At 72.7% G+C, this 55790-nt stretch carries 59 protein-coding genes (1 of these 59 running past the window's edge); 27 read left to right on the top strand and 32 right to left on the bottom strand.

Annotation, left to right across the window (positions count from 1 at the left end; translation table 11 throughout):
- The 3 genes in view from RNC47_RS22625 to RNC47_RS22615 are tightly spaced (at most 48 nt apart) and all read right to left on the bottom strand, a layout consistent with a single transcriptional unit that may run on beyond the window.
- Positions 1-969: the 5' portion of a GDSL-type esterase/lipase family protein gene (locus RNC47_RS22625; RefSeq protein ID WP_311601338.1), read on the bottom strand. The gene continues 225 nt to the left of window position 1, outside the view; only the first 969 of its 1194 coding nucleotides appear in the window; its start codon is at positions 967-969; its stop codon lies off the left edge, out of view.
- A gap of 8 nt (positions 970-977) precedes the next feature.
- Positions 978-1562 (bottom strand): TetR/AcrR family transcriptional regulator, encoded by a 585-nt coding sequence (locus RNC47_RS22620; protein ID WP_311601337.1) that lies wholly within the window; start codon positions 1560-1562, stop codon positions 978-980.
- Positions 1563-1610: 48 nt separating this feature from the next.
- The gene (locus RNC47_RS22615) at positions 1611-2861 is read right to left on the bottom strand and encodes an MFS transporter (protein WP_311601336.1); all 1251 of its coding nucleotides are present in this window, start codon (positions 2859-2861) and stop codon (positions 1611-1613) included.
- A gap of 138 nt (positions 2862-2999) precedes the next feature.
- Between RNC47_RS22615 and RNC47_RS22610 the strand changes: the two genes are divergently transcribed.
- Positions 3000-3572 carry a CGNR zinc finger domain-containing protein gene (locus RNC47_RS22610; protein WP_311601335.1) on the top strand — a complete coding sequence of 191 codons (573 nt, stop codon included), beginning with the start codon at positions 3000-3002 and terminating at the stop codon, positions 3570-3572.
- Positions 3573-3603: 31 nt separating this feature from the next.
- Here the strand turns inward: RNC47_RS22610 and RNC47_RS22605 are convergent, their stop codons facing one another.
- Entirely contained in the window at positions 3604-4806 is a 1203-nt protein-coding gene (locus RNC47_RS22605; RefSeq protein WP_311601334.1) for an MFS transporter, read from the bottom strand.
- A gap of 100 nt (positions 4807-4906) precedes the next feature.
- On the opposite strand from RNC47_RS22605, the gene RNC47_RS22600 reads away from it, so the two are divergent.
- Positions 4907-5494, top strand: coding sequence for a TetR/AcrR family transcriptional regulator (locus RNC47_RS22600; RefSeq protein ID WP_311601333.1), 588 nt, complete (start codon positions 4907-4909; stop codon positions 5492-5494).
- Positions 5495-5534: 40 nt separating this feature from the next.
- Here RNC47_RS22600 and RNC47_RS22595 read toward each other — a convergent pair whose 3' ends face one another.
- Positions 5535-6122 (bottom strand): TetR family transcriptional regulator, encoded by a 588-nt coding sequence (locus RNC47_RS22595; RefSeq protein ID WP_311601332.1) that lies wholly within the window; start codon positions 6120-6122, stop codon positions 5535-5537.
- A gap of 94 nt (positions 6123-6216) precedes the next feature.
- Between RNC47_RS22595 and RNC47_RS22590 the strand changes: the two genes are divergently transcribed.
- Entirely contained in the window at positions 6217-7269 is a 1053-nt protein-coding gene (locus RNC47_RS22590) for an NAD(P)-dependent alcohol dehydrogenase (RefSeq protein ID WP_311601331.1), read from the top strand.
- 7 nt (positions 7270-7276) lie between these two features.
- Here RNC47_RS22590 and RNC47_RS22585 read toward each other — a convergent pair whose 3' ends face one another.
- Positions 7277-7801 (bottom strand): AAA family ATPase, encoded by a 525-nt coding sequence (locus RNC47_RS22585; RefSeq protein ID WP_311601330.1) that lies wholly within the window; start codon positions 7799-7801, stop codon positions 7277-7279.
- Between the two features lie 242 nt (positions 7802-8043).
- On the opposite strand from RNC47_RS22585, the gene RNC47_RS22580 reads away from it, so the two are divergent.
- The 6 genes from RNC47_RS22580 to RNC47_RS22555 all read left to right on the top strand — a co-directional run bounded on the left by RNC47_RS22580 (position 8044) and on the right by RNC47_RS22555 (position 15078).
- Complete coding sequence (locus RNC47_RS22580) at positions 8044-8448, top strand: helix-turn-helix domain-containing protein (protein ID WP_311601328.1); 405 nt, start codon at positions 8044-8046, stop codon at positions 8446-8448.
- Positions 8445-8906 (top strand): hypothetical protein, encoded by a 462-nt coding sequence (locus RNC47_RS22575; RefSeq protein ID WP_311601327.1) that lies wholly within the window; start codon positions 8445-8447, stop codon positions 8904-8906. Before RNC47_RS22580 ends, RNC47_RS22575 begins: the two co-directional genes overlap by 4 nt.
- Before the next feature lie 111 nt (positions 8907-9017).
- Positions 9018-9362 carry a DUF2516 family protein gene (locus RNC47_RS22570; protein ID WP_311601326.1) on the top strand — a complete coding sequence of 115 codons (345 nt, stop codon included), beginning with the start codon at positions 9018-9020 and terminating at the stop codon, positions 9360-9362.
- 92 nt (positions 9363-9454) lie between these two features.
- Positions 9455-10075 (top strand): DUF47 domain-containing protein, encoded by a 621-nt coding sequence (locus RNC47_RS22565; protein ID WP_311601325.1) that lies wholly within the window; start codon positions 9455-9457, stop codon positions 10073-10075.
- 7 nt (positions 10076-10082) lie between these two features.
- Positions 10083-11078 carry an inorganic phosphate transporter gene (locus tag RNC47_RS22560; RefSeq protein ID WP_311601324.1) on the top strand — a complete coding sequence of 332 codons (996 nt, stop codon included), beginning with the start codon at positions 10083-10085 and terminating at the stop codon, positions 11076-11078.
- Between the two features lie 694 nt (positions 11079-11772).
- Positions 11773-15078, top strand: a complete 3306-nt coding sequence (locus tag RNC47_RS22555; RefSeq protein WP_311601323.1) for a S8 family peptidase — start codon at positions 11773-11775, stop codon at positions 15076-15078.
- A gap of 379 nt (positions 15079-15457) precedes the next feature.
- Here RNC47_RS22555 and pstB read toward each other — a convergent pair whose 3' ends face one another.
- The 4 genes from pstB to pstS form a co-directional block, all read right to left on the bottom strand.
- Positions 15458-16240 (bottom strand): phosphate ABC transporter ATP-binding protein PstB, encoded by a 783-nt coding sequence (pstB, locus tag RNC47_RS22550; protein WP_311601322.1) that lies wholly within the window; start codon positions 16238-16240, stop codon positions 15458-15460.
- 28 nt (positions 16241-16268) lie between these two features.
- The gene (pstA, locus tag RNC47_RS22545) at positions 16269-17345 is read right to left on the bottom strand and encodes a phosphate ABC transporter permease PstA (RefSeq protein WP_311601320.1); all 1077 of its coding nucleotides are present in this window, start codon (positions 17343-17345) and stop codon (positions 16269-16271) included.
- Positions 17342-18244 (bottom strand): phosphate ABC transporter permease subunit PstC, encoded by a 903-nt coding sequence (gene pstC, locus RNC47_RS22540; RefSeq protein ID WP_311601349.1) that lies wholly within the window; start codon positions 18242-18244, stop codon positions 17342-17344. The genes pstA and pstC overlap by 4 nt, the downstream gene beginning before the upstream one ends.
- A gap of 138 nt (positions 18245-18382) precedes the next feature.
- Positions 18383-19480 carry a phosphate ABC transporter substrate-binding protein PstS gene (gene pstS, locus RNC47_RS22535; protein ID WP_311601319.1) on the bottom strand — a complete coding sequence of 366 codons (1098 nt, stop codon included), beginning with the start codon at positions 19478-19480 and terminating at the stop codon, positions 18383-18385.
- A gap of 115 nt (positions 19481-19595) precedes the next feature.
- On the opposite strand from pstS, the gene RNC47_RS22530 reads away from it, so the two are divergent.
- Positions 19596-19949, top strand: a complete 354-nt coding sequence (locus RNC47_RS22530; protein ID WP_311601318.1) for a metal-sensitive transcriptional regulator — start codon at positions 19596-19598, stop codon at positions 19947-19949.
- Between the two features lie 16 nt (positions 19950-19965).
- On the opposite strand, the gene RNC47_RS22525 is transcribed toward RNC47_RS22530, so the two are convergent.
- The gene (locus RNC47_RS22525; protein ID WP_311601317.1) at positions 19966-20790 is read right to left on the bottom strand and encodes a hypothetical protein; all 825 of its coding nucleotides are present in this window, start codon (positions 20788-20790) and stop codon (positions 19966-19968) included.
- A gap of 82 nt (positions 20791-20872) precedes the next feature.
- On the opposite strand from RNC47_RS22525, the gene RNC47_RS22520 reads away from it, so the two are divergent.
- Positions 20873-21067, top strand: coding sequence for a hypothetical protein (locus RNC47_RS22520; protein WP_311601316.1), 195 nt, complete (start codon positions 20873-20875; stop codon positions 21065-21067).
- Positions 21068-21079: 12 nt separating this feature from the next.
- Here RNC47_RS22520 and RNC47_RS22515 read toward each other — a convergent pair whose 3' ends face one another.
- The 6 genes from RNC47_RS22515 to RNC47_RS22490 form a co-directional block, all read right to left on the bottom strand.
- A complete protein-coding gene (locus RNC47_RS22515; protein ID WP_311601315.1) occupies positions 21080-21811 on the bottom strand; it encodes a phosphatase PAP2 family protein in 732 nt (243 codons plus the stop codon).
- Positions 21812-22006: 195 nt separating this feature from the next.
- Complete coding sequence (locus RNC47_RS22510) at positions 22007-23005, bottom strand: C40 family peptidase (protein ID WP_311601314.1); 999 nt, start codon at positions 23003-23005, stop codon at positions 22007-22009.
- Between the two features lie 37 nt (positions 23006-23042).
- Positions 23043-24599 (bottom strand): serine/threonine-protein kinase, encoded by a 1557-nt coding sequence (locus RNC47_RS22505; protein WP_311601312.1) that lies wholly within the window; start codon positions 24597-24599, stop codon positions 23043-23045.
- A 28-nt stretch (positions 24600-24627) separates the two neighbouring features.
- Positions 24628-25161 (bottom strand): hypothetical protein, encoded by a 534-nt coding sequence (locus RNC47_RS22500; RefSeq protein ID WP_311601311.1) that lies wholly within the window; start codon positions 25159-25161, stop codon positions 24628-24630.
- Complete coding sequence (locus RNC47_RS22495; RefSeq protein WP_311601310.1) at positions 25158-25436, bottom strand: helix-turn-helix transcriptional regulator; 279 nt, start codon at positions 25434-25436, stop codon at positions 25158-25160. The genes RNC47_RS22500 and RNC47_RS22495 overlap by 4 nt, the downstream gene beginning before the upstream one ends.
- A 39-nt stretch (positions 25437-25475) precedes the next feature.
- Positions 25476-25904, bottom strand: coding sequence for an SUKH-4 family immunity protein (locus tag RNC47_RS22490; protein WP_311601309.1), 429 nt, complete (start codon positions 25902-25904; stop codon positions 25476-25478).
- 94 nt (positions 25905-25998) lie between these two features.
- Between RNC47_RS22490 and RNC47_RS22485 the strand changes: the two genes are divergently transcribed.
- Positions 25999-26340, top strand: a complete 342-nt coding sequence (locus tag RNC47_RS22485; protein ID WP_311601308.1) for a hypothetical protein — start codon at positions 25999-26001, stop codon at positions 26338-26340.
- A gap of 13 nt (positions 26341-26353) precedes the next feature.
- On the opposite strand, the gene RNC47_RS22480 is transcribed toward RNC47_RS22485, so the two are convergent.
- Entirely contained in the window at positions 26354-26761 is a 408-nt protein-coding gene (locus tag RNC47_RS22480) for an ATP-binding protein (RefSeq protein ID WP_311601307.1), read from the bottom strand.
- A 115-nt stretch (positions 26762-26876) separates the two neighbouring features.
- On the opposite strand from RNC47_RS22480, the gene RNC47_RS22475 reads away from it, so the two are divergent.
- From RNC47_RS22475 to RNC47_RS22450, 6 genes are all read left to right on the top strand, one after another.
- Positions 26877-27728 carry a helix-turn-helix domain-containing protein gene (locus tag RNC47_RS22475; RefSeq protein WP_311601306.1) on the top strand — a complete coding sequence of 284 codons (852 nt, stop codon included), beginning with the start codon at positions 26877-26879 and terminating at the stop codon, positions 27726-27728.
- 9 nt (positions 27729-27737) lie between these two features.
- Positions 27738-27935, top strand: a complete 198-nt coding sequence (locus tag RNC47_RS22470) for a DUF397 domain-containing protein (RefSeq protein WP_311601305.1) — start codon at positions 27738-27740, stop codon at positions 27933-27935.
- Positions 27936-28052: 117 nt separating this feature from the next.
- Complete coding sequence (locus RNC47_RS22465) at positions 28053-28361, top strand: hypothetical protein (protein ID WP_132931632.1); 309 nt, start codon at positions 28053-28055, stop codon at positions 28359-28361.
- 3 nt (positions 28362-28364) lie between these two features.
- Positions 28365-29495, top strand: a complete 1131-nt coding sequence (locus tag RNC47_RS22460; protein ID WP_311601304.1) for a PQQ-dependent sugar dehydrogenase — start codon at positions 28365-28367, stop codon at positions 29493-29495.
- 29 nt (positions 29496-29524) lie between these two features.
- Positions 29525-29782 (top strand): DUF397 domain-containing protein, encoded by a 258-nt coding sequence (locus RNC47_RS22455; protein WP_394814846.1) that lies wholly within the window; start codon positions 29525-29527, stop codon positions 29780-29782.
- A 91-nt stretch (positions 29783-29873) separates the two neighbouring features.
- Positions 29874-30449: a Uma2 family endonuclease gene (locus RNC47_RS22450; protein WP_311601303.1), complete on the top strand. Its 576-nt coding sequence runs from the start codon at positions 29874-29876 to the stop codon at positions 30447-30449.
- 11 nt (positions 30450-30460) lie between these two features.
- On the opposite strand, the gene mqnP is transcribed toward RNC47_RS22450, so the two are convergent.
- Both mqnP and RNC47_RS22440 read right to left on the bottom strand, forming a co-directional pair.
- Positions 30461-31372, bottom strand: a complete 912-nt coding sequence (gene mqnP, locus RNC47_RS22445) for a menaquinone biosynthesis prenyltransferase MqnP (protein WP_311601302.1) — start codon at positions 31370-31372, stop codon at positions 30461-30463.
- Positions 31369-32820, bottom strand: coding sequence for a menaquinone biosynthesis decarboxylase (locus tag RNC47_RS22440; RefSeq protein ID WP_311601301.1), 1452 nt, complete (start codon positions 32818-32820; stop codon positions 31369-31371). Before RNC47_RS22440 ends, mqnP begins: the two co-directional genes overlap by 4 nt.
- 86 nt (positions 32821-32906) lie before the next feature.
- Between RNC47_RS22440 and RNC47_RS22435 the strand changes: the two genes are divergently transcribed.
- On the top strand, positions 32907-33311 hold the full coding sequence (locus RNC47_RS22435; protein ID WP_311601300.1) for a PLD nuclease N-terminal domain-containing protein: 405 nt from the start codon (positions 32907-32909) through the stop codon (positions 33309-33311).
- 71 nt (positions 33312-33382) lie between these two features.
- On the opposite strand, the gene ccsB is transcribed toward RNC47_RS22435, so the two are convergent.
- From ccsB to hemL, 6 genes are all read right to left on the bottom strand, one after another.
- The gene (gene ccsB, locus RNC47_RS22430) at positions 33383-34477 is read right to left on the bottom strand and encodes a c-type cytochrome biogenesis protein CcsB (RefSeq protein WP_311601298.1); all 1095 of its coding nucleotides are present in this window, start codon (positions 34475-34477) and stop codon (positions 33383-33385) included.
- Positions 34474-36276, bottom strand: coding sequence for a cytochrome c biogenesis protein ResB (gene resB, locus RNC47_RS22425; protein ID WP_311601297.1), 1803 nt, complete (start codon positions 36274-36276; stop codon positions 34474-34476). The genes ccsB and resB overlap by 4 nt, the downstream gene beginning before the upstream one ends.
- Positions 36277-36282: 6 nt before the next feature.
- Positions 36283-37026, bottom strand: a complete 744-nt coding sequence (locus RNC47_RS22420; RefSeq protein ID WP_311601296.1) for a cytochrome c biogenesis CcdA family protein — start codon at positions 37024-37026, stop codon at positions 36283-36285.
- A gap of 16 nt (positions 37027-37042) precedes the next feature.
- Positions 37043-37648, bottom strand: a complete 606-nt coding sequence (locus RNC47_RS22415) for a TlpA family protein disulfide reductase (protein ID WP_311601295.1) — start codon at positions 37646-37648, stop codon at positions 37043-37045.
- 78 nt (positions 37649-37726) lie between these two features.
- Positions 37727-38410, bottom strand: a complete 684-nt coding sequence (locus RNC47_RS22410; protein ID WP_311601294.1) for a histidine phosphatase family protein — start codon at positions 38408-38410, stop codon at positions 37727-37729.
- 70 nt (positions 38411-38480) lie between these two features.
- Positions 38481-39827: a glutamate-1-semialdehyde 2,1-aminomutase gene (gene hemL, locus RNC47_RS22405; protein ID WP_311601293.1), complete on the bottom strand. Its 1347-nt coding sequence runs from the start codon at positions 39825-39827 to the stop codon at positions 38481-38483.
- 125 nt (positions 39828-39952) lie between these two features.
- Between hemL and RNC47_RS22400 the strand changes: the two genes are divergently transcribed.
- On the top strand, positions 39953-40537 hold the full coding sequence (locus tag RNC47_RS22400; protein WP_311601292.1) for a hypothetical protein: 585 nt from the start codon (positions 39953-39955) through the stop codon (positions 40535-40537).
- 22 nt (positions 40538-40559) lie between these two features.
- Here RNC47_RS22400 and RNC47_RS22395 read toward each other — a convergent pair whose 3' ends face one another.
- Entirely contained in the window at positions 40560-41321 is a 762-nt protein-coding gene (locus RNC47_RS22395; RefSeq protein WP_311601291.1) for a dienelactone hydrolase family protein, read from the bottom strand.
- 159 nt (positions 41322-41480) lie between these two features.
- Between RNC47_RS22395 and RNC47_RS22390 the strand changes: the two genes are divergently transcribed.
- The 4 genes from RNC47_RS22390 to RNC47_RS22375 all read left to right on the top strand — a co-directional run bounded on the left by RNC47_RS22390 (position 41481) and on the right by RNC47_RS22375 (position 46497).
- Positions 41481-42962, top strand: a complete 1482-nt coding sequence (locus RNC47_RS22390) for an MFS transporter (RefSeq protein ID WP_311601290.1) — start codon at positions 41481-41483, stop codon at positions 42960-42962.
- A gap of 255 nt (positions 42963-43217) precedes the next feature.
- Positions 43218-43937: a DUF3558 domain-containing protein gene (locus RNC47_RS22385; protein WP_311601289.1), complete on the top strand. Its 720-nt coding sequence runs from the start codon at positions 43218-43220 to the stop codon at positions 43935-43937.
- Between the two features lie 82 nt (positions 43938-44019).
- Complete coding sequence (locus RNC47_RS22380; protein WP_311601288.1) at positions 44020-44796, top strand: DUF3558 domain-containing protein; 777 nt, start codon at positions 44020-44022, stop codon at positions 44794-44796.
- A gap of 117 nt (positions 44797-44913) precedes the next feature.
- Positions 44914-46497, top strand: coding sequence for a DUF2637 domain-containing protein (locus tag RNC47_RS22375; RefSeq protein WP_449657352.1), 1584 nt, complete (start codon positions 44914-44916; stop codon positions 46495-46497).
- 4 nt (positions 46498-46501) lie between these two features.
- Here the strand turns inward: RNC47_RS22375 and RNC47_RS22370 are convergent, their stop codons facing one another.
- Positions 46502-46792, bottom strand: a complete 291-nt coding sequence (locus RNC47_RS22370) for a DUF6191 domain-containing protein (protein ID WP_311601286.1) — start codon at positions 46790-46792, stop codon at positions 46502-46504.
- 123 nt (positions 46793-46915) lie between these two features.
- Here RNC47_RS22370 and RNC47_RS22365 point away from each other — a divergent pair, with 123 nt between their 5' ends.
- On the top strand, positions 46916-47515 hold the full coding sequence (locus RNC47_RS22365; RefSeq protein WP_311601285.1) for a GNAT family N-acetyltransferase: 600 nt from the start codon (positions 46916-46918) through the stop codon (positions 47513-47515).
- A gap of 21 nt (positions 47516-47536) precedes the next feature.
- On the opposite strand, the gene lysS is transcribed toward RNC47_RS22365, so the two are convergent.
- The gene (gene lysS / locus RNC47_RS22360; protein WP_311601284.1) at positions 47537-49261 is read right to left on the bottom strand and encodes a lysine--tRNA ligase; all 1725 of its coding nucleotides are present in this window, start codon (positions 49259-49261) and stop codon (positions 47537-47539) included.
- A gap of 96 nt (positions 49262-49357) precedes the next feature.
- On the opposite strand from lysS, the gene argS reads away from it, so the two are divergent.
- Together argS and RNC47_RS22350 are read left to right on the top strand one after the other, a co-directional pair.
- Positions 49358-51121, top strand: coding sequence for an arginine--tRNA ligase (gene argS, locus RNC47_RS22355; protein WP_311601283.1), 1764 nt, complete (start codon positions 49358-49360; stop codon positions 51119-51121).
- 234 nt (positions 51122-51355) lie between these two features.
- Entirely contained in the window at positions 51356-52585 is a 1230-nt protein-coding gene (locus tag RNC47_RS22350; RefSeq protein WP_311601282.1) for a S8 family peptidase, read from the top strand.
- A gap of 113 nt (positions 52586-52698) precedes the next feature.
- Here the strand turns inward: RNC47_RS22350 and RNC47_RS22345 are convergent, their stop codons facing one another.
- The 3 genes from RNC47_RS22345 to hemB form a co-directional block, all read right to left on the bottom strand.
- Positions 52699-53799, bottom strand: a complete 1101-nt coding sequence (locus RNC47_RS22345; RefSeq protein WP_311601281.1) for a serine hydrolase domain-containing protein — start codon at positions 53797-53799, stop codon at positions 52699-52701.
- A gap of 2 nt (positions 53800-53801) precedes the next feature.
- On the bottom strand, positions 53802-54566 hold the full coding sequence (locus RNC47_RS22340) for an SDR family NAD(P)-dependent oxidoreductase (RefSeq protein ID WP_311601280.1): 765 nt from the start codon (positions 54564-54566) through the stop codon (positions 53802-53804).
- Between the two features lie 87 nt (positions 54567-54653).
- On the bottom strand, positions 54654-55646 hold the full coding sequence (gene hemB / locus RNC47_RS22335) for a porphobilinogen synthase (protein ID WP_311601279.1): 993 nt from the start codon (positions 55644-55646) through the stop codon (positions 54654-54656).
- Positions 55647-55790: the final 144 nt, after the last annotated feature.

Raw genomic sequence — 55790 nt, 5'->3', positions numbered from 1 at the left:
GCCGAGCGTCAGCTTCCCCGCGGCGCGCTCGGCGGGGTCGCCGGTGGCCACGAACCGCACCTGGCCGGCGGCGAGCGCGTCGAGGTCGAAGGCGCAGGGGCCCGGGGTCTCCTCGTGGATCGGGCAGTGGATGGGCGAGACGACCAGCAGCGGCGTGTCGGGGTGGCCCTCGCGGATGGTGTCGAGGAAGCCGTGGACGGCGGGGCCGAAGGCGCGCAGCCGCATCAGGTCGGCGTTGACGACGTTGATGCCGATCTTGACGCTGATCAGGTCGGCCGGGGTGTCCCGGATCGCCCGGGCCGTGAAGGGGTCGAGCAGGGCGCCGCCGCCGAAGCCGAGGTTGACCAGCTCCACGCCGCCGCGCGCGGCGGCGATCGCCGGCCAGGTGGTGGTGGGGCTCGCGGCGTCCGAGCCCTGGCTGATGGAGCTGCCGTGGTGCACCCACACGGGCCGCCCGCGCGCCGGTGTCGGCTCCACGGGGGCGTCGGTGCGCAGTGCCACGAGCTCGGTGGTCTCGTTGTGCGGCAGCCAGATCTCGACGTCCTTGACGCGGTCCGGCAGGCCGGCGAAGCGGAGGGTGGCCACCGGCCCCCGCTCTCTCGTGGCGGCCCCGGTGGCCAGGTCGACGGTGAACACGTCCCCGCCGGCGGCGGTGGCCCGCCCGGCCGGCTCGCCGTCGACCAGCAGCTCGTAGACGCCGTCCGGGCGGGGCGGGGCGCCGGGGTAGACCCGCCTGGTGGGCAGCGTGTCCAGCTCGACGGTGGTGGCGCGGGTGGTGAACACCAGCCGCACGCCCGAGGGTTGGGACTCGGCCATCGCGAGCTGGCCGTCGGCGCACCGCGCGCGGGCCCCGGCGGGCAGCCGGTGCGGCAGCAGGCCGCGCCCGGTCCGCTCCAGGTCGAGGGCGCCGCGCAGCAGCTCGGCGGTGATGGGGGTGGTGCGGGTGGCGAGGGGTGCCGTGTCGTTCATATCGATCGTCAGTCGTCCGTGGGTGGGGTGGCGGGCCAGTTCCGCAGGGTGGCGTCGAGGGCGTCCAGGATCCGGGACCAGCTCTCCCCCGGGTCCGGCGCGCTGTGGCTGAAGCCGCCGGCGAGCTCCAGGCTGACGTAGCCGTGGAAGACGCTGCCGAGCATCCGGACGGCGTGCGTCTGCTCCGGCTCGGGCAACCGGTAGCCGCGGAGGATCGCCCGCATCATCCGGGCGTGCCTGGGTCCCGCGCTGGCGGCCGCCTCGGCCGGTTCGAGCCGGAGCCTGGCGGCCGCGTAGCGGCCCGGGTGCTCCCGGGCGTAGTCGCGGTAGACGTTGGCGAACGCCGCCAGCGCGTCCTTGCCCGACCGCCCGGCGAGGGCCTCGGCGGCCCGGTCGGCGAGCTCGTCGAGTGCGAGCAGCGCGATCCTGACCCTGAGGTCCCGGGAGCTCTTGACGTGCGAGTAGAGGCTGGCGACCTTGACGTCGAACCGCCGGGCCAGCGCGGAGACGGTCACCTGGTCGAACCCGACCTCGTCGGCCAGCTCCGCCCCGGCCCGCGCCAGCCGCTCACCGGTGAGCCCTACCCGCGCCATATCGCTCCTCCCCTCAACCTAAATCGATTATGGACTTACCTAAAGACTTTAGGCAAGGGGCCGAAGGGCGGCCGCGGTGACGTTCCGCAGGTACGGCACCAGCGTCGCCGCCGTGGCCACCGCGAACACGGCGAAGGCGGGCCGGGTGCCGACCGCCTCGGCGAGCAGGCCCATCAGGGCCGCGCCGAGCGGCATGGCGCCGAAGCTGAAGAGCCGGGCCGCCGAGTTGTAGCGGCCGAGCAGCTCGTCGGGGACGGCCCGCTGGGCGATGGTGCGGGCGTTGACCGACCAGAGCGTGCCGCCCGCGCCGCCGAGGAAGGCGCCGACCGCCACCGCCCAGACGCTGCCGGTCAGGGCGGGCAGCGCCATCATCGCGGCGGTTCCGACGAGGTCGGCGAACATCGCCCAGCGGACGCCGAGCAGCCGGTTCACCCGGGTCACGACGAGCGCGCCGGCGAGCCCGCCCACGCCGAGGGCGCTGAGCACGACGCCGTACCGCTCAGGCCCGACCCCCATGACCTGCTGGGCGTGGAGCGGCATGAGCGCCAGCCAGCCGCCCCAGCCGGCGGAGAGCACGGCGACGAGCAGCGAGAGCGTGCGCAGCACCCGGTCCCGCCAGAGGAGCCGCAGCCCCTCGACGAGGCGACCGTTGACCGAGCCGGGGCGCGCGCCCCCGGCGGGCACCGCGGCGCGGAAGCGCCCGGCGAGCAGCAGCAGGGAGAGGGCGGCGACGGCGTACGCGAGGCCCGTGGCCCCGAGGGCGAGGCTGGTGCCGGCGGCCAGCAGCAGCCCGCCCACGAAGGGACCGGCGAACTCCTGCCCCACGGTCTCGGCCCCCACCATCCAGGCGTTGGCGCGCTCCCGGCCGGCGGCCGGCACGGCGGCCGGGACCAGCGCGGAGGCGGCGGTGGCGGCCAGCACGTCGGCGACCCCGAGGACCGCCCCGGCGGCCAGCAGCCGGCCGAGCGTGAGGCCGTCGGCGACGGCGGAGGCGGTGAGGGCGCCCATCGCCGCCAGCCGCATCCCGTTGGCGGCCCACAGCAGCAGCCGCCGGTCGAAGCGGTCGACGAGGACGCCGATGTGCAGGGCGAGGAGCAGCCAGGGCAGCGTGAGGGTCAGCGACACGGCGGTGACCTGGGCGGGCGACTCGGTGAGCTGGGCGGCGAGCAGCGGGAGGGCCGTCTTCAGCACGCCGTCGGCGAGGTTGGTCGCGGCGGTGAAGCCGACCAGGACGGCCGTGTTGCGGCGGCGCGGGTCCGGTGGGCCGGCGACCCCCTCGATCCGCGTTCGCCGATCCACCTTCGTGAGCACGACCGCCCCCTAACCGTCTAACGCCTTTATCGGTGAGGAGCACTCTGGCACACCAGGACGCCACCGACAACCAGCAAAACGCTTAGCCGGTAGAGTGGCGACGGGAACCGCAGGAGGTGCACCGCGATGCTGGAGCCGCCGGCCTCGGCCGTACTGGTCGAGGCGTTCGCCAACACCGTCGACGTGGAGGCGGCGAGCGACGAAGTCGCCACCCCGGACGGGCTGGCCGCCTGGCTGCGCGGCCGGGGCCTGCTCGCCCCGGAGGAGGCGGCCGCGGGGATCACGCCCGAGGCGCACGCGGCCTACCTGGCCCTGCGCGCCGGCATCCGCGAGGAGTTGGGCGCCCACGTCGGCGACATCCCGGACCCGGCGCTGCTCGCCGCCGCCGACCGCGCGCTGGCCGAGCACCCGGTGCTCGTCACGGCACGCGGCCGGCTGACGCCCGCGCCCGGGCTGCCACCGGAGCGCGAACCGCTGGTCGCGCTGGCGATCGCCTGGAGCGAGCTGGTGGCCACCGGCGAGGCCGCCCGCCTCAAGCGCTGCGCGGAGCACAGCTGCGGCTGGGCGTTCTGGGACGTCTCGAAGAACCGCAGCCGCCGCTGGTGCTCGATGCGGGTGTGCGGCAACCGCAACAAGTCCCGCAGCTACGCCGCCCGACAGCGCCGCGCGGCCGGCCACGAGGAGCCCGCCGCCGACTGAGGCCCCGGCCCGGCCCGGCCCACGCGCCTCGTCACCGCAGGCCCTCCGCACCGCGAGCGCCCCGGACGGCGAACGCCGCCGCCAGGGCACAGGCGCCGCCGAGCCACAGCACGCCCCCGAGGGAGAGCGCGTCGACGACGAGGCCACCGGCCAGCGCGCCGAGGCCGATCGACAGGTTGAACACCGCCACCCACAGGGCGGAGGCCGCCTCCACGGCCCGGGGCGCGGTCCTGATCATCCAGGTCTGGAGCCCCACCGACACACCGCCGAACGCCAGGCCCCAGGCGACCAGCAGCACGACGCCACCGACCGGCCCCCGGCCGAGCAGCACGTGGAGCGGCATGGCGGCCGCCAGCGCCACGGCGATGACCAGCACGGTCCGGTGCGGGGCGCGCGCCAGCGCGGCACCGGCGACGAAGTTGCCCACCATGCCCGCCAGGCCGAACCCGAAGAGCAGTGGGCCGACGAGCCGTTCGTCGATCCCGGACAGCTCCTGGAGCACCGGGCTCACAAAGGTGTAGGCCGAGAAGTGGCCGGTCACCAGGAGCAGCGTCGCGAGGATGCCGGAGCGGACCCCGGGGTTGCGGAACTGTTCGGCCAGCAGCCGCGGCCGGACGGGCCGGGTGGCGGCCAACGGCGGCAGCACGGCCAGCAGGGCGAGCAGCACGACGAGCGCCAGGGCGCTGAGCGTCACGAAGGCGACCCGCCAGCCGGCGAACTCGCCGACCAGGGTGCCGATCGGGACGCCGAACACGTTCGCCGCCCCGACGCCGCCGAAGACGATCGCGGTGGCCCGCGGCACGTCATCGGGGCTCACCAGCCGGACGGCCAGGCCGCTGGCGATGGCCCAGAATCCGCCGATCGCCACCCCGACCAGCACCCGGGACGCCACCAGCACGGCGAAGTTCGGCGCCAGCGCCGAGGCCACGTTGGCCAGGGTCATGAGGCCCATCAGCCCCAGCAGCAGGAGCCGTCGGTCGAGGCCGCCGACGAGCACCGGGACCAGGGGCGCCGAGACCGCGGCGACCAGGCTGGGCACGGTCACCATCAGTCCGGCCGTCCCCTCGGACACCGAGAGCGCCGACCCCACGGAGGTCAGCAGGCCGATCGGCAGTTGCTCGGCCGTCACCAGCAGGAACGTTCCCAGGGCCACCGCGGTGACCGCCGGCCAGCGGCTCCGCCGTGGCTCCCGCTCGCCAGCCGCCGGGACCGCGGCCTCTTCCGTGCTCGTCACCGATGCCTCCTCGGGCCTCGCCTTTCGGGAGCGATCGCTCCCATACTCGGCGGACCCTAGTATGGGAACGATCGCTCCACAAGTTGGGTAGGGTGACCCCATGGCACGCCCCCGACAGTTCGACGAGCAGGACGTGGTCGCCAGGGCCACCGACCTGTTCTGGCGCCGCGGCTACCACGCCACCTCGGTGCGCGACCTGGGCGAGGAGCTCGAACTCACGCCCAGCAGCATGTACCGGACCTTCAAGGACAAACACACGCTGTTCCTACGCGCGCTCGACCACTACCGGGCCACCGAGTCCACCCAGGCCGAGGAGCGGCTGGGCGCCGGCGACCGCCCGAGCCGGGACGCGCTGCGGGACTGGCTGCTGTGGCTGGTCACCTGCCCCACGGACGACGGGGCGGCCCGGGGCTGCCTCGTGGTCAACACGGCCACCGAGCTCGGCACCACCGACCCCGAGGTCAGCCGGCGGACCGAGGCCGCCTTCGAGGTGACCCGCGCGGCACTGCGCTCACTGCTGCACGAGGGCCGGGACCGGGGCGAACTCCCCGCCACGCTCGACGTCGACGCCGCCGTGGAGCTGCTGTTCACCACGGTGCTCGGCCTCCGGGTCCGGGAGCGCGCCGGCCACGACCTCGACCGTCTGACCACCACCGTCGACACCGCGCTCCGGGCGCTCGGCGCCTGACCGGGCACCGCGCCGGCGCGGTGCGCCCGGAGGGTGAGCCTCAGGCGGGCGTCATGGCGCGGCGGACGCTCTCGCGGAGCAGGGCGCGCCGCCGCTCGTGGAGCTCCGGGGGCTCCTGCGCGGTGGCCGCGTAGACGTTGCTGACCGGCGACCAGGCCATGGACATCGCGATCACCATCGCCATCACGTCGAACGGGTCCCCCTGCCGCACCAGGCCCGCGGCCTGGGCCTCGGCGATGGCGTTCAGCTTGGGGTCGTCGAGCCGGTCGCGGTCGTCCACCAGATGGCCGGCCGGGCGGCGCTCCAGCCGCACCCAGGTGGCCAGCCGGATGAGGTCGGGGCGGCGGAGGTACTCGTCGTAGAGGCGGACGGCCCAGTCCGCGAGGTCGGCGGCGTCGATCGGGACGACGTTCACGATCCGCTCCAGCGAGCCGAAGAAGATCGCGTCGAAGAGCCCCTCCTTGCTGCCGAAGTACGCGTAGAGCTGCGCCTTGTTGGTGCGCGCCGCGGCCACGATCCGCTCGACGCGGGCGCCGGCGATCCCGTGCTCGGCGAACTCCCGGGTCGCCACGTCGATGATGCGCTGGTACGTCGCGGCCCCGCGCGAGGTGACGGGCTGATCGGGCATGCCCCCACGGTAGCGAACAGAACGGTTGGTTTGCCTGCCGGGCCGCGCCCGCCTACGCTGAAACAGACCGAACAGTCTGTCTACAGGAGGCGTCATGCGCAGCACCGTCGGCTGGCAGCTGGAAGGTCCGTCGTCGACACTGCGGCGGACGCCCCTGGAGCGGCGCGACCTGCGCCCCGACGACCTCGCGGTCCGGGTGGACTACTGCGGCGTCTGCCACTCCGACCTGCACGCCATCAGCGCCCGGGGCGACGGCGACGGCGACGGCGGCCGGCCCCTGGTCCCGGGGCACGAGTTCACGGGCGTGGTGACCGAGACCGGACCCGCGGTCACCGGCTTCACCGTCGGGGACCGGGTCGCGGTGGGCAACATCGTCGACTCGTGCGGCGAGTGCGCCATGTGCCGGGCCGGCCAGGAGAACTTCTGCCACGCCTTCCCGACCCTGACCTACGACGGCGTCGACCGGCACGACGGGTCGGTCACGCTGGGCGGCTACTCCCGCGAGTACGTCGTCCGCGACCGCTTCGCGTACCACCTGCCCGCAGGTCTTGATCCGGCCGCCGCCGCTCCCCTGCTCTGCGCCGGGATCACCGTCTGGGAGCCGCTGCGCGCCCTCGGCGCCGGCCCCGGGACCCGCGTCGCGGTGGCGGGCCTCGGCGGCCTCGGCCACCTCGCGGTCAGGTTCGCCGTGGCGCTCGGCGCCGAGACCTGGGTCGTCAGCCGCTCACCCGACAAGGCCGACGACGCCCGCCGGCTCGGCGCCCGCGGGCTCGTCGTCGCCACGGACCCGGAGCAACTGGCCGCCGCCCGCGACCGGTTCGACGTCGTCATCGACACCATCTCCGCCCCGCACGACCTCGGCCCCTACCTGCGCCTGGTCGCCGTGGACGGGACCCTCAGCCACCTCGGGCACCTGGGACCCGTCACCGTGGAGACCATGGACCTGCTCGTGGGACGCAAGAGGCTGAGCTCCGCGGGCAGCGGCGGCCGGCCCGCGACCGCCGCCATGCTGGACTTCTGCGCCGAGCACGGCATCACCGCCGACATCGAGCCGCTCCCCTCGGCGCGGGTGAACGAGGCCCTCGACCGCCTCCGGCGCAACGACGTCCGCTACCGCTTCGTGCTCGACCTGTCCGACCTCGACTGAGCCCGCCTCAGGACGTGACGGCCTCCGCGATCACCCGGGCCGCCTCAGCCGGCGTGAGGTGCGTGGTGTCGACGACCTCGGCCTCGCGGTGCAGCCAGGTGCGGGCCGCCTCGGCGTAGGGCTCGAGGTACTGGAGGCGGAACGGGGAGTCGGGGCCGAGCACGGTGTCGCCCGCGATGCGCGCGCGGAGGGTGTCCTGGTCGGCATGGAGGACGAAGTGCCGGACCGGGATGGCGTGCCGGGCGAGTCCCGCGCTGATCTCGCGCCAGTACTCCTCGACCAGGACGGTCATGGGCATCACCAGGGTGCCGCCGGTGTAGTCCAGGACGTGGCGGGCAGTCTCCACCACGAGTGGCCGCCACGGCGGCCAGTGCTGGAAGTTGTCCGTCGTGGACAGCCCCGGCGTGATGTCCATGAGCGTCTCGCCGACCTTCTCGGCGTTGAACACCCGGGAGTCCGGGAGCAGCCGCTGCACGAGCGCGCTGGTCGTCGTCTTGCCCGCGCCATGGGTGCCGTTGAGCCATACGATCACCGACCCGACGCTAGGCCCTGTCCGGGCGATCTTCTTCGGGCCCGCGCCGCCAGCTACGGCACCTCGCTGCGTTACCGAATCGCGCGAATACGGCCAAGTATGAGCTGCGATCCGGCGCCTTGCGATGCACCGCATCTGACGACGCGGGCTGATCCTCGAAGATCGCCCGGACAGGACCTAGCCGATTACTGCCGCAAGCAGGGCGCTTGCAATAGTTAGCAGAGTGCGGCACGCTGGGCGACATGGCTTCACTCGGCGTCGGCAATCTCGGCGAGTTCCTGCGGGAGCAGCGCCGCCAGGCGCGGCTGTCGCTGCGGCAGCTGGCCGACGCGGCCGGGGTGTCCAACCCGTACCTGAGCCAGATCGAGCGCGGGCTGCGCAAGCCGAGCGCCGAGATCCTGCAGCAGATCGCCAAGGGGCTGCGGATCTCCGCCGAGACGCTGTACGTCCAGGCCGGCATTCTCGACGAGCGCGCCGAGGCCGGCGCGGACGGCGAGCGGGCCGCCACCGTCGGCGGCGTGCCGGACGCGGTGCGGGCCGACCCGCACCTCACCGAGCAGCAGAAGCAGGCGCTGCTCCAGATCTACGACTCGTTCCGCCGGGAGCACCAGCAGGAACACACGCACCACAGGGAGAACCCTCGATGACCATCACGGACGACCTCCGGAAGACCCTGACCGAGTCCACCCCCGTCTACGTGGCCGCCGGCACCGCCGACCTCGCCGCGCAGAAGCTGCGCGAGCTGCCGGCCACCTTCGAGCGGCTGCGCGAGCAGGCGCCCGAGCGACTGCCGAAGCTGCGCGAGCAGGCCCAGCAGGTGGCCATGCAGGGCGTCGGCCTCGCCCTCGAGTACGCCGTGAAGGCCCGCGAGACGTACGACGGCCTCGCCGAGCGCGGCCGCTCCGTCGTCGAGCGGCGCCGCGCCGAGTCCGGCGAGGAGCCGGTGGTGGTCGTGGAGCGGGCGGCCGCCGCCGAGGCCGAGCCGGTGCGCGAGCCGGAGCCGGCCGCCGCCGAGGCCGAGGCCGCCGCCCAGGACGAGGCGCCGAAGCCGCGCAAGAGCACGGCGCGCAAGACGACCGCGAAGAAGACGCCGCCGCGCTCCTGATCCCCGCTCCCCCCGCCCGGTCCCGACAGGTGAACGCGACCATTACCGGGCGGGGGGTCGGGCCAGTACCGTGGATGTGACCCTCGCGTTGACCAATTGGTGGTGGACAGCATGCTCCTGTCAGGCTTCAGCTCACTGATCAGCTTCGTCTTCCTCGGGCTGCTGCTGCTCAGCATCTTCGCGCTGGTGCACGCCGCGCTGCAGCGGGAGGACGCCTACCGGGCGGCGGACAAGCAGACCAAGCCGTTCTGGCTGATCATCCTCGGCATCACCGTCGCCGTGCAGCTGGTCCTCCCCATGATGCTGCTGGTCCTCGCCGGCACCGTGGCCACCATCGTCTACCTCGTGGACGTGCGCCCGGCGCTCCAGGCGGTCACCGGCCGCGGCCGGGGCAACAGCGGCGGCGGCTGGAGCAGCAGCGACGGGCCCTACGGCCCGTACAACGGCAACCGGTGACAGACCACCCCGCACCCCCACACATGGCCCTGGCCTGATTCTGCCTCTAGCATCACCGGGGACACCCGCCGATGAACGTCAGAGGAACCCCAGTGCGATTTCGCCTGACCCCCAGGGAGACCAGTTTCTACGAACTGTTCGCCACGGCCGCCGACAACGTGCTCAGCGGCTCGAAGCTGCTCATGGAGCTGCTGGGGTCCGACGCCGCTACGCGCGTGGAGATCGCCGAGCGGATGCGTGCCGCCGAGCACGCCGGCGACGACGCGACGCACGCCATCTTCCACCGGCTGAACTCGTCGTTCATCACACCCTTCGACCGGGAGGACATCTACCGGCTCGCCTCCACCCTGGACGACATCATGGACTTCATGGAGGAGGCCGTCGACCTGGTCGTCCTCTACGAGATCGACGAGCTGCCCAAGGGTGTCGACCAGCAGATCGAGGTGCTCTGCCGGGCCGCCGAGCTCACCGCCGAGGCGATGCCGAGGCTGCGCACCATGGAGCAGCTCAGCGAGTACTGGATCGAGGTCAACCGCCTCGAGAACCAGGCCGACCGGATCCACCGCAAGCTGCTCGCCCACCTCTTCAACGGCACGTACGAGGCCATAGAGGTGATGAAGCTCAAGCAGGTCGTGGACGTGCTCGAAGAGGCGGCCGACGCCTTCGAGACCGTCGCCAACACGGTGGAGACCATCGTGGTCAAGGAGTCCTGAACCCACCGTGGACACCCTCGGCCTGATAGTCGTCATCGCCACCGCGCTGTTCTTCACCTACACCAACGGCTTCCACGACTCGGCGAACGCCATCGCCACCTCCATCTCGACCCGGGCCCTGACCCCCCGGGTGGCGCTCGGCATGGCCGCCCTGATGAACCTGGCCGGCGCCTTCCTCGGCAGCGGCGTGGCCAAGACCGTCAGCGAGGGCATCATCGAGACGCCCAGCGGCGACGACGGGATGGCCATCCTCTTCGCCGCACTGCTCGGGGCGATCGTGTGGAACATGATCACCTGGTACTTCGGGCTCCCGTCGTCCTCCTCGAACGCGCTGTTCGGCGGCATGATCGGCGCCGCGCTCGCCGCCGCGTCCGCCGTGCACTGGGACGGGGTGCTCACCAAGATCGTCATCCCGATGTTCGTCTCGCCGCTGATCGGCCTCGTGCTCGGCTACCTGGTGATGGTCGGCATCCTGTGGCTGTTCCGCCGGGCCAACCCACGCCGGGCGCAGCGCGGCTTCCGCATGGCGCAGACGGTCTCGGCGGCCGGCATGGCCCTCGGCCACGGCCTGCAGGACGCGCAGAAGACGATGGGCGTGGTGGTCCTCGCGCTGGTGATCGCGGACGTGCAGGACGAGTCGGACGCCATCCCGGTGTGGGTGAAGCTGGCCTGCGCCGGCATGCTGTCGCTCGGCACGTACGCCGGCGGCTGGCGGATCATGCGCACCCTCGGCCGGGGCATCATCGAACTCGACCCACCGCGCGGCTTCGCCGCCGAGACGACGGCGGCCTCCGTGCTCTACTCGGCCTCCTACATCTTCAACGCGCCGATCTCGACGACCCACGTCATCACCTCGGCGATCATGGGCGTGGGCGCCACCCGCCGGGTCAGCGCCGTCCGGTGGCGGGTGGCGCAGAACATCGTGGCCGGCTGGTTCATCACCATGCCGGCCGCCGCCGCGGTGGCCGCGGTGACGTACTGGCTGACCGCCCTCCTCCGCTAGCCCCCTGGCGGGGGTATGGCCCCGAAGGCACCTCCGCCCCGACGAGACACCGGCCGGGTGAGGGCCGCGGGTCCGGGCCGGCCACCACCCACGACCCGGCGCCGCCGCGGGCCCGGGCCGCCCGGACCAGCTGCCCCAGCCCGGCCAGCCGCCCCAGGCTGGCGCCACCAGGCAGCCGGCCGGCCGCAGGACCGGCGCCGCCACGCGCCCGGCCCGGCCCGCAAGCGCGGCACCCGCACAGCGGAACCACCGGATCCACCACGCCCAGCCGCCGGTGCCGCCAGGCGCCCGGCCGGCCGCAGGACCGGCGGTCCGCCACCGCAGGCCCGGGCCATCCGGACCAGCATCCGGCCGGCCCGCGACCCGGCGGTCCACCCCCGTACAGGCGACCCACCGCAGCCGGCCGCCCTGGGCCAGCACACCCGGCAGCCGGCCCGCCCGGTACAGGCGAGCCACCGGCCTTCGCCACGGCCGGCCACCCACCGCACAGCCAAGCAACGGCACCGGCCAGGGCCGGCCGATAGTCTCAACCACCGGCCAAGCAACCCGCACACGGCTCGGTCGCCGGCAGGCAACCCGCACACGGAAAACTCGCGAACTCTCCACCCTTTCCGACGCAGCGTGGTCACCCCCTCAGCGCCTCTTATCACTTGGGGTCACTTTCGACCCCGAACTCGCCTACTGAGGGGGCAAGTTGAGAAAGCGCACACAGCGCTCGCGCGCGACGGTGGTCGTGGCGTGCGCGGCGGTCGTCGCGACCCTGACCGGGGGGTTAGCCACCGCGGCCGACGGGCCGGCCGGTGACACGTTCGGCCGCGCCGAACAAGGTCAGGGCCGCGGGCCGATCGCACTGATCACGGGTGACCAGGTCGTGCTCGGCGCCGACGGCGCCGTCACCGGTCTGATCCGCGCCGAGGGCCGGGAGGACGTCCCGGTCCGGGTGATGGAGATCGACGGCGCCACCCATGTCATACCGGCCGACGTCCAGCAGTTGATAGCCGACGGGACACTGGACCGTCGGCTTTTCAACGTCACGGAGCTGAGCCGGGAGCAGTACCGGCAGCGGGACGGGCTCGGCGTGATCGTCACCTACGCGGGCGAGCGGCAGGCGGACCTGCTCAGCGCCCAGGACGAGGCGGCCACCACGCTGGAGGCCGTCAACGGCGAGGCGCTGGTCGTCGCCGAGAACGAGCTCGCCGGGCTGTGGAACGAGCTGACCACGCCGGCCGAAGGCGAGGTGACGCTGGCGGCCGCGCCCGAGATCGAGTCCATCGCGCTGGACGGCCTGGTCCAGGCGTCGCTCGACACCAGCGTCCCGCAGATCGGCGCGCCGGACGCCTGGGAGGCCGGCTACGACGGTGAGGGCGTCACCATCGCCGTCCTGGACACCGGCATCTCCGACGACCACGAGGACGTCACCCCGCAGGTCGTCGCCGAGCAGAACTTCTCCGAGTCGGCCGACACCGAGGACCACTTCGGGCACGGCACGCACGTCGCCTCGATCGCCGCCGGCACCGGCGCCCACTCCGGCGGCACCTACACCGGCGTCGCGCCCGGCGCGCGGCTGCTCGACGGCAAGGTGCTCGACGACAGCGGCTCCGGCTGGGACTCCGGGATCATCGCCGGCATGGAGTGGGCCGTCGAGCAGGGCGCCGACATCGTCAACATGTCCCTCGGCGGCTGGGCCACCGAGGAGGTGGACCCGCTGGAGGAGGCGGTCGACGCCCTCTCCGCGCAGTCGGACACGCTGTTCGTGATCGCGGCCGGCAACGACGGCCCGTCCGAGAACTCCATCGGCACCCCGGGCACCGCCGAGTCGGCCCTGACGGTGGGCGCGGTCGACAAGCAGGACCAGCTCGCCGACTTCTCCTCGGTGGGCGGCCGGCTGCGGGACGCCGCCGTCAAGCCCGACCTGACCGGTCCCGGGGTGGACATCGGCGCGGCGGCCGCCCCGGGCAGCGTCATCGCCCAGGAGGGCACGCCGGTCGCCGACGGCTATGTGGCGATCTCCGGCACATCCATGGCAACGCCGCACGTCGCGGGCGCGGCCGCGATCCTCGCCCAGGCGCACCCGGACTGGACCGGCGAGCAGCTCAAGGCCGCGCTCACCGCCTCCACCCAGCGTGCCGACGGCTACTCCCCGCTCCAGCAGGGCACCGGGCGCGTCGACGTGCCGGCCGCCCTGGCGCAGAGCGTCGTCGCGGAGACCCCGTCGTTGACGTTCGGCGTGGTGCCGTTCCCGCATGATGACGCCGAGCCGATCACCCGCGAGCTGACCTACCGCAACCTCGGCGACGCGGACGTCACCCTCGACCTGACCGCCGAGGGTCTGGCCCCCGACGGCAGCCCGGCCCCCGAGGGCGTCTTCACCCTCGGCGCCGACCAGGTCACCGTCCCGGCCGGCGCCACCGCCACCGTGCCGGTCACCGCGAGCACCGCGGCGGGCGACCAGTTCGGCACCTACTCGCTGTGGGTCACGGCCACCGGCGGCGACCAGACCGTGCGCACCTCGGGCTCCGTCCTCCGCGAGGAGGAGAAGTTCGACCTGACCATCGAGGTCAGCGACCGCTCCGGCCAGCCGGCCGAGGCGTGGGAGACCTACGTCCAGGGCCTGGACGACTTCTCCGAGGGCGCCTACCTCGTCCCCGGTGAGGAGGGCTCGGCCTCGACGCGGCTGCCCGCGGGCCGCTACCAGCTGGACACCACCGTCTACTACTTCGAGCCCGACTCGGGCGAGCTGACGGCCGCCGACTGGCTGGTGCAGCCGTCGCTCGAGCTGACCGAGGACACCACCCTCACCGTCGACGCGGCGGACGCCCGCCGCATCTCGCTGACCGGCCCGGACTACTCGGCCGAGGAGGTCGGCGTCGGCGCCAGCTTCGACCTGCTCACCGAGGACGCCGGCTTCGGCGTCGGGATGGGCTTCGGCGGTCTGTCGGGCGGCCTGCACACCGCGCAGGTCGGGGACGTGCCGGACGACTGGGAGCTCTCTTCGAGCGCCAGCTCGGACCTGGTGAACGACGACCGCGAGTACCACCTGCTGGACACCAGGGAGGGCTCCTTCTACACCGGCCTGCGCAAGCGGGTCAGCGCCTACGAGCTCGCCCGGATCACCACCCGCCAGGGCGCCTCGCTGCCCGACCGTGAGGGTGTCCTGGTCACCTCGTCCGACGCCGGTGGCGCCGGCAGCGCCATCTCACGGTCGATCCCGACCACCACCGAGGTGTACGTGCAGGCGGCGGCCGGCGCCTGGTTCCAGGAGTTCATCCAGTTCGACGCGGAGGGCAACCTCGAGACGGACCACTGGAGCGACTTCGAGACCTACGAGCCGGGCGAGAGCTACGAGACGACGTTCAACGTGGGCGTCTTCGGTCCCGCGATCAACGAGGGCCAGGGCCTGTTCCTCTGGGGCAGCACGCTGCTCGGCATCGTCAACCCGTTCGCCGACGGCGCCAGCCACACCGGCGACAGCGTCTTCGACTCCGCCTCCACCACGCTCTACCGGAACGGCGAGGAGTACGCCACCGAGGACGGCAACTACGTGGACTGGGTGAGCTTCGAGCTGCCGCCGGGCGAGGCCGAGTACGAGCTGGTCACCACCGCCAGCCGGAGCGAGACCGGGGGCAACGTGAGCACGGAGGTCACCGCCTCCTACACGTTCACCGCGGCGCCCGGCGGCGAGGAGGACATCATCGACGTTCCGGCCACCGCCGTCCGCTACACCCCGGAGCTGGCGCTGGACAGCACCGGCCCCGCCGGTGAGACCGTCCAGGTGCCGGTCGCTCTGCAGGGCAGCGCCGCGGACGGCAACCTGGAGTCGCTGACCGTCTCCGTCTCCTACGACGGCGGCGAGACCTGGACCGAGACCCCGGTCGAGGACGGCACGCTGACCGTCACCAACCCCGAGGCCGGCGGCACTGTCTCCTTCCACGCCGTCGCCGTCGACGCCCAGGGCAACACCACCACCCAGACCATCATCGACGCCTACCGCACGACGTAACGGCTCCGCCGGTTCGGCGACTGACTGCGGACGGCGGTGGGCACCGACCCACCAGCCGGGCGCGCGGCTCAGCCGCCGGCTCAGCCGGCTGACCGACCACCGCCGGCCCGTCGTGGCACCCCGCCACGGGGGCCGGCGGCCGGCGGTCAACCAATCGACACCGCCGGGTTCGTCGTGGCACCACCACGACGGGCCCGGCGAACCACGCGGCCCACGGCCGGCCGTCGGGCCCAACCGCCGGCAGGCAACTGGCCGGCCGCCAACGGTGCGGCCCCGGCCGGCCGCCGCCAGGCAACCGCCGCCGGCAGGCACCCCGCACACGGCCCGGCCGCCGGCAGGCAACCCGCACACGGCTGAGCCGCCGCCACGCAGCCCGACCCTAGCCGAAGCGGCCCGAGATGTAGTCCTCGGTCGCCGGCACGGAGGGGTTGGAGAATATCTTCGCCGTCGAGTCCACCTCGACGAGCCGCCCGGGCTCCCCCACCGCCGCCAGGTTGAAGAACGCGGTCCGGTCCGAGACCCGCGCCGCCTGCTGCATGTTGTGGGTGACGATGACGATCGTGTACTCGGTCTTGAGCTTGTCGATCAGGTCCTCGATCGCCAGCGTGGAGACGGGGTCGAGCGCCGAGCACGGTTCGTCCATCAGCAGCACGTCGGGCGCCACCGCCGTGGCCCTGGCGATGCAGAGCCGCTGCTGTTGCCCGCCGGAGAGGCTGGAGCCGGGCCGCTGGAGCCGGTCCTTGACCTCGTTCCACAGGTTGGCGCCGCGCAGCTCGCGCTCCACCACGTCGTCGAGTTCCGACTTCCGCATCCGCCGGCCGGCGTTGAGCCGGAGACCGGCCGCCACGTTGTCGTAGATCGACATCGTGGGGAACGGGTTGGGCCGCTGGAAGACCATGCCGACCGTGCGGCGCACGGCCACCGGGTCGACGCCCGGACCGTACAGGTCCTCGTTGTCCAGCAGCACCTTCCCCTCCACCCGGCCGCCCGGCGTCACCTCGTGCATCCGGTTGAGGGTGCGCAGGAACGTCGACTTGCCGCAGCCCGAGGGGCCGATGAAGGCCGTGACGGCCTGGGGTTCGACGTGCAGCGAGATGCCCTCGATCGCCTTGTGGGCGCCGTAGTACGCGGTCAGCCCGCTGACGTCGATGCGCTTGGCCATGTGCGGCACGACTCCCTTCCGTCCTCCGTCACCGATCGGTCTTCGGCGCCTTCCACCGTGCCACCGCGCGGGCCGCCAGGTTGAGGACCATGACGAACGCGATCAGCACCAGCGCCGCCGCCCACGCCCGGTCGTAGGACGACTCGGTGCCGGCGCCCCACTGCTCGTAGACGTAGAGCGGCAGCGAGGACTGGGCGCCGTCGAACGGGTTCGCGTTGATCATCGCGTTGCCGAAGACCAGCAGGATGACGGGCGCCGTCTCGCCGGCGATCCTGGCCAGCGCCAGCATCACGCCGGTGGTGATCCCGCCCAGCGCGGTCGGCAGCACCACCTTCACGATAGTGCGCCACTTCGGCACTCCGAGGGCGAGCGACGCCTCGCGCAGCTCGTCGGGGACCAGCTTCAGCATCTCCTCGGTGGACCGCACCACGATCGGCAGCATCAGCACGGCCAGCGCCAGGGCGCCCGCGAAGCCCGAGTAGCCGAAGCCCAGCGTCATGATCCACAGGCTGAGGACGAAGAGGCCGGCCACGATCGACGGGATGCCGGTCATCACGTCCACGAAGAAGGTGATCGCCCGCGCCAGCCGGCCGCGCCCGTACTCGACCAGGTAGACCGCGGTCATCAGCCCTATCGGGATGGCGAGCAGCGACGCCAGCAGCACCTGCTGGACCGTGCCGAGCAGCGCGTGGTAGACGCCGCCGCCGGACTGCCAGCTGAGCACCCCGTTCATCGAGTGGGTGAGGAAGTACCAGCTGACGCCGGGCACGCCGCGCGAGACGGTCTCCCAGACCAGCGCCGCCAGCGGCAGCACCGCGACCGCGAAGCAGGCCCACACCAGCAGCGCCGCGAGACGGTCGACGGCCCGGCGCCGGCCCTCTATCCGCAGGGTCAGCCAGAACGTGGCCGTGACGAACACCACACCCGCGATGAGGCCCCACTGCACCCGGCTGGTGAGCCCGGCCACCAGGCCGATCCCGACGCCGAAGGACAGCGCGCCGACCAGCAGCGCGCCCAGCGCCCACCCCGGCAGCCTGGCCGGCCGCAGCACCGCCCTGGCCACCGGCCGCGGCGCGGCCGCCGTCTCCACGAGGCGCTCGCTCACACCACCCTCCCCGCGTACTCCCGGCGCCTGGCGATGATCAGCCGGGCCGCGCCGTTGACCAGCAGCGTGAGCAGGAAGAGCACGAGCCCCGAGGCGATCAGCGCGTCCCGGCCCATCGAGGTGGCCTCCTTGAACTGGCTGGCGATGTTCTGCGCGAAGGTGCCGCCGCCGGACTCCAGCAGGCTGGCGTTGATCAGGAAGCTCGGCGACAGGACCGTCGCCACCGCCATCGTCTCACCGAGGGCCCGCCCGAGGCCCAGCATCGTGGCGCTGACCACGCCGGAGCGGCCGAACGGCAGCACCGTGGTGGTGATCACCTCCCAGCGGGTGGCGCCGAGCGCCAGTGCCGCCTCCTGGTGGGCGCGTGGGGTCTGCCGGAAGATCTCCCGGGCGACGCTGGTGATGATCGGCAGGATCATGATCGCCAGCAGGATGCCCACGGTCATCAGCGAGCGGGCCGGCGTGCCGTCGTAGGAGAGCACCCTGGTCCAGCCGAAGAGGTGGTCGAGCCACTCGTAGAAGCCGGTCAGCCGTGGCACCAGGTAGAGCGCGCCCCACAGGCCGTAGACGATGCTGGGCACGGCGGCCAGCAGGTCGACCAGGTAGCCGATGGGGGTGGCGAGCCGGCGCGGCGCGTAGTGCGAGATGAACAGCGCGATGCCGACCGCCACCGGCGTGGCGAGCGCCATCGCGATCACCGAGCTGACGACCGTGCCGAACAGCAGCACGGCGATGCCGAAGACCGGCGGGTCGGCGTTGGCGTCCCACTCGAAGGTCGTCAGGAAGTTCCCCTCGTCGCGGCTGATCGCGATGACCGCGCGGGTGGTGAGGAAGACCGCGATCGCGGCCATCACCAGGAGCAGCACGATGCCGGAGCCCCTGGCGAGCCCGCTGAACACGCGGTCGCCGAGCCGGACGACGTCGCCGTTGCCGGGCCGCCTGGCGTCGCTGCCGGTGCCGTTGCCGTTGCCCTTGCCGTAGTCGTTGCCGGTGCCGGTGTTCGCGGTGTCCACTCCCCTCAGTCCTTCCGAGAGCCGTCAGGCCAGGGCGTCGACGCGCTCGCGCACCTGGTCGATGATCCGGTCGGCGATCGGCGCGTAGTCGATCTCGGCGAGCGCCCGCTGGCCCTCGTCACTCGCGGTGAACCGCAGGAACGCCCTGGTCAGCGCGAGGCTCTCCGGCTCGTTCCCACGGTCGCAGACGATCTCGTAGGTGACCAGGACGATCGGGTACGCGTCGTCGGCGGTCGCGGTGTAGTCGAGTTCGAGCGCCAGGTCGCCGCCGCGCCCGACCACCCGGGCCTCGGCGACGGCGCGCTCGGCGTGCTCCACGGTGGCCGCCACCGGCCGCCCGGCGCCGGTGTCGAGCCGGGCGGTGGCGATGTCGTTACGGTGCGCGTAGGACAGCTCGAAGTAGGCGATCGATCCCGGGCTCTGCTGCACCTGCCCGACGAGCCCGGACGAGCCGTCGGCGGCCTGGCCGCCCCGGCCGCGCCACGCCTTGTCCGGCTCGTGCGGCCAGGCGTCGGGCGCGGCGGCGTGCAGGAAGCCGGTGAAGTTCTCCGTGGTGCCCGAGCCGTCCGAGCGGTGGAAGGGGGTGATCGGCCGGTCGGGCAGCTCGGTGTCCGGGTTGAGCCGCTGGATCGCCGGATCGTTCCAGCGGGTGATCCGGGAGTCGAAGACCAGGGCCAGGGTCTCGGCGTCGAGCACCAGGTCGTCGACGCCCGGCAGGTTGTACCCGACGGCGATCGGCCCGGCGACCATCGGCAGGTTGACCGCCCGCCCGCCGTCCCGGCACACGGCGCGCGACTCCTCGATCTCCGCCTCGCTCAGCGGGGTGTCGGAGCCGGCGAAGGCCGTGTTCCCCTGAAGGAACTCCTGGACGCCGGCGCCGGAGCCCGTGGCCTTGTAGTTGACCTGGCTGCCCGCACAATTGGTCTGGTAGGTGTTCACCCAGACCTCCATGGCGTTTGCCTGGGCGGAGGAACCGGAGGCGAGCAGCGTGCCGCCGGGTCCGCAGCGGAGATGGTCGAGCGAGAAGTCGAGGGCGCCGGGGAGGCGGGAGTTGTCATCGGAACCGCAGCCGGTGAGGGCCAGCGCACCGGTCAGCGCGACGGCGCCGAGGCGTAGCTTCACTCTCCTTCAGTCCCTTCCCGTGGCCGCTCGTACCATTCTGCCCGGTCCTCGCCAGGTCCGTCGCCCATTCGTTACGCTATACCCATCAGGGGTATAAGAGCCGGAAGGCAACACTATGACCACCATCGACGCGACGACGGCCGAAACGCGGGAGGCCGAGGCGGCCGAGGCCGGCGCGCCGGACGGCCCGCACGGCTACAGCAAGGACAAGGACAGCCACCTCAAGCGGCTGCGCCGGATCGAGGGCCAGATCCGCGGCCTCCAGCGGATGGTCGACGAGGACGTCTACTGCATCGACATACTCACCCAGGTGTCGGCGTCGACCAAGGCCCTCCAGTCCTTCGCGCTTCAGCTGCTCGAGGAGCACCTGCGGCACTGCGTGGCGCACGCGGCGCAGGAGGGCGGCCCGGAGATCGACGCCAAGGTCCAGGAGGCCACCGCGGCCATCGCCCGCCTGCTGCGGACCTGACCTCGCCCTCCGTGGGCTACTCGACGGTGCCGGTGTAGACCTGCTCCGGCTCCGGCAGCTCCACCCGCACCGGCGCCCCGAAGTCGTGGAGCAGCACCGTCGACGCCACGTCCACCGACTCGCCGCCCCTGGCGAAGCTGAACTGGTGCCGGATCTTCCGCGGCAGCCCCTGGTCGTCGAGATAGGCGTCGAACGGCACCTCGGTGTCCGTGAAGCCGTCCACCGCGGCCGCGAGCTGCTCGCCCGACGCGCCGGGCGCCGCCTCGGCGGCGGCCGCGATGTCCGTCACGCCCCGGTAGTGCCGCAGGGTCTGCCCGTCCACCTCGGTGTACCCGAGGTCGGCCGCGTAGGAGACGCCGCGCAGCAGCTCCGCGGCCGTGAGCGGATCGGTGGCGCCACCCGTCACCACGTTGCCGTCCGGGACGGCGGTGACCTCGATCCGCACCCACTTGTCCGGCGGCACCCCGGCGCCCCGGTTCTTCATGTACAGCTCGCCGGCGACGAACACCTCGGTGACCGGCTCGCCCTCCGGCAGGGTGATCACCAGCTCCCCCTGCCGTTCGGCGTAGTCGAACCCGCCTTCCCCGTGAATCGTGATCCAGGTGCCGCCCGAGGCCATCCGCATGTCCGTGGTGGCCTGCGAACTCCCGCTCTCCGCGAGGCGGTCCGGCACCAGCCGCACCACCTCGGCGGCCTGCCGCCGCGCCGCGCCGTCCGCCGCGGCGCCCGTCCCCGAACACCCGGAGGCCGCGCCGGCGAGCACGGCGGAGATGAGCCCGGCACAGCCGGCGCGCCTGGTGCGCGCCGCGATTCCCGTGGTGGTCTCCCTGGTCTGCCCCATGGTCAGCCGACACCCCCAGCACCTGGTCGCCTCGGAGTCGTATCGCCTAACGAGACCCGGGGACGGCCGTTACGGTGGTGTCGTGCAGACCGAAGGCGAAGTCGAGGAACCCTCGGCGGAACGCGCGGCGCTGGTGGTGCACCAGGTCACGCTCTCCGAGCGCGGCCCGTTCGTGGCACCGCGCTGCAGCTGCGGCTGGTACGGCCCCGCCCGCCGCTCCCGGCCACTGGCCAGGGACGAGGCCGCGGCGCACGAGACGACGCCGCCCGACGGCTAGCCGAAGGGCGACTCAGGCCGCGAGCCCGGAGCCCGACGGCGCCGGATGCGGCTCGGGCCGGCCGGTGCCCCCGACCCCGCCGGTGCCGGCGGCGGGCGCCGCCGGCTGACCCGCCACGCTCGCCACCGCCGGCGCGGGCGCGACGGCCAGCCAGCCGAGGCCGCGGGTGTTCGACAGCAGCCGCACCAGCGGCGTCAGCGCCGCCATCGCCAGCGGCGCGAGCAGCAGCGCGACCGCCATGCCGAGGGCGAAGCCGCCGACGACGTCGGTCGGGTAGTGGACGGCGACGAAGACCCGGGCGAAGCCCTGGGTGAGCGCCAGCGCGAAGGCGATCAGGCCGAGGACCCGGTGCACGAGGAAGAGCGCGACGGCGATGGCCATGGCCGCGCTGGCGTGGTCGCTGACGAAGGACCAGCCGTGCTTGCCCTCCACCAGCACGTCGAGGTCGGGGTGGTCGACGAAGGGTCTGGGACGGGCCACGAACTCGCTGATCGGGATGTTGACGAGCCGCGCCACCGCGGCCGCGCCACCGGCCCACAGCACGCCCGCCACGGCGGCCGGCGCGTCGGGCCGCCGCCGCACCAGCAGCCAGCCGATCCCCACGAGCACCACCAGGCCCACCGGGATGCCGTACTCGCCGACGAACGAGACGAGGCTCCGCACCCACTCCGGCAACCGGCCGGCGAGCCCGTTGATCTCGTAGAGGATGTCCAACTCGACATCGGGGTTATCGAGTCCAACCATGTGCCGTTGCGGCCCCTTCGTGCTGTGGGGGGACCCTGTCAAGGCTGACAGGGCTGAGGAGCCCCTGTTCCGGTACAGGTAACGCCAACTACATCCCCCAGAGTGCCGGTGTCCATCGAAAGATCACCACAGCGTTATCGAACAGCAACGGATTGCCCAGTTCGGCCCGGGGCGTCGCCCGGCGCGACGGTGGCGTCACCCTGCCGTGGGGCGGGTCGCCCCAAAATAATCCTGGGAATCAATCGGGTCAAAACGGATCGTGGCGCCGGTGTAGGGGGCGTTGATCATGTACCCGCCGCCGACATAGATGCCGACATGGTGGATGCTCCGCGGATCCTGAAGATCATACGCGAAGAACACCAGGTCCCCCGGCAGCAGTTCGGACCGGTCCGGGTGCGGCCCGGCGTTCCACTGGTCGTTGGCGACGCGCGGCAGCTCTATCCCGACGGACTCGTACGCCGCCTTCGTCAACCCCGAGCAGTCGAACCGCCCGTCGTGCTCCGGCGTCCCGTCGCCGCCCCACAGGTACGGCGTCCCGAGGTGCTCCTGCGCGAAGTTCACCGCCCCCGCGGCCTGCTCCAGCGGCGGCAGCCCGCCCCCACCACCGGCCTCCTCGACGGGCGCGGCGAAACTGGCCTCGGCGTCGCGGATGATGCGGACGTAGTTCTGCGTCTCCGTGTACGGCGGTACCCCGTTGTACTGGATCACCGCGTAAGGTCCCGCGTTGTACGCCGCCAGCATGTTGTCCACCGGATCGCCGGGCACGTCCTCCACGTAGCTCGCCAGGGAGCAGTCGTAGCTGGCGGCGGACGGGATCGCGTCCTCCGGGTCCCAGACGTCGGCGACGCCGTCGTCGTTGGCGTCGAGGCCGTGCGTCGCCCAGGTGCTGGGGATGAACTGCGCTATGCCCTGGGCGTTGGCCGGGCTGGTGCGGTCCGTGCGGAAGCCGCTCTCCTGGTTGAGCTGTGCGGCGAGCAGCGCCGGGGAGAGCGTCGGGCAGAGGTTGCCCCACTCCTGCACCAGCGGCGCGTACTCGGCCGGCACCGCGTTGCGGGCCAGCTGGCCGCCCCCTCGCCCCCCACCGGCCCCCCCGAGCAGTCCGGCGGCGGCGCCGTACACGCCCACGACGAGCAGCGCCATGAACAACGCCAACGCCCCGACACCGGCGCCGGCCCACAGCACGATCCTCCGCATACCCCAACTCTCCCCGTTTTCACGGCTGCTGACGAGCCTATGGGGTGCTGAACCCGTCACACGCGACGCTCGCGGCGTCCTCGTCCGAGGTGACGTGGAGCCAGACCACGGTCCAGTCCCCGGACACGTCGCCGAGCGGCGGGGCGCCGGGGAAGTCGTCGGGGTACGTGACGTACCGCCATTCCTCCGCGCCGCCCTCGAACAGGTCGAAGACCTCGGAGACATGAAAGGTGCCGATGCCCGCGTTGCCCTCCTCCGGCGCCGGTGGCCGCACCGCCGCCGCCACGGGATAGGGGGCCGACACCTCGCCGAGGTCCAGCTTCAGCCGCCAGCCGATCTCGGCCTCGCCGGGCACCGTCTCGGTGTCGACGCTCCACTGCCACTGCTCCACCCGCTCCTCCGGAGGTTGCCGGCAGGAATCGATGGCGGGATCCCAACGGTCCGTGGTGTGGAACTCGGGACCGAAGTCCAGCGGATCGCCCGTGGCCGCCGCGTCGTCGTCGGCGCCCTCGCCGCCCTGGACGCCGGAGGCGGTGGTCTCCTGGCCGTCGCCGGCCTCGGTGGGGCCGGCGGTGGTGTCGTCCCGAGCGGCTTCGCCGTCGTCGCGGGTGCCGAGCCAGACGGTGGTGGCCGCGATGACGGCCGTCACCGCCAGGGCGGCCGTCGCGATCCGGGCGCGGCGGCCACGGGGTGGTCTGGCTGGGGCCAGGCCGGCCGCCGTGGCCGTCGGCAGGTCGTACGGCGCCGGCTCGGCCAGCGCCTGGAGCGCCTGGTACGCCGGCAGGTCCGGCAGCGCCCGACTGACCGCGCAGCGGCGGACGACGTCCGCCGGCGTCGGGCGGTCGGCCGGCGCGCGGGCCACGCAGGCGCGGATCAGCGCGGCGAGCCCGGGATGGACGCCGGCCACGTCGACCTCGCCGTGCACCACCCGGTAGCTGACGGCCGGCCACTCCCCGCCGCCGTACGGCGGCCGGCCGGTGGCCGCGGCGGCCAGCGTCGCGCCCAGCGCGAAGACGTCGGCCGCCGGCCCGGCCTCGGCGCCGAGGAGCACCTCGGGGGCCGTGTACCCGGGGGTGCCGGGCGCCTGTCCGGTCCTGGTGAGCTGGGTCTGGTCGGCCGCCCGCGCGATCCCGAAGTCGATCAGGCGCGGTCCGTTCGGCGCGAGGATGACGTTGTGCGGCTTGAGGTCGCGGTGCACCACGCCCTGCGCGTGCACGGCCGCGAGGCCCTCGGCGAGCGCGGCGAGCAGCCCCGTGCACAGCTCGGGCGGCAACGGCCCGTCGCGCAGCGCCCGCAGCAGCGTCGGCCCCGGCACGTACTCGGTGGCCAGCCAGTACGGCGGCGCGTCGAGCGAGGCGCCGATCAGGTTGGCGGTGAACGGGCTGCGCACCGCCCGCACCGTGGCCACCTCGCGCCGGAACCGGGCCAACGCGCCCGGCTCGTCGGCGATGTCCTCCCTGATCACCTTGACCGCCGCCCGCGTGCCGCCGGGCGACCGGCCCAGGTAGACCCGTCCCATCCCGCCGGCCCCGAGGCGGGCCAGCAGCGTGAACTCCCCTATGGCGGCCGGATCCTGGGCCCGCAGTGCTTCCACGAGGGGCCACTCTGCCGCATCGGGCCGCTCAGGCCGAGGGCGCCGCCTCGACCTCGTCGTCGGCCGGCTCGTCCTCGGCGCGCAGCGCGGCCGTCCACAGCGGCAGCAGCCAGTGCGTCAGGCCGAGGCCGAACAGGGCGAGCACCGCGGCCGCGGCCGGCACGCCGCCGTCCGAGAGCAGGTGGGCCAGGCCGAGGCCGCCGATCGCGGCCAGCGTCAGCGACAGCTGCACCCGGTGCGCGACGGTGAAGACCTCGCCGCGCTCGGCCAGTTGCCGCTCGTCGAGGGCCCGGGCGCGGAGTTCGAGCAGGCCGCGGGTGGTGGAGTTGAGCACACCGGTGCACACGCACCACAGCAGCACGAGCGGGATGACGAGGCCGAGCAGCAGCCCGCCGTTGTCGCCGGCGAGCGGAAACGCCAGCGGCGTGGCGGCCGTCAGCACGACGTGCGCCGCCGTCCACGCGCGCCGCTGCCCGCGGCTGGCGTGCCAGTTCCTGGCCTCCTCCCGGTTCATGACGCGCAGCATGGTCTGGTCGTACCTGGTCGTCGTCTTGGCGCTCACGAGCTTCCCCCTTGCCTCTCTGCCGGTTTCGTGCCTCCGCCGCCGTAGACCGCGTCGGTGAGCGGCTGGAACGGCTCGAGCGAGAACAGCGCCTCCACCGGAAGGGAGAAGCACGCCGCGATCCGCAGGGCCAGGTCGAGGCTGGGGTTGTACTGCCCGCGCTCGATGTGCCCGATCGTCTGGTAGTGCGCGCCGACGGCGTCCGCCAACGCCCGCCGCGTGACGCTCCGTTCGGCGCGCACCACCGAGAGTCTGTTGTGGACCTTATCGCTCATGTATAAGAAGTACTACATTCAGCAGCGCTTCGACAACCCTCAGACGGTGATCCCGTAGCCGAGCTCCTCGGCCGCGACCGACCAGAAGGCGTTCTCGTCGTCCGTCGCCACCTCGTCCAGCGCCGCCAGGCGGGCGAGCAGCGCGTCCGTCAGCTCGTCACCCGCGTCCTCGTCCTCGTCGTCGAGGTGCGCAGCGTCGAGGGCCGCCTCGGCGTAGGCGCGCGAGCAGGCGACGAGCGCGCGGAGGCTGGAGTTGACCAGTTCGACCTCGTCCCCGTCGGCGAGCAGCCACACCTGGCCGGTGGCCCGGTCGACGGCCAGGGCCGAGAGGCCGGGGTCGTCGGCGACCACGGCGTACGTCCGCCCCCCGACCGCACGCTCGACGAACGGCGCGGTCAGCCAGCTGCCCGGATAGGGGACTCGTTCACGCCCGACGAGGGCCTCGGTGATGCGGGTGTCATCCATCATGCGCGGGAGCGTAAGCCCGGGAGACGATCCGAGTACCCGCCCTGAGTACGTTCACCGATGTCAGCGGCGGGCCGTGCCGACTAGCTTCGGCTCCATGTCTGCTCCCGGGTACGAGTCCACCGGCGAGAAGGTGGTGCGCGCGGCACTCGCGCTGGTGTTGATCGCGTTCGCCGGCTTCACGTTCCTCCTCGGCCCGATCGGCGTCATGGCCAGCGACGGTTGCTTCGACGGCGACCCGCGCTTCATCTGCACGGTCGGCGGTCAGCGGACCGTGGCGTTCACCCCGTTGATCACCGCTCCCGTGGCGCTGGTCGTCGGCCTGGCAGGGCTCGGCATGAGCGGCCGGAAGCAGCACGACTGGGGCCTCGCGCTCTGGGCCGCCGCGATGGCGGCGCTCGTGGTGGTCTGGCTCGTGGTCACCACGATCACGTCATGAGGAGGTGCTTGGTTCATCCAAGCTCCGCCCAGAGGGCCTTGCCGCTGCCGGGCATCGGATACTGCCCCCAGTCGACGGCCACCGCCGCCACGATCAGCAGGCCGCGCCCCGACGGCGCGTCGTCCGCCGGCCGGCTCGGGCGCAGGGGCGCCAGCGCCGGCCCGTCGTCCCACACGGTGAGGCGCAGCCGCGCTCGGACGGCGAACCACGCGACACGGAACGCGAGCGGCCCCCGGCCGTGTTGGACGGCGTTGGTGACCAGCTCGCTCACGACCAGCTCCGCGGGCTCGGCCAACCCCGGCAGGCCGTAGGCCCGCACGGCACTGACGACCGACGCCCGACAGAGCCGGGGCGCGCGGCTGTCGGGGTGGAGGTGGAGGCTGATCTCCCAGTCGTGGAGGCAGTCGTTCTGGACGAGCACGCGAACCCCTTTGACACGAAGGGTGGTTGACTGGGCACCAACCGTAGGCTCTTGGGGGACTATCGACTACCGCTCCTCGGGGCTAACGACCTTCACCACTGAGGGGAGATCGACCGTGCCGCCACGCAGCGCACCGACAGCTCGGCAACGTCGCCTTGGCGCTGAGCTGCGAAAACTACGGGACTCGGTCGGGCTGTCCAGCACCGAGGCAGCGCTTCGGCTGAAGATCACGCAGTCCCGACTCAGCGCCATTGAGGGCGGTCGCTATGGAGTGAGCGCGGAGCGCGTACGAGCGTTCGCGCGCCTCTACGACTGCCGTGACGCGGCTCTGGTCGACGCGCTGGCCGGCATGACGGCCCCTCGACGCCGCAACTGGTGGGAGGAATATCGGGAGCTTCTGCCCGCCGGCCTCTTGGACCTGGCGGAATTGGAGCACCACGCCCGTACGATTCGCACCGCACAGGTGACTCATCTGCCCGGGCTGCTCCAGACCGTGGACTACGCGCGCACGATCTTCCGACAGACCATCCCGGAGCTCCCACCTCCCATGGTGGAGTACCGAACCTCGCATCGGATCAAGCGGCAGCAGGTCTTCTGGGCGCATCCACCCAAGCCGTACAGCGCGACCATCCACGAGGCGGCCCTGCGGATGCGGTTCGGCGGGCGACAGATCACGCGAGAACAGTTGGCCCATATCGTGACGATGAGTGAACGGGACCACGTCACGGTCCGAGTGATTCCCTTCGAGGCGGGCAGCTTTCCGGGCGCCGGGCAGACGGTGCTCTACGCCGAGGGCACGGTTCCTCAGCTGGACACGGTTCAGTTGGACACCGAGCATGGATCGGAACAGCTGCATTCGAATGCGCAACTGGACAAGTACCGAACGTTCCTGGACCGCTTCGAGGCCATAGCGCTCACACCAAGCGCTTCCAGGGGCTTCATCAACCAGATCCTCAAAGCGCTGTAAGGAGTGGGCGTGGTTCGGAACCAGCAACCTGCCTGGCGTAAGTCGTCGTACAGCAGCGAGGGCAACAACTGCGTGGAGCTGGCAACGGTTCCCCCGGACGAGGCACTCCTCCTCCGCGAGTCCGACGAGCCGGGCACCGTCCTCCGTACCAACCCCGCGCGGCTGCGCGCGCTGCTCGGCCTCGTCCGGCAGGACAACCCGCACTGACGGCCCGTCGTTCCTCGCCTGGCCTGAATCCGCCCCGTCTCGGCTGCCCTTCTGTCACCCACGCGTGGCACAATCCGAGAAGGAGTGGTTTGAACGGCAGTTGGGCGGTGAGGTCGGATGCTCCTGGCAGCGGAACAAGATGACATCAACGAGATCATCGGCGGCATCGCCCCGAACTGGGGCCCGTTCGCGCAGGTCGGTGACCAGGCGCGGACGATGATTCAGGTGATCATGGCGCTGGCCATCCTGATCTGCATGGCGATCGCCATCTGGGGCGCGGCCAAGCAGCGGATCGGGTCGACGGCGCTGCGGGACAGCTTCAGCGCCGAGCAGGGCAAGGGGCTGATCGTCGCCGGGCTCACCGGGATCTTCATCATCGGTTCCCTCGGCACGCTGTTCACCATCATCTACGGGATGGCCATCTAGCGGATGCGCGGTCGCACGCGGGCTCGGGGGGTGGCGGCGGCGCTGGCCGTCGCGGCGCTGTGCGGGGGGTGCGCGTTCGGGCCCGCCGCCAACCGGGCCGAGCAGGTGGGGAGTTCCCGGGACCTCCCGGAGGAGTCACAGCCGCCGGACGGCGAGCTGCCGAGCCCCGGTGAGGAGCCGAGCACCGAGCCGCCCGTCGTGGTGGAGCCGGCGCCGGCCACCGGCACGGCGGAGATCGCCGGCACCGTGGCCGAGGGCCTGCCGGACGCCTGTTGCGCCGTCACCCTGCCGGACGGCGGGCTGCTGGTCGGCGAGGCGGAGAGCGGCACCATCCACCGGGTCGCGCCGGACGGCACGATCACGGAGGCCGGCGCGGCGCCCGGGGTGAGCGGCCTGCTCGGCATCGCCGTCGAGCCGGGCTTCACCGGCGAGGACGGCTGGGTCTACCTCGCGTACACCACCGAATCCGGCACCACCCGGGTGGCGCGCTACCCCTACGACGGCGACCGACTGGGCAGCGCCTCGCACCGGTTGCTGGAGGACATCCCGGGCGGCGGGGTGCTGGCCTTCGGCCCCGACGGGATGCTGTACGTCGGCACCTCGGACGACGGACAGCCGGCGCTGGCCAGCGATCCCGAGTCGCTGGGCGGCAAGATCCTCCGCGTCGAGCCGGACGGCGGCGTGCCGGTCGACAACCCCCGTCAGGGTTCCCCGGTCTACGCGTCCGGGCACGCCGACGTCGCCGGCCTGGCGTGGGACGCGGCCGGCCGGCTGTGGTCACTGGACGCGACGGCGGACGCCGGCGTCGAGCTGAACTCGATAGCGCCGGGCGGAGGTTACGAGGAGCGGGGCGGGCTCGCCCCCGTCCACGCCTGGCCGGCGGGCGAGGCGGCGCCGCGCGGGCTCGCGTTCAGCGACGGCTCGCTCTGGGCGCCGGACACCGCGCGGCCGCGCCTGTGGCGGATCCCGCTCAACGGCACGGAGCTGACGGCCGATCCGGCCCCGCTGCTCGCCGACGGTGAGCTGAGCGGCCCCCGGGCCGTCGTCCCCGCCGTGGGCGGGCCAGGGCTCGGCGTGCTGGACGGGGCGGGCGGAGCAGGCGGAGCGAGCGTGCTGCGGATCGACATAACCTGAGCCGGGACGACCCCGGAAGGAGCGGACGCGTGTCGAGGATCACCCTGGAAGAGGCCGAGAAGCTGGACTGGATCCAGGCCCCGGTGGAGGACGGCAGCGACGAGCACTGCTTCGAGGTGGCGGCCGGCGAAGGTGACCTGATCCACATCCGTCAGACCGACGATCCGGCCAAGATCGTCACCACGACGCGCGCCAAGTGGGAGGCGTTCGTCCTGGGCGTCCAGAACAACGAGTTCGACCACTTCGTCGAGGACGTACCACCGCCGGGCGCACAGCCGGCGGAGTGACTATCAGATCCATGTGTCGTTGACACGGCAGCGCCCTGTCGGAATCGACCATAGGAGCATGCCGATGCCAGCAACTATGTTGGAGGTTCCAGTGAGCGGCGTCACCGAAGAACGCGACCCCGGCCTGGAGCTGTACGAGCGCATGGAACCGATCGATGGCTTCACCATGGAATACCTTGGTGGAGCGCTGGTCATGATGGCCACACCCAACACCATCCACAACCGGATCGTGGACCTGATCCGAGAGTCCCTGCCACGATCGGAATTCCAGCCGTGGAATGACCAGGCTGTCGCCATCGCCGGCTCGAACGACCGTCCCGATCCGGACCTCACCGTCACCCACGCCGACCACGCCGACGACTACTTCAAGGCCATCCCCTCCGAGCTGGTGCTCTTCGTGCTGGAGGTCGTCTCCACCACAAGAGGAGCCAGGATCCGCGACTACCAGGAGAAGCCCCCGATCTACGCCCAGGGCGGCATCCCGGTCTACCTGTTGGTCGACCCCAACGACGGCACCTGGCTGCTGCACACCGAGCCGTCACCGGAGAAAGGCGAGTACCGCACGCTCCGCAAGGGTGACTTCGGGGATCCCGTGGAGCTGCCTGCCCCGCTGGACGGGATCGTCGTCCCCACCGACCGGTTCCGCCGGTATCCGTCGGATCTCTGAGCCCGCCCGCCCTACAGCCCCAACCCCCGCACCGCCAGGTCCGCCAGGGTGAAGGCGAAGAGCGAGATGCCGACGAAGCCGTTGACGGTGAAGAAGGCGCGGTTGAGGCGGGAGAGGTCGGTCGGCTTCACCAGCGAGTGTTCGTAGGCGAAGGCGCCGGCGACCACGGCCAGGCCGGTCCAGAAGAGCGGGCCGGCGTCGGTGCGGACGGCGTAGAGGGCGAGGAGCCCCAGGGTGAGCACGTGGCTGACGCGGGCGCCGTACAGCGAGCCGGCGACGCCGAAGCGCGCCGGTACGGAGCGGACGCCGTTCTCCCGGTCGGCTGCCACGTCCTGGCAGGCGTAGATCAGGTCGAAGCCGCCGATCCACAGGCCGACGGCCAGGCCGAGCACCACCGCGTCCCAGGACCAGGAGCCGGTGACGGCGAGCCAGCCGCCGACCGGGCCCGCGGCCTGGGCGAGGCCCAGGATGGCGTGCGGGAAGTCGGTGAACCGCTTGCCGTAGGGGTAGACGATCATCGGCACCACGGCGACCGGCGCCAGGGCCAGGCAGAGCGGGTTGAGCAGGGCGGCCGAGCCGAGGAAGACGGCGAGGGCGATCAGCGCGCCGGTCCACGCGGTGCGCACCGAGACGGCGCCGGTGACCAGCTCGCGGCGCGCGGTGCGCGGGTTGCGGGCGTCGATCTCGCGGTCGATGATCCGGTTGGCCGCCATCGCGAAGGTCCGCAGGCCGACCATGCAGACGGTGACCCACAGCAGGGTGTCCCACTCCACGGTCTCGTCGGGGCCGTCGAGCAGCATCGCGGTCAGCGTCGCGATGTACGCGAACGGCAGGGCGAAGACCGAGTGTTCGATCATCACCACGCGCAGGAACGCCCGCGCGCGGCCGGCGGCCGCCGGTTGGGGGGCGACGGCGGCGGTCACAGGCCGTACTCCTTCCAGCGGCTGGTGACGCGTTCGGCGACGGCCGGGTCGGAGCGGACCATCTCGGGCCAGCCGCCGTCCCTGGTGTAGCCCTCCTCGGGCCACTTGGCGGTGGCGTCGATGCCGGCCTTGCCGCCCCAGAACTGCTGGTAGGAGGCGTGGTCCAGGTGGTCGACGGGGCCTGAAGTCAGCAGCAGGTCGCGGGCGTAGTCCACGTTGCCCAGCGCCCGCCACGCCACCTCGTGCAGGTCGTGCACGTCACAGTCGGAGTCCACCACGATGATCAGCTTGGTGAGCGACATCATGTGCGCGCCCCACACCGCCGACATCACCTTCTGCGCGTGCTTCGGGTACTTCTTGTCGATCGAGATGATCGCGCAGTTGTGGAAGCCGCCGGCCTCCGGCAGGTGGTAGTCGACGATGTCCGGGATGATGATCTTGAGCAGCGGGAGGAAGAACCGCTCCGTCGCGCGGCCGAGCGGGCCGTCCTCGGTGGGCGGCCGGCCGACCACGATCGACTGGAAGACCGGGTCGCGGCGCATCGTCACGCACTCGACGTCGAGCGCGGGGAACGGCTCCTGCGGCGTGTAGAAGCCGGTGTGGTCGCCGAAGGGGCCCTCCGGCAGCATCCGGCCCGGCTCCAGCCAGCCCTCCACGACCACCTCGGCGCGGGCCGGCACCTGGAGCGGCACGGTGACGCAGTCGGTCAGCTCGACCCGCCTGCCCTGGAGGTAGCCGGCGAACAGGTACTCGTCGATGTCGGCGGGCAGCGGCGCCGAGGAGGCGTAGGTGACGGCCGGCGGGCAGCCGAAGGCGATGGCGACGGGCAGCCGCTCGCCGCGCCGGGCGGCGACCTGGTAGTGGTTGCGGCTGTCCTTGTGGATCTGCCAGTGCATGCCGATGGTGCGCCGGTCGTGGCGCTGGAGCCGGTAGAGGCCGAGGTTCCGGATCCCGGTCTCGGGGTGCTTGGTGTGGGTGAGGCCCAGGTTGAAGAACGAGCCGCCGTCCCCAGGCCAGGTGAAGAGCGCCGGCAGCTGGTCGAGGTTGACGTCGTCGCCCTTGAGGACGACCTCCTGCACCGGCGCGCTCTTCACCTTCTTCGGCGGCACGTGCGCGACCGAGGCGAGCTTGCCGAAGGCCTCGCGCACCCCGACGAAGCCGTGCGGCAGCTCCGGCTTGAGGAGGGCGCCGATCCGTTCGCCGATCTCCGCGAAGGAGTCGAGGCCGAGCGCCTTGAGCAGCCGCCGGTCGGTGCCGTACACGTTCATCGCGAGCGGGAGCTTCGAGCCCTTGACGTTCTCGAAGAGCAGGGCGGGCCCGCCGGCCTTGTTCACCCGGTCGGTGATCTCCCCCACTTCGAGGTGCGGGTCGACCTCGGCCTTGACCCGCTTGAGGTCCCCGTCCTTTTCGAGGGCCTTCAGCAGGCCGCGGAGGTCGTCGAATGCCATGCCGCTCAGTATTGCCGACGCATTACCCTGGCCTTAGTCAGGGGCCCGTGATCCGGGCCCGGCCCGTTCCGTCCAGGGGGACTACCATGCTGAGGGTGCTGCTGTTTCTGGTGCCGCTGGCGTTGACCATCTACGCCCTGGTGGACTGCATCAGCTCCAAGGACGAGGACGTCAGGCATCTGCCGAAGCTGGTCTGGATCCTGCTGATCGTGATCGCCTGGGTCATCGGGCCGATCACGTGGATCCTGATCGGCCGCAAGCGCGGCGCGGCGGCCGGCGGCCGGCGTGGCGGCGGCACCACCTGGGTCGCCCCGGACGACAACCCGGAGTTCCTGCGTTCGCTGGGCGACGAGCGGCGCCGCGAGGACAACGAGAAGGACCGCGAGCTGCTGGAGAGCTGGGAAGAGGACCTGCGCCGCCGCGAGCAGGAGCTGCGGCAGAAGGACGGCGACGACGAGAACCCGCCGTCCGGCGGCCCCAAGGACCGCTGAGCCCACCCGACATGACGAACGGCCCCCGCCGGCATCGGCGGGGGCCGTTCGTCACGTCTGGAGTGGGCGGCTCAGACGCCGCCGTAGCCGTGCAGACTGTCGAAGAAGATGTTGACGCCGTAGTAGTTGATCAGGAAGCAGACCAGGCCCGCGATGCACAGGTAGGCGGTCCTGCGGCCCTTCCAGCCGGCCGTGGAGCGGGCGTGCAGGTAGATGGCGTACACGAGCCAGGTGATGAACGCCCAGGTCTCCTTCGGGTCCCAGCCCCAGTAGCGGCCCCACGCGTTCTCGGCCCAGATGGCGCCGGCCACGATGGTGAAGGTCCAGAACGGGAAGACCGCCGCGTTGATCCGGTAGGAGAAGCGGTCCAGCGTGGTGGAGGACGGCAGCCGCTCCAGCACCGAGGTGGCGAGGCGGCCCGGCTGCCCGCCGGCGAGGAGCTTGGCCTCGTAGCGGTCGCGGAACAGGAAGAGCACGGACGCCACCGCGCCGACGTACATCAGCGCGCCGCAGATGACCGCCAGCGGCACGTGGATCCACATCCAGATCGAGTCGAGCGCCGGCACCAGCTGCGTCGAGTCGTTGTAGAGCACGGTCACCGCGAGGCCGAGGTCGAGCAGCACGGTGGTGACCAGCGGCAGGCCGAGCCAGCGGATGTTCTTGCCGAAGACCAGGAAGCCCAGGTAGCTGGCGACCACGACCATCGAGAAGGCGGTGGAGAACTCGTACATGTTGCCCCACGGCCCACGCCCCACGGCGATGGTGCGGGCGACGACGCCACCGAGGTGCAGCAGGAACGCGAGCGTGGTGAGCGAGACCGCGATCCGCCCGAACGTGTCACCGCGCTCGTCGTCGCCGGCGGCGCCCGGGCCGTCCGGGACGGCGTCGCGCTCGGGCGAGGAGGAGCGGGTGACGACCGTGGGCCGGTCCAGGACGGAGGTGGTGCCGCCCTTGCGGACCGTGACGGCGGGCCGCTGGGCCGGCACCGGGGCCCCCTCGGCGGCCTCGTCGCCGGCGAGCGCGGCGGCCGTCCGGGCCACCCTGCTGCGGCTGCCGAAGATCCACTCGGCGGTGTAGGCGACGAACGTCAGCGCGTAGACGGCCATCGCCGTGTAGATCAGCAGGTTGCTGAAATCGGCCAGGCCCTCGTCTGCGGCGAGCGTCATGAGCGTGCTCCTTCGGCAGCGGACTCTTCAGCGGATGGGTCAGGGCTATCAGACCCGGGGCCCTCTTCGGGCTCGGCGGGCAGCATCGGCGCCGCCGGCTCCAGGGCCGCGGCGAGGGAGGCCAGCTCCTCGGGGATCCGGCCCGACTCGGTGCGGCCGAGGGAGGCCATCTCGACGACGGTGTGGCCGTCCTCGTGACGGTAGGCGCGCACCCAGACCCGGCGGCGCTGGAGCATCAGCGAGGCGGCGAGCCCCGCGATGGCGGCGAGCGAGCCGCCGAGCGCCCAGCCGTTCCCGGCGCGGGTGGAGATCTGGAAGGTGGCCCACCGCTCGAAGCCCTGGAACTCCAGGGTGCCCCCGTCGTCGGGCAGTTCGACGGACTCGCCGGGCCGCAGGTCGAACCGGAAGACGTCGCCGGTCTCCGCGTCGACCATCTGCTCCATGTCGGTGGTGTCGAGCTGGTAGACGTTCTGCGGCAGCCCCGAGTCGATGCCCAGGTCGCCGCGGTAGCCGGTGAGGGTGAGCACCGGGTCGTCCGGGTCGGGGAAGGTCGAGTGCGGGCCGCGGACCTCGTCGATGTTGTAGGTGGGGCTGAAGAAGCCCTGGAAGCCCAGCTGGGTCGGCTGGCCGTCGGGACCCACGTAGTCGGTGACCTTGATGACGCCGACGGAGGTGAGCGCCTGGTCCTGCGGGATGAACGGCACCGGGCCGCTGAACGCCGTGTTGCCCTCGCCGTCGGTGACCCGCACGACCGGCGCGAAGCCGTGGCCGAGCAGCCGCACCCGCTCGTCGCCGATGCCGAGCGGCTCGTTGACCTGGATGGTGGTGGAGCGCTCGGTGCCGTCCTCGGTGCGGTAGGTGACGTCGGCGTCGAAGCGGGACGGGGTGCCGAGGTCGGGTCCCGAACGGGTGAACTCGGCGTGGAACTCGTCCAGCGTGAAGCTGAAGTTCCCCAGGTTGTCGGTGTCGTAGAACGGGCCGGAGGAGAAGTCGTCGTACTGGGTGAGGTTGTTGGTGAAGTCGTAGCCCTCGACGACCAGCTTGCCGCCCTCGGCGTAGTAGAGGCGGCCGGCGGCGAAGGCGATCAGCAGCACGACGAGCGAGAGGTGGAAGACCAGGTTGCCGACCTCCCGCAGATAGCCCTTCTCGGCCGCCACGTGGGCCCGGCCCGGCTGGTCGTCCTCGCGCCGGTCGACGCGGAAGCGGCGGCGCCGCAGCTGCCGGTGCGCCGCGTCCAGCACGTCGGCCGGCTCGGTCCCGGTGCGCCAGGTGGTGTACGCCGGCATCCGGTCGAGCCGGCGCGGGGCGCGCGGCGGGCGGCCGCGCAGCTGGCCGACGAACTGCCAGGAGCGCGGGATGATGCAGCCGACCAGCGAGACGAACAGCAGCAGGTAGATCGCCGAGAACCAGACCGAGGAGTAGACGTCGAAGAGCTGGAGCCGGTCGTAGAACGACGAGAGCCCCGGGTTGCGCTCCTGGAAGTCCTGCACGGTGGTCGGGCTGGCGTTGTTCTGCGGGATCATCGAGCCGGGGATCGCGGCGAGCGCCAGCAGGAACAGCAGGATCAGCGCGACCCGCATGGACGTCAGCTGGCGCCAGAACCACCGGGCCCAGCCGAGCAGTTCCCGCCCGAGCCAGGCGAGCTGGCCGCGCGCGCCCGGCTCGCGGACGCCGCCGAACGAGCCGGCGACGGCGGTGGCGACCTCCGGCTCCTCGACGGGCGCGGTGGAGAGCCCGCCGGTGGCGGCGGCCTCGTCGGCCCTCTCGTCGGCCGTCTCGTTGGCTGTCTCTTTGGCCATGGGGTGTCAGATCCAAACCTCGAAGTCGGCGGACCAGACCTGCATCTCGTAGATCATGCGGTCCCAGACGCCGGTGAACAGCAGCACGCCGGTGACGATGAGCATGGCCCCGCCGAGCCGCATCACCCAGGCGTAGTGGCGCTTGACCCAGCCGAACGCGCCGAGCGCCCGCCGGAAGGCGAGCGCGGCGACGATGAACGGCAGGCCGAGGCCGAGACAGTAGGCGAAGGTCAGCAGCGCGCCCCGGGCCGCGGTGGCCTGGCCCATCGCGAGGGTCTGCACGGCGGCCAGCGTGGGGCCGAGGCAGGGCGTCCAGCCGATGCCGAAGACCACGCCGAGCAGCGGCGCGCCGGCGAGGCCGACGCCCGGCCTGGTGTGCAGCCGGAACTCGCGCTGGGTGAGTCGGGGCATGAAGCCGAGGAAGACGAGGCCGAACAGCACGATCAGCGCCCCGAAGACCTTGTTCAGGACCTCGCGGTGGGTGATCAGGTTGGCCCCGACGCTGCCGAAGAGCGCGCCGCCGGAGACGAAGACGGCGGCGAAGCCGAGGACGAAGAGCAGCGCGCCGAGGAACATCCGGCCGCGCCGCGCGTCCTTGAGGTCGGCGCCGCCGACCCCGGTGACGTAGGAGAGGTAGCCGGGCACCAGGGGCAGCACGCAGGGCGAGAAGAACGACACAAGACCGCCGAACACCGCCACCGGCAGGGCCAGCAGCAGCGCGCCGCTCAGTACCGTCTCGTTTGCGTTCATGTGCTGGTCACTCGGCTCACTCTTCGGCGATCACGGGTTCGAGCGCCGCGAGCAGCTGGTCCTTGCTGAGGGCGGTGAGCGCCCGGGCGGCGATCCGGCCCTCCCGGTCGATGATCAACGTGCTGGGGATGAACTGCGGGTTCAGCGTGCCGTTGGGGAACTCGCCGATCAGCCGGCCGTTGGGGTCGTAGAAGCTGGGGTAGTCGACCTCGTACCTGCGCTCGAAGGCCAGCGCGTTGTCCGTGGTGAGGTCCCGGGTGTTGAGGCCGAGGAACGCCACCCCCTGGTCGGCGGTCTCCTCGGCGGCGGCGACCAGGTGCGGGGCCTCGGCCCGGCACGGCGCGCACCAGGAGCCCCACACGTTGAGCACCACGACCTGGCCGCGGTAGTCGGCCAGGCGCAGCTCCTCGCCCTCCAGGTTCTCCCCGACCAGGTCGGGCGCCTGGTCCCGCTCGGCGACCGCGACCTGGGTGATCTCCCCGGTGCCCTCGACGTAGTTGGTACCGTCCCCAGAGGTGGAGCCGCCGTTGTCCTCGCCGCCGCAGGCGCCGAGGAGCAGCGCCCCGGCGAGCGCGGCCGCGGCCCCTCTGGCGACCCTGCCGAAAGCCCGGTTCTGGATCATGTGAAAAGTTTCCCATGCGCCATTTGAGGATCTTCGCCGCCCCCCGCCAAGCGGCTGGCCGCCGCGCGACGGCTCCGGCTACGCGCCGAAGCCGGGGGACTTGCCCTTCTCCGGCCGGGCGCCGGCCCGCAGGTGGGCGGGGAGCAGGTCGCGGGCCGGCTCGGTGTAGGTGACGGCGACGATCTCGTCACCCCGGTAGGTGAAGCTGGTCAGCGAGGCGAGCGTGCACTGCCGGCTGCGCGGGTCGTGCCACAGCCTGCGGCGCTCGACGTAGCTGCGCAGGATCCAGATCGGCAGCTGGTGGCTGACGACGACCGCCTCGTGGCCGCGGGCCGCGTCGCGCGCCGCGTCGATCGCGCCCTTCATCCGCACGACCTGGTCGACGTACGGCTCGCCCCAGGAGGGCCGGAAGGGGTTGCGCAGGTGCCGCCAGTTGCCCGGCCGGCGCAGCGCGCCGTCGCCGACGCCGAAGGTGCGACCCTGGAAGACGTTGGCCGCCTCGATCAGCCGGCTGTCGGTGGCCACGTCGACGCCGTGCGCCTTGGCGATGGGGGCGGCGGTCTCCTGGGCGCGCTCCAGCGGCGAGGCGACGACGTGGACGACGTCGTTGCCGCCGAGGTGCGCGGCGACCCGCTCGGCCATCTCGCGGCCGAGCGGCGAGAGATGGAAGTCCGGCAGCCGCCCGTAGAGCACGCCGGTGGGGTTGTCCACCTCGCCGTGCCGCATCACGTGGACGACGGTCCGCTCGCTGCTGTCACTCATCGCTCTCTCTTCGCTTCCGACCTACTCGGTGGTCTTGTCGGGGCCCGCGCCCGGTGCCGCCGGCGGGCCGCTAGGCCGTCGTCGCCCGGGCCGCCGCGGCGGCCCGGGCCGCCTCCGGCAGCGCGGCGGCGATCCGCTCCAGGGCGCGCTCGTCGTGCGCGGTGGACACGAACCACGCCTCGAACGCGGAGGGCGGCAGGTAGACGCCGCGCTCCAGCATGGCGTGGAAGAAGGCGGTGTAGCGGAAGGTGTCCTGCCGCTTGGCGCCGGCGAAGTCGGTGACCTCGTCGGCCGTGAAGAAGATCGAGAACATGTTGCCGGCGGCCGAGACGGTGTGCGCCACGCCCTCCTTGGCCAGCGCCTCGCTGGCCAGGCCGCGCAGTTCGGCCGAGGTGGCGTCGAGCCTGGCGTAGGCGGCGTCGTCGAGCAGCCGCAGCTGGGCGAGGCCGGCGGCGGTGGCCACCGGATTGCCCGAGAGCGTGCCGGCCTGGTAGACGGGCCCGGCGGGGGCGAGCCGGTCCATCACGTCGGCCCGGCCGCCGAAGGCCGCGGCCGGGAAGCCGCCGCCCATCACCTTGCCGAAGGTGATCAGGTCGGGCACCACGCCCTCGACGCCGAACCAGCCGGCGCCGCTGATCCGGAACCCGGTCATGACCTCGTCGGAGATCAGCAGCGCGCCGTGCTGGGCGCACAGGTCCTTCAGCCCCTGGTTGAAGCCGGGGCGGGGCGGCACGACGCCCATGTTGCCGGGCACGGCCTCGGTGATGACGCAGGCGATCTCGCCGGGGTTGGCCTCGAACGCGGCACGCACCGCGGCCAGGTCGTTGTAGGGCAGGACCACGGTCTCGCCGGCCTGGGCGCCGGTGACGCCCGGGGTGTCGGGCAGCCCGAAGGTGGCGACGCCGGAGCCGGCGGCGGCCAACAGGGCGTCCACGTGGCCGTGGTAGCAGCCGGCGAACTTGATCACCTTGGCGCGCCCGGTGAAGCCGCGGGCCAGCCGGATCGCGGACATCGTCGCCTCGGTGCCGGAGGAGACGAGACGCACCCGCTCCACGGGCGCCACCCGGGAGACGATCTCCTCGGCCAGCTCGACCTCGCCCGGCGTGGGCGTGCCGAAGGAGGTGCCGCGCTCGACGGCGGCCCGCACGGCCTCGAGCACCGCCGGGTGGGAGTGGCCGAGGATCATCGGCCCCCAGGAGCAGACGAGGTCGACGTACTCCCGGCCGTCGGCGTCGGTGAGGTACGGACCGGCGCCCGACACCATGAAGCGGGGGGTGCCGCCGACGGCTCCGAAGGCGCGCACGGGCGAGTTCACGCCGCCGGGGGTCACCGCCGCCGCACGAGTGAACAGCGTCTGGGAGACTGGCGCCACCGATTGCGCGGATTCCGCTGAATAGGATGAGGTCACGCGATCCATGGTGTACATGGTGACAGAGCCCTTTCAGCTCGGTGTCGGGGCGTTTCACCGACGTCTGACGGGGGAGGTCTCTGAAACGATGATCGGGTTGCGCGGCGGGGGTCGCGATAAGTGCAGGTGGTGACATGCAGCGCGGTGGCGGAGTGGGCGAGGGAACCGGGGATCTGGGGCCGGAGGCCGCAGGTCCGCGTGCCCGCGCCCGGCGCGGGCGTCACCGCCGCGATCTGGAGGGCGGGGCCGGCGCCGACTTCGAACTCGGCGGCCGGGGCAACCGGATGGCCGTAACCTACAAGTACTTCGGCGCCCCCGACGGCGCCACGGCGGCCCGGGTGCCGCTGTCGATGCGGCCCGAGGAGCTCGGCGGGGACGAGCTCGGGCAGGGCATGTTCACCAGGATCAAGCCGGAGACGATGGCCGCCATGGTCCTCACCGGCATCGAGGGCATACCCCTGCACCGGGTGCCACCGCTCGAACTGGTGGTCCTCCACCCCGACTACGCGGTGGTCAAGCTGCCCACGACCGTGGTCGACCCGCTGCGCGGCGTCGGCGACGAGACGGTGGGCGCCGCCGCGTTCATCTGGTCCACCGTGCCCGACCGCAGCGGGCCGAGCGACGCCTTCGGCGTCTACCGGCTGCTCAGCGAGTGGCAGGACTTCTCCCGCCGGCTCCACGAGGCGGGCCACCAGCCGTACTGCCTGGTCTGGCCGTAGGCCGGGTCCCGGGCCCGGGGCCTCAGCCGAGGGTGCGGGCGAACAGGTCGAGCAGCGCCCTCCAGTGGCGCTCCCCCGCCTCCGCGTCATACGCGGTGGTGTCCGCCTGGGTGAATCCGTGGTGCGCGCCGGCGTAGACCTCGGCGCGGTGGCGCACGCCCGCGGCGGTGAGCGCCTGGTCGAGGCGGTCGATCATCTCCGGGGGGTTGGTCGCGTCCTGGTCGGCGTGGCCGAAGTAGAGCTCGGCGGTGATCCGGTCCGCCAGCAGGTGGGGGCTGTCCGGGGCCTCGGTCGCCAGGTACGCGCCGTGGAAGCCGGCCGCGGCGGCGACCCGGTCCGGGTGGCTGCCCGCGGTGCGCAGGGCGAGCCCCGCGCCCATGCAGTAGCCGACGACGCCCGCGGGTCCCTCGGTGGTCAGCGGTGAGCCGGCCAGCCAGTCCAGGTAGGCGCCGGCGTCCCGCACGGCGGCCTCGGGGGTCAGGGTCCGCGCGGCCGGGCCGATGGCCTCCAGGATCCCGGGGCGCGCGGCCGGGTCGATGAACTCGGGCAGTTCGACGACCGGTGCCCGCCCGGCGCGGTGGAAGACGTTGGGCACCAGCACGACGTACCCGGCGGCGGCGAGCCGGTCGGCCATCGCGCTCAGGTGCGGCCGCAGCCCGAAGGCGTCCATGTAGAGGAGCACGGCGGGGTGCCGGGCGTCGTCGTCGGGGTGGGCGAGATAGGCGTCGGCCGTGCCGTCGGGGGTGGGCACGTCGACGGACGTGCCGCGCACGGTGGTGGTCATGGGCTCTGGCCTCCTGAGCGTCGCGTGACGGGATTCACAGGTGACCCGCCCACCAGAGGAACTTGCCTGAGTCAAACAACAGGATTATGGTTGCGTAAGTTAAGTAATCCTTGAGGTGGCCCTGCCCCTCGACCACGCCCCCGACGGAGGCCCCCTCCCATGTCCCACTCCCCCGCCCCAGCCACCGGAGCAGGAGCCTCCGCACGGCCGAGGTCGTCGAACGCCGTCGTGGCGGTCCTGGCCCTCGCCGGGATCGTGGTGTCCACGATGCAGACCCTGGTCATCCCGATCGTCCCCGAGCTCCCCCGGCTGCTCGACGCCTCGGCCTCCGACGCCGCCTGGGCGGTCACCGCCACCCTCCTCGCCGCCGCCGTCGCCACCCCGGTGGTCGGCCGGCTCGGCGACATGTACGGCAAGCGCAGGATGCTGCTCACCAGCCTCGTCCTGCTGGTGGCCGGCTCGGTCGTCTGCGCCCTCAGCGACTCCCTGGTGCCGATGATCGCCGGCCGCGTCCTGCAGGGCCTCGCGGCCGCCGTCGTCCCGCTCGGCATCAGCGTCATGCGGGACGAGCTCCCCGGCGACCGGCTCGCCGGCGCCACCGCGCTGATGAGCGCCTCGCTCGGCGTCGGCGGCGCCCTCGGCCTGCCCGCCGCCGCCTTCATCGCCGACAACTTCGACTGGCACGTCCTCTTCTGGACCTCGGCCGCGCTCGGCGCCGTCGCCCTCGTGCTCGTCCCGCTGATCGTGCCCGCCTCACCGGCCCGCACCGGCGGCCGGTTCGACCTGGTCGGCTCCCTGGGCCTGTCGGCCGCGCTCGTCTCGCTGCTGCTCGCCGTCTCCAAGGGCGCCGACTGGGGCTGGACCAGCGCCACCACCCTCGGCCTCGGCGCGACGGCCGTCGTCCTCCTGCTGGCCTGGGGCTGGTGGGAGCTGCGGACCGAGCAGCCGCTGGTCGACCTGCGCGCCACCGCGCGCCGCCAGGTGCTGTTCACCAACCTCGCCTCGGTCGCCTTCGGCTTCTCGATGTTCGCCATGTCCCTGGTGCTGCCGCAGCTCATCCAGCTGCCCGAGGAGACCGGCTACGGCCTCGGCCGCTCGATGCTGACCGTCGGCCTGGTCATGGCCCCGCAGGGCCTGGTGATGATGGCCATGGCGCCGCTGTCCGCCGCCATCTCCAAGGCCAGGGGCCCGAAGGTGACCCTGATGGTCGGCGCGGTGATCGTCGCCGCCGGCTACGGCCTGAACATCCTGCTGATGTCCGAGATCTGGCACCTCGTGCTGGCCTCCTGCGTCATCGGCGCCGGCGTCGGCTTCGCCTACGGCGCGATGCCCGCGCTGATCATGAGCGCCGTGCCGGCCTCCGAGACGGCCGCCGCCAACAGCCTCAACACGCTGATGCGGTCCATCGGCACCTCGGTCGCCAGCGCGGTCGCCGGCGTCATCCTGGCGCAGCTGACCACCAGCTTCGGCGGCTTCCCGCTGCCGTCCGAGAACGGCTTCCGGGTCGTCATGGGCATCGGCGCGGGCGCGGCACTGCTGGCCTTCGCCCTCGCCGGCTTCCTCCCCCGCCGTAGCGCTGGCGCTTCGGCCGCGGCCACCACACGGACGCCCGAGCCGTCGCCCGAGCTCACCACCGGGTGAGCCTGGCGCAGGCGCCGAACCAAGCCGGACGGCCGTGCCTCATCCACATCCGTGGGTGCGGCACGGCCGTCCGGAACCCTGGCGCCCCCGCGCGCGTCAGGTAGACGAGACCGTTCGGAAGGCGGCGGGCCCGCGGCCAGCGACTGGCTCACCTGGCCTTTCACGCCACCCATGGGGTAGACATGTTCCCCCCGCCGGTCCACGCGAGGTTGACCGGCCGGATGGTGGCCGGTTCGGCAGAGGGAGGGCGACCCGGTGCAGCGCGCCGCGACAATCCGCACCGCGAAGATCAGGCGAGCCGTCGCCGCCACGCTGGCGGCCGTGGCCGTCCTCGGCATCGCCGGCGCGTGCGAGGCCGGCCTCGGCACGGACGACGCCTCGGGCCCCGGCGACGCCGCCGGCACCGTCGGCGCGCGGCAGCCGCAGCCCGGCCGGTTCTCCGTGCTGCCCGAGCCCTGCGGCTCGGTGCCCGTCGAGACCCTGCGCGAGCTGCTGCCCGAGGCCGACGACGAGGTCTACGCCGGCCAGCCCCAGCCCACCTTCGACACCGGGCGCCGGGTCGGCTGCGTCTGGCACCACGCGACCGCGAACGATTCGCAACGACTCGACGTGGACTTCCGGCGCATCGTCTCCTACACCCCGGACATCAGCGACGACGACCAGGCGGAGATCGACTTCGAGGCCCACGCGGCCGACGCCGGCGTCTCCGTGACCAGCCCACAGTCCCCCGCCGACCCCCTCGCGGCCCGGCTGCTCGATGGCATTGGTCACGTCGCGTTCATCGATTCCACGCTGACCAGCGACAACGCACAGGACCGCCGGGATGTGGAGGTGGCGTTTCGGACCGCGAACGTTATCGTCACCGTGAACTACACCGTGTCGACCACCGGCGCGGGCGGCGCGCCCGACAACGCGCTGCTCCAGCAGCAGGCGCAGGGCGTGGCCCAGCGGCTCGCGGGTGGTTTCGACGGCTGAGCGCGTTTCGGGCGCGCCACGGGCGCCTCGGCGTACCGTGTGCTCGCAACGGCTCGGCCGAGACAACTGGAGCGAAGTAACCATGGACCGTACCGCCTCGCGACGACCCGCCTCGCGACTCGCCGTTCGCGCGCTGGCGCTGGCCGCACTGCCTGTGCTGCTGGTCACCGGTTGTTCCTCGTCGTCCGACTCCTCCGACGACGCCACGCAGGACAACGAGCCGCAGAGCGTCGCCCCCACCCCCGAGCCGGTCCGCTTCGAGGGCCTGCCCGAGCCGTGCGAGACGATCAGCCAGGACACCATCGGCGAGGTGGTCCCCCAGGCCGACCCCGAGGCCGGCGAGACCCTCAGCTCCTCCGACACCGCCACCTCGGCCGCCTGCCTGTGGAGCGGCCTCGACGACTTCCAGTTCCGCTCCCTGACGGTCGCGCTGCGCCGCTTCGACTCCGACCTCTCCCTCGGCAGCGGCGACGAGCGCGCCACCGAGTACCTCCAGCAGATGGTCGACGAGGTCACCGGCGACGACGCCAACCGCGACGTCGAGTCCGCCGAACTGGCCGAGACGGGCGACGCCGCCACCTCCGTCGCCTACTCCGTCACCAAGACCGGCGACGGCGAGGACGACGAGCAGGACTACCGCCAGCAGCGGGTCGTCTCCCGCGTCGGCAACGTGGTCCTCACCCTCGACTACTCGGGCGCCGGCTTCGAGGGCGACGACATGCCGTCCGCCGACTCGGTCCGGGAGGCCGCCGAGACCGCGGCCCGCGAGGCCGCGGCCGCCGTCGACGCCTCGGCGGACGCCACCGGCGGCGAGGCCGAGGAGGACGCGCCGGCCGAGGACGCCCCGGCCGACGAGTGACCTTCGGACGCCAACCGCCCTACAACCCCTGATCGAACACGTGACTTGACGCGTGTGCGAGTCTGTCCCCTGACCTTGTCATGACCGGGGGAGGGTTCTCGCGTGGCCGCGATCAAGCTGACACGCCCGCACCGCATACTGGTCGGCATCATCCTGGCCGGGGCCGTGCTCATCGCGGCCATCGGCTTCGTCGGCTCGTACACAGCGGTGAAGGAGCTGGCCGAGGAGAAGGGCTTCGGCGCCTTCTCCCCCTTCTTCCCGATCGGCGTGGACGCCGGCATCGTGGTGCTGCTCGCCCTCGACCTGCTGCTGACCTGGCTGCGCATCCCCTTCCCGCTGCTGCGGCAGACCGCCTGGCTGCTGACGGCCGCCACGATCGCCTTCAACGCCGCCTCGGCCTGGGGCGACCCGCTCGCCGTCGGCATGCACGGCATCATCCCGGTGCTGTTCATCATCACGATCGAGGCCGCGCGCCACGCGATCGGCCGGGTGGCCGACATCACCGCCGACAAGCACATGGAAGGGGTGCGGATGTGGCGGTGGGTGCTGTCACCCATCCCCACCTTCCGGCTGTGGCGGCGGATGAAGCTGTGGGAGCTGCGGTCGTACGAGGAGGTCATCGCCATGGAGCGGGACCGCCTCGTCTACCAGACGCGACTGCGCGCCGACTACGGGCGCGCCTGGCGGCGCAGGGCGCCGGTCGAGGCGCTGATGCCGCTGAAGCTGGCGCGGTACGGGGTCCCTTTGCAGGGGGCCGAGCCGGCGTTCGCGCCGCCCGGCCCGGCGGCGCTGCCGGTCGCCGGCGGCGGCGTGGCGGCGGTCAACGGTGGGTGGCCCGCCGGCCCGGCGACCCCGGCCGGCAACGGACAACCGACCGGTGTGAACGGCGCGCACGGCCCGCGAGCCGGCCTGCCGCCCACCGGCACGGCGGGGCCGGCCACCGCGAACGGCGGCCCCGCCGGCAACGGACGGCCCGAGGGTGCCAACGGCGCGTGGGCCGGACAGCCACCCACCGGCACAGCCGGGCGGGCCACCGTGAACGCCGACCCAGCCGGCAACGGCCAGCCGGACGCCGCCAACGGCCCGTGGGCCGGACAGCCGGTCAGTGCCGGTCCGGCCGGCAACGGACAACCCGAGGGTGCCAACGGCGCGTGGGGCGGGCAGCCGCCCAACATCGGCGCCGACGCCGCCCCCCTCGACGACGGACGACCCGCCGGCCGGAACGACGCACGGATCGGACAGCCAGCCGGTGCCCCGGGCGCCCCCGCCGCCACGGCGGCGAACGCCGGCCCGCGGGACCGGTTCGCGGAGGAGGAGGCCTGGTGGGTGGCCAACCAGCCGACCCCCGACGTCGAGGCCGAGGTCGAGATCGACGTCGAGCCGTCGTCCGGGGTGTCGGTGCCGGTCGGGGCCGGTGACCGTCGCCGTCCGCTCGGCGGCTCGACGGTCCCCGAGGAGCCGGCGCCCTCGCCCGCCGACGATCCCGAGGGCGCGGCGCGCAGCGAGACCTTCTACGCCGCCTACCGCCTGTACGTCCAGGAGCAGGGCGTGTTCCCCAACGCCCGCCAGCTCTCCAGGTTCCTGCACGAGCGCCAGGGCATCACGGACGCGGACGGCGCGCTGCTCAGCGAGCCCTACCTCCGCGAGTTCACCCGCGGCTTCCGGGAGCGCTACGGCGCCGAGATGGGCACCGGGGTCTGAGCGGTCAGGCGCGGTCGTCCGGCAGCCGGATCACCGCCGTGCCGCCGGTCAGGTCGACCCGGGAGCGGGGCGGCGTGGCGTCGCCCTCCTCGTCCCGCAGCAGGGTCATCACCTCGCGCTGCGCGAGCTCGTGGTCCTTGCCCGGCAGCAGGCTGGCGTGCAGCATCTCGAAGCCGGTCGCCGAGACCCGGCCGCGCGACCTGCCGAACCGCACCAGCACGAAGCGGTCGACGAAGGCCAGGGCGATCAGCCCGATCACCAGCCCGGGCAGCGTCATGAAGAGCACGAACTCCACTACGACTCCTTCTTCTTCGCCCCGCACCGCCCAGTATCCGGCATCTGGCAAGCCCTCGGCGAGCATTCGCACTAGTTCAAAGAGAGGTTGCATCTAGGGCAGTACCGGGTTAGCGTCACCGCCATGCCCGCCATGACGCCGCGCCCCACCGTCCTCACCGGCAAGCACGTCCGCCTGGAGCCGCTCGCCCCCGACCACCTGGACGACCTCTTCGCGGCCGGCGGCTGCGCCGAGGAGGTCTGGCGCTGGGTGCCGAGGCCGGCCCCCCGCACCCGCGAGGAGCTCGGTCGGACGCTCGCCGACCTGCTGGCGGAGGGCGAGCGCGGCCTGCGGGTGCCGTTCGCCGTCGTCCACAGGACCGACGGCCGGGCGGTCGGCTGGACCGCGTTCATGGACGTCGACGCCGACAACGAGCGGCTGGAGATCGGCTACACCTGGTACGGCCCGAGCTACTGGCGCACCGCCGTCAACACCGAGACCAAGCTGCTGCTGCTCAGCCACGCCTTCGACGAACTCGGCATGGGTCGGGTGCAGTTGAAGACCGACCACCTCAACCACCGCTCGCAGGCGGCGATAGCGCGGCTCGGCGCGCGCCGGGAGGGCGTGCTGCGGCGGCACGTCCAGCGGCCGGACGGGAGTTGGCGGGACACCGTGTACTTCTCGATCATCGCCGAGGAGTGGCCGGAGGCCCGGGCCCGCCTCACCGCCCGTCTGGACCGCTGAACCCCGCGTGTCCGTCGCCCGTCAGCCGCCCAGCAGCGCCCGCACCCGGTCGGCGCCGACCGCGAGGAGCAGCGTGGGGAGCCGCGGCCCGGTGTCGCCGCCCACCAGCAGGCGGTAGACGAGGACGAAGAACTCCCGCTGGGCCACCTTGAGTTCGGGCGTCGGCTTCGCGTCGGCCGGCAGCCCCGCCTGGAGCTTCGGGACGCCGTAGACCAGCGTCGTCAGGCCGTCCAGCGACCAGTGGTCGGCCAGGCCGTCCCGCAATAGGGCGAGCGACTCGCGCTGCCGCTCGTCGAGCGAGGCCAGCAGCTCGGTGTCCGGCTCGGTGCGGACCCGGGTGCGGGACTCCGCCGGCATCTGGGTGGCCACCCAGCTGGCCGCCTTGTCGAGGCGGGGCCGGGTCTCGTCGAGCGAGCGGACCGGCTGGTCCGGGTCGAGGTCGGTCAGGATGCGGAGCGTCTGCTCCTCGTCCCCGGTGGTGATGTCCAGGACCGAGGTCAGCGTGCGGTACGGGAGCGGGCGCGGCGTGGCCGGCAGCGCGCCGGTGGCCGTGGTGGTGGCGCGCAGGTAGGCCGCGGCGTCCGCCGGCTGGGCGGCGCCGGAGGCGACCTTGCGGGCCAGCGCGTCCCACTCGTCGTAGGTGCGCAGAATCTCCGCGTCGAAGGCGATCTTGAACGACTGGTTGGGCTTGCGCCGCGCGTACAGCCAGCGCAGCAGCGGTGCCTCCATGATCTCCAGCGCGTCGGCCGCGATCGGCACGCCGCCGCGCGAGCTGGACATCTTCGACATGCCGGTGATGCCGACGAAGGCGTACATCGGGCCGATCGGCTGGACGCCGCCGAAGATCTCCTTCACCAGCTGCCCGCCGACCACCCACGAGGATCCCGGCGAGTGGTGGTCCACGCCGGACGGCTCGAAGATCACGCCCTCGTAGGCCCACCGCATCGGCCAGTCGACCTTCCACACCAGCTTGCCGCGCCGGTGCTCGGTCAGCTTCACGGTCTCGGCGTGGCCGCACTCGCAGGTGTAGGCGAGCTCGGTGGTCTCGTCGTCGTACGCCGTCACCGTGGTGGTGTCGCGCTCGCACACCACGCAGTACGGCTTGTACGGGTAGTAGTCGCCGCTGCCCGCGCTGCCGTCGTCCTCGGTGGCGGCGCCCGAGCTCTGCTCGACGCCCTCGTCGACGACCTCGGACTCGGCCTGCTTGGTGCGGTACCGGCCGAGGACGGCGTCGATCCGGCGGCGCTCACGCATCGCGAAGAGGATCTGGTCGCGGTAGACGCCCGCCGTGTACTGCTCGGTCTGGGAGATGGCGCGCACCTCGACGCCGAGCTCGGCCATGGCGGCCAGCAGCGGCGCCTTGAAGTGCTCGGCCCAGCTGGCGTACGGGCTGCCGGGCGGCGGCGGCACGGAGGTCAGCGGCTTGCCGATGTGCTCGCTCCACGACTCGGGGACGCCGATGCCGCCCGGCACCCGGCGGAAGCGGTCGTAGTCGTCGAACGACAGCAGGTGGACGCATTCGACGCCGCGCCGCTTGATCTCGTCGGCGACCAGGTGCGGCACCATGATCTCGCGCAGGTTGCCCAGGTGGATGGGGCCCGAGGGGCTGATCCCGGATGCGCAGACCACTACCGGAGCGGTAGCGACTGATGTCTCTTTCCCCGGGGCACGGCGCTCCGCCTCGGCGATGACGTCGTCCGCGAGTCGGGAGACCCAGTCGGCGGTCTCCTGGGTGGTCTGGGCCACGGCTGCGCACTTCCTCTGATGTGGGGTGTGGATCGGTGTCTCGCCCCATTGTTCCACTCGGAAAACCCGTGGCGCCCCCGTGAAATACTGGCCAGCATGAGCCCGGTTCCCTCCATCACCGAAGCCGTCAGGCAGCGCGTCTCCGACGCCCTCGCCGCCGCCCTCCCCGAGGCCGCCGGCGCGGACCCGCTGCTGCGACGCAGTGATCGGGCCGACCTCCAGGCCAACGGGATGTTGGCGCTGGCGAAGCGGCTCAAGGGCAACCCGCGGGAGCTCGCCGGCCGGGTGGTGGGCGAGGTCGCGACGGAGGGGCTGATCGCCGACGTCGAGGTGTCGGGCCCCGGCTTCCTCAACATCACGGTCTCCGACGAGGCCATCGTGCGGACGCTGGCGGCGCGCGCCGCCGACGAGCGGCTCGGCGTGCCGGTCGCGGAGCGGCCGGGCACCGTCGTCATCGACTACTCGCAGCCGAACGTGGCCAAGGAGATGCACGTCGGCCACCTGCGGTCCACGGTGATCGGGGACGCGCTGACGCGGATCCTGGAGTTCCGCGGCGAGAAGGTGATCCGGCGCAACCACGTGGGCGACTGGGGCACCCAGTTCGGGATGCTGACCCAGTACCTGATCGAGCACCCGCACGAGTTGGACCACCAGGAGGGCGAGGAGAGCGGCGGCGCCGCCATGTCGCGGCTCAACCGGCTCTACCGGGACTCGCGGGCGCTCTTCGACTCCGACCCGGAGTTCAAGGAGCGGGCGCGGCGCCGGGTGGTCGAGCTGCAGGCCGGCGGCGCCGAGACGCTGGCGCTGTGGCAGCGGATCGTGGACGAGTCCAAGATCTACTTCAACGCGATCTACGCGCGGCTCGACGTGCTGCTGACCGATGACGACCTGGTGGGCGAGTCCGCCTACAACGACGACCTCGAGGCGTTGTCGCGGGAGTTGGAGGAGTCCGGGGTCGCGGTCAGGTCGGACGGCGCGCTGTGCGTGTTCTTCGACGACATCAAGGGCCCGGACGACCGGCCGGTGCCGCTGATCGTGCGCAAGGCGGACGGCGGCTTCGGCTACGCGGCCACCGATCTGGCGGCGATCCGGAACCGGGTGGGCGCGCTGCACGCGGACACCCTGCTCTACGTCGTGGACGCGCGGCAGGCGCTGCACTTCAGGATGGTCTTCGAGACGGCGCGGCGGGCCGGCTGGCTGCCGGACGGGGTGGCGCACCACCTGCCGTTCGGCACGGTGCTCGGCAAGGACGGCAAGCCGTTCAAGACCCGGTCCGGCGAGACGGTGCGGCTGATGGACCTGCTGGACGAGGCGGTCGAGCGGGCGGCCGAGGTGGTGGCGTCCAAGGCGCCCGACCTGTCGCCGGCCGAGGTCGCCGAGCGGGCCACGGAGGTGGGCATCGGGGCCGTCAAGTACGCGGACCTGTCGACCTCCAGGAGCCGGGACTACGTCTTCGACCTGGACCGGATGGTCTCGCTCAACGGCGACACCAGCGTCTACCTGCAGTACGCCTTCGCCCGTATCCAGTCCATCCTGCGCCGGGGGGCCGAGCGCGGCGCCCCGGCGGCGGCCGCCCACCCGGAGCTGTCGCTGGCGCCCGCCGAGCGGGCGCTCGGGCTGCAGCTCGACGCGTTCGGGGAGACGGTGGACGCGGCGGCCGAGAGCTACGAGCCGCACAAGCTGGCGGCCTATCTCTACGGTCTGGCCTCGCAGTTCACCACCTTCTACGACCAGTGCCCGGTGCTCGCCGCGCCCGAGCCGGCGATCGTGGCCAACCGGCTCTTCCTGTGCGAGCTGACGGCGCGCACGCTGCGGGAGGGCATGGGGCTGCTGGGCATCCACACGCCCGAGCGCCTGTGACCCGGTACCTGGCAACTTGTCGCCGCGTGTCCTGATGTCACGCCACCCCCGGGCGGCGTGACATTCTCATGACAAACAGATGTCCGGCGGGGACGCGCCCTTGCCGGATTCCTCTGCATCGGTGAATCTTTCGGACTGACGGGTGTGACGCGGCGTGCGAGATGTCATGAGCACGCCACGTGACGTCCTTCGCACCCCACACCGGCGCACCACCAATGAGGAGGAGACCCCTCGATGGCGCGTAACACCCCCACCATCCGCTCCCGGCGCACCGTCGTCCTGGCCGCCACCGCCAGCCTGACGCTCGGCCTCGGCGCGCTGCTGCCCACCGCCGCCCAGGCGGCGCCCAGCGCACCCAGCCTGGCCGAGATCCGTGAGCTGATACCCAACGCGGAGGCCGCGAACACGGTCGCCGACAGCTACATCGTCCAGCTCCAGGACAACGTCGTGCAGGCGGAGTCGGCCGGCGGCGAGCGCCTCGTCGACGCGTACGGCGCCGAGATCGTCGACGAGTTCCCCGAGACGCTCAACGGCTACGCCATCGAGGCCACCCTGGAGGAGGCCCTCGAACTCGCCGCCGACCCGGCGGTGGCCGCCATCACGCAGAACCAGAAGTTCAGCATCAACGCCACCCAGCCGAACCCGCCGTCCTGGGGCATCGACCGGATCGACCAGCCCGATCTGCCGCTCAACAACTCGTACACCTACCCCGACCACGGTGGGCAGGGCGTCACCGCGTACATCCTCGACACCGGCGTGCGCACCACGCACACCGCGTTCGGCGGCCGCGCCTCCTTCGGCTACGACTACTTCAACCAGGGCGGCGCGGACGGCCACGGCCACGGCACCCACGTGGCCGGCACCGTGGCCGGCGCGCTCCACGGCGTCGCCAAGAACGCGCGCATCGTCAACGTCCGTGTCCTGAACAACTCCGGCGGCGGCACCACCGCCTCGGTCGTCGGCGGCATCGAGTGGGTCACCGCCAACCACAGCGGCCCGTCCGTCGCCAACATGAGCCTCGGCGGCGGCGTCGACACCACCCTGGACGCGGCGGTCCGCGCCTCCATCGCCTCCGGCGTCACGTACGCCATCGCGGCCGGCAACAACTCCGGCGCCAACGCCAGCAACTACTCGCCGGCGCGGGTGAGCGAGGCCATCACCGTGGCGTCCAGCGCCAGCAACGACGCCCGGTCCAGCTTCAGCAACATCGGCGCGGTCGTGGACATCTACGCCCCGGGCACCAGCATCACCTCGGCGTGGCGCACCAGCGACACCGCCACCAACACCATCTCCGGCACCTCGATGGCCACGCCGCACGTCGCGGGCGCGGCGGCGCTCTACCTGGCCGAGAACCCGACGGCCACGCCGGCGCAGGTGCGGAACGCGCTGGTGGCGGCCGGTGAGCCGAACACCGTGACCAACGCGGGCACGAGCACGACGACGACCCTCCTCCAGGTCGGCTGACGGCTCCCCCACCCACTCGCCCTCCCCGCCCCCCGGGCGGGGAGGGCGCTCGCGCTCCCCGCCACTGCTCGGGCAGAGCGGCCCACGCGCCGGAAACACCGGCCGCCGCGCGGCTACAGGCCGGCCGCCGCGGCCAACGCGGCGGCCGGCGCCAGCCGGTACGCCCCGTCCCGCCCCCGGTCACGCGCGGGGTGCACCCGGTTGGTGAGCAGCACGAGCAGCAGCCCCGTCGCCGCGTCGGCGACCACGCTGGTGCCGGTGAAGCCCGTGTGGCCGAACGCCGTCGGCGACGCCAACCGCCCCATGTAGCCCGGCTGGTTCAGCTGCCACCCGAGCCCGCGCGCGGCGCCGTCGCCCAACCCCCGGTTGTGGTCGGTCAGCATCTCCCGCACCCACCGCTCGCCCAGCAGCCGCGCCCCGCCGTACCCGCCGCCGTCCAGCACCGCCTGGGCCAGTACGGCCACGTCCCACGCCGTCGCGAAGACGCCCGCGTGGCCGGCCACCCCACCCATCCGGTAGGCGTTCTCGTCGTGCACCGAGCCCCGCACCATGCCCCGCCCGGTCCACGGCTGGTACTCGGTGGCGGCGATCCGTTCCCGCCACGCCGCGGGCGGGTTGTAGCGGGTGTCGGCGAGCCCCAGCGGGCCCGTCACCAACTCCACGACCAGCGCGTCGAGTCCACGCCCCGCCACCCGCTCCGCGAGCGCGCCGAGCACGATGAGGCCGAGGTCCGAGTACCGGTACCCGCCCCGGCCCACCGGATCGAGCGCCGCGATCGCCGCGAGCCGCGCCGCGTCGTCCTGGTACGGCTCCAGGTCGAGCCAGGCCGGCAGCCCGCTCGTGTGGGTGAGCAGCCGCCGCACCGTCGGCTCGGCGCCCCGGAACGCCGGCAGCCAGCGCCCCACCGGATCGTCGAGGTCGAGCAGCCCGCGCTCGGCGAGCCGCACCACCACCACGGCCGTGTACAGCTTGGACAGCGACGCCAGGTCGAAGACCGTGTCCCGCCGCATCGGCACCGACTCCCCGCCGTGCCGCACCGCGAAGCCGCGCGCCTCGTGCGCCACGACCACCCCGTGCCGGGCCGCGAGCAGCACGAAGCCCGGGTAGGCCGCGTCCGGCCCGTCGAGGAACGCCTCGGCCGCCGGCACGATCCGCGCCACGAGCGCCGCGTCGAGGTCGGCCTCCGCCGGGCTCCCGAACCGCAGCCGCCCCACCCCTACAGCTCCCGGTGGACCTTGGTGTTGGACGCCTGGGCGCGCGGCCGCACCACCAGCAGGTCGATGTTCACGTGCTGCGGCCTGGTCACCGCCCAGGTGATGGTGTCGGCCACGTCCTCGGCGGTCAGCGGCTCGGCGACGCCCGCGTACACCTGGTCGGCGGCGGCCGCGTCGCCCCGGAAGCGGGTCAGCGAGAACTCGTCCGTCCGCACCATGCCGGGGGCGATCTCGATCACCCGCACCGGCGTGCCGACGATCTCCAGGCGCAGCGTCTCGGCCAGCACGTGCGCGCCGTGCTTGGCCGCCACATAGCCGGCGCCGCGCTCGTAGGTGCCGTGCCCGGCGGTCGAGGACACCACCAGCACCGTGCCGGCGCCGGAGGCGGTGAGCGCGGGCAGCAGCGCCTGGGTCATGTTGAGCACGCCCAGCACGTTGACCTCGTACATCGTCCGCCAGTCGGCCGGGTCGCCCTCCGCGACCGTGTCCATGCCCAGCGCGCCGCCCGCGTTGTTGATCAGCACGTCGCACCGGTCGAGCGAGGCCGCGAAGGCGTCCACGGCCGCCCGGTCGGTGACGTCCAGCTGGCGCGCCTCGACACCTTCGTGCCCGGCCTTGGAGAGCTCCTCGGCCAGCGCCGCTATCCGGTCGAGCCGGCGGGCCACCAGGACCACCCGGTAGCCGGCCTCGGCCAGCTGCCGGGCGGTGGCGGCACCGATACCGCTGCTCGCCCCGGTGACTACGGCGGTGGTCTGGGGGGTGGACACGTGCGTCGCCTCCTGCGTTTCGTGCACTCACGTTCTGGCCGCTGCGCGGCACCTCCATGATGACCGCCGCCGTCCTCGGCGACGGAGTCAGGTGCCGGAGCGCAGCCGCTGCGCGAACTCCGTCGCCCAGTAGGTCAGGACCAGGTCGGCCCCGGCCCGCCGGAACGCCGTCAGCGTCTCCTCGATGGCCCGCTCCCGATCGATCCAGCCGCGCTCGGCGGCCGCCTCGACCATCGCGTACTCGCCGGAGATCTGGTACGCCGCCACCGGCACCGGCGACGCGTCCGCGATCGCCCGCAGCACGTCCAGGTACGGCAGGCCCGGCTTCACCATCACGATGTCCGCGCCCTCGGCCAGGTCGAGCTCCAACTCGCGCAGCGCCTCACGGGCGTTGGGCGCGTCCTGCTGGTAGGTCCTACGGTCGCCGACGAGCGACGAGTTCACCGCCTCGCGGAACGGACCGTAGAACGCCGACGCGTACTTCGCGGTGTACGCCATCAGACCCACGTCCTGGAACCCGGCGGCGTCGAGCGCCGCCCTGACGTGGCCCACCTGGCCGTCCATCATCCCGCTCGGCCCGAGCATGTGTGCGCCGGCGGACGCCTGGACGACGGCCATCTCCGCGTACCGCTCCAGGGTGGCGTCGTTGTCCACGTTGCCCGCGGCGTCCAGGACGCCGCAGTGGCCGTGGTCGGTGACCTCGTCCAGGCACAGGTCCGACATCACCACCAGCGCGTCCCCGACCTCGGCCCGCACGTCGCGCAGCGCGACCTGCAGGATCCCGTCGGGGTCCGTGCCCGGCGTGCCCACCGCGTCCTTCTTGCCCTCCTCGGGCACCCCGAACAGCATGATCCCGCTCACCCCCGCCTCGGCCGCCTCCACGGCGGCCTTGCGGAGCGAGTCCCGGCTGTGCTGGACGACCCCCGGCATGGAACCGACGGGCACCGGCTCCGCGACGCCCTCCCTGACGAACGCCGGCAGGATCAGGTCCGCCGGATGCGGCCTGACCTCGGCCACCATCCGCCGCATCGCCGCCGTCCCACGCAACCGCCGCGCCCGCACCGTCGGAAATCCGCTCACGACACCCTCTCGCTCTCACACCCCCACGCCACGGTACGCCTCCGCGGCGCGGCGCTTACCCAGGGGTCCGCCCCCGCGCTCCGCGCGCGGCAGGGCAAGCGGGCCACCCCGCGCTCCGCGCGGTTTGCGGGCCCACCCCCCCCC

Source organism: Streptomyces millisiae (assembly GCF_031845425.1).
GTDB classification, from domain to species: domain Bacteria; phylum Actinomycetota; class Actinomycetes; order Streptomycetales; family Streptomycetaceae; genus Streptomyces; species Streptomyces millisiae.
Note: the sequence above shows the minus strand (reverse complement) of the source record. Positions and strands in the feature narration are given on the sequence as shown.

Excerpts from the sequence above, each read along its gene's own strand:
- RNC47_RS22620 (WP_311601337.1), bottom strand. The coding sequence starts at position 1,562 with ATGGCGCGGGTAGGGCTCACCGGTGAGCGGCTGGCGCGGGCCGGGGCG.
- RNC47_RS22610 (WP_311601335.1), top strand. The coding sequence starts at position 3,000 with ATGCTGGAGCCGCCGGCCTCGGCCGTACTGGTCGAGGCGTTCGCCAAC.
- RNC47_RS22600 (WP_311601333.1), top strand. The coding sequence starts at position 4,907 with ATGGCACGCCCCCGACAGTTCGACGAGCAGGACGTGGTCGCCAGGGCC.
- RNC47_RS22595 (WP_311601332.1), bottom strand. The coding sequence starts at position 6,122 with ATGCCCGATCAGCCCGTCACCTCGCGCGGGGCCGCGACGTACCAGCGC.
- RNC47_RS22590 (WP_311601331.1), top strand. The coding sequence starts at position 6,217 with ATGCGCAGCACCGTCGGCTGGCAGCTGGAAGGTCCGTCGTCGACACTG.
- RNC47_RS22580 (WP_311601328.1), top strand. The coding sequence starts at position 8,044 with ATGGCTTCACTCGGCGTCGGCAATCTCGGCGAGTTCCTGCGGGAGCAG.
- RNC47_RS22575 (WP_311601327.1), top strand. The coding sequence starts at position 8,445 with ATGACCATCACGGACGACCTCCGGAAGACCCTGACCGAGTCCACCCCC.
- RNC47_RS22570 (WP_311601326.1), top strand. The coding sequence starts at position 9,018 with ATGCTCCTGTCAGGCTTCAGCTCACTGATCAGCTTCGTCTTCCTCGGG.
- pstB (WP_311601322.1), bottom strand. The coding sequence starts at position 16,240 with ATGGCCAAGCGCATCGACGTCAGCGGGCTGACCGCGTACTACGGCGCC.
- RNC47_RS22530 (WP_311601318.1), top strand. The coding sequence starts at position 19,596 with ATGACCACCATCGACGCGACGACGGCCGAAACGCGGGAGGCCGAGGCG.
- RNC47_RS22525 (WP_311601317.1), bottom strand. The coding sequence starts at position 20,790 with ATGGGGCAGACCAGGGAGACCACCACGGGAATCGCGGCGCGCACCAGG.
- RNC47_RS22515 (WP_311601315.1), bottom strand. The coding sequence starts at position 21,811 with ATGGTTGGACTCGATAACCCCGATGTCGAGTTGGACATCCTCTACGAG.
- RNC47_RS22510 (WP_311601314.1), bottom strand. The coding sequence starts at position 23,005 with ATGCGGAGGATCGTGCTGTGGGCCGGCGCCGGTGTCGGGGCGTTGGCG.
- RNC47_RS22495 (WP_311601310.1), bottom strand. The coding sequence starts at position 25,436 with ATGAGCGATAAGGTCCACAACAGACTCTCGGTGGTGCGCGCCGAACGG.
- RNC47_RS22490 (WP_311601309.1), bottom strand. The coding sequence starts at position 25,904 with ATGATGGATGACACCCGCATCACCGAGGCCCTCGTCGGGCGTGAACGA.
- RNC47_RS22485 (WP_311601308.1), top strand. The coding sequence starts at position 25,999 with ATGTCTGCTCCCGGGTACGAGTCCACCGGCGAGAAGGTGGTGCGCGCG.
- RNC47_RS22465 (WP_132931632.1), top strand. The coding sequence starts at position 28,053 with ATGCTCCTGGCAGCGGAACAAGATGACATCAACGAGATCATCGGCGGC.
- RNC47_RS22460 (WP_311601304.1), top strand. The coding sequence starts at position 28,365 with ATGCGCGGTCGCACGCGGGCTCGGGGGGTGGCGGCGGCGCTGGCCGTC.
- RNC47_RS22440 (WP_311601301.1), bottom strand. The coding sequence starts at position 32,820 with ATGGCATTCGACGACCTCCGCGGCCTGCTGAAGGCCCTCGAAAAGGAC.
- RNC47_RS22435 (WP_311601300.1), top strand. The coding sequence starts at position 32,907 with ATGCTGAGGGTGCTGCTGTTTCTGGTGCCGCTGGCGTTGACCATCTAC.
- ccsB (WP_311601298.1), bottom strand. The coding sequence starts at position 34,477 with ATGACGCTCGCCGCAGACGAGGGCCTGGCCGATTTCAGCAACCTGCTG.
- resB (WP_311601297.1), bottom strand. The coding sequence starts at position 36,276 with ATGGCCAAAGAGACAGCCAACGAGACGGCCGACGAGAGGGCCGACGAG.
- RNC47_RS22420 (WP_311601296.1), bottom strand. The coding sequence starts at position 37,026 with ATGAACGCAAACGAGACGGTACTGAGCGGCGCGCTGCTGCTGGCCCTG.
- RNC47_RS22415 (WP_311601295.1), bottom strand. The coding sequence starts at position 37,648 with ATGATCCAGAACCGGGCTTTCGGCAGGGTCGCCAGAGGGGCCGCGGCC.
- RNC47_RS22410 (WP_311601294.1), bottom strand. The coding sequence starts at position 38,410 with ATGAGTGACAGCAGCGAGCGGACCGTCGTCCACGTGATGCGGCACGGC.
- hemL (WP_311601293.1), bottom strand. The coding sequence starts at position 39,827 with ATGGATCGCGTGACCTCATCCTATTCAGCGGAATCCGCGCAATCGGTG.
- RNC47_RS22400 (WP_311601292.1), top strand. The coding sequence starts at position 39,953 with ATGCAGCGCGGTGGCGGAGTGGGCGAGGGAACCGGGGATCTGGGGCCG.
- RNC47_RS22395 (WP_311601291.1), bottom strand. The coding sequence starts at position 41,321 with ATGACCACCACCGTGCGCGGCACGTCCGTCGACGTGCCCACCCCCGAC.
- RNC47_RS22390 (WP_311601290.1), top strand. The coding sequence starts at position 41,481 with ATGTCCCACTCCCCCGCCCCAGCCACCGGAGCAGGAGCCTCCGCACGG.
- RNC47_RS22380 (WP_311601288.1), top strand. The coding sequence starts at position 44,020 with ATGGACCGTACCGCCTCGCGACGACCCGCCTCGCGACTCGCCGTTCGC.
- RNC47_RS22365 (WP_311601285.1), top strand. The coding sequence starts at position 46,916 with ATGCCCGCCATGACGCCGCGCCCCACCGTCCTCACCGGCAAGCACGTC.
- argS (WP_311601283.1), top strand. The coding sequence starts at position 49,358 with ATGAGCCCGGTTCCCTCCATCACCGAAGCCGTCAGGCAGCGCGTCTCC.
- RNC47_RS22350 (WP_311601282.1), top strand. The coding sequence starts at position 51,356 with ATGGCGCGTAACACCCCCACCATCCGCTCCCGGCGCACCGTCGTCCTG.